Source organism: Treponema sp. OMZ 906 (assembly GCF_024181185.1).
In the GTDB taxonomy this organism is placed as follows: domain Bacteria; phylum Spirochaetota; class Spirochaetia; order Treponematales; family Treponemataceae; genus Treponema.
Genome location: NZ_CP051196.1, coordinates 1,672,474 through 1,730,144 on the forward strand (window position 1 = coordinate 1,672,474; position 57,671 = coordinate 1,730,144).

Below are 57,671 nucleotides of genomic sequence, written 5' to 3' on the forward strand. Positions count from 1 at the left end.
GTATCAGTATCGACGGCGCAACGCTCTACTGCAAAATGACTCCCTGCCGCACATGCGCGATGCTGATTATCAATTGCGGTATAAAACGAGTTATTGCCGAAAAACGATACCATGACAGTGCCGATTCAATCCAGATGTTTAAACAGGCAGGAGTTGAGCTTGAGCACCTGAGTGATAATGTCGAAGAATATCAAGGCCAATAGCACTTTTGAAAATAGCGCATCTATGAGGGAAAAAACTATGGCTGATATGTTGGTGAACTTGCTCCGGCTGCCTCCGGCAGAAGGGCTTTATGCGGAATTGCAGCGTAAATACGATGTGCATATCCGGCGCGCGATGACGCCCGATAAGTTCCGAATCGTTGAATGGGTAAAAGAACATTCTACTTTAAGCGCAGCAGGCGAATGCGATACCTGCTTTTCCCGCATACCGGTGAGCTGCTTTATCGCTACCCGCGGGCAGAACATACTCGGATATGCATGCTATAACGCAACCGCGCCCGACTTTTTCGGCCCTACAAAGGTATTGGAAGATGAACAGGGGAAAGGAATCGGCAAAGCACTGTTGCTCGCATCGCTCCATGCCTTACGCAACGAAGGGTATGCCTATGCCATTATCGGAGGAGTCGGCCCCGAAGTCTTCTATCAAAAAACCGTCGGCGCTGTATTGATTGACGGCTCTACGCCCGGTATTTACAAAGACTTTCTGCCGAAACTCTAGGCCGTGGATCCTGTGTTTTTATCCCAAAGGTTAGCGATGGGAGCTGCGCCGAAGGCGTTCCGGAACGAAAGGGTATAACATTTATTTTTCTGCGTAAATGAGGCTGCTTTGGATATAGGTTTTTATTGCCAAGCCGTGTCCCCATTTCTTTGCGTATTCGTCTGAAACGTCTTTTGAACGTATGATTATGTTGATAAAGCCGATTTTTTCAAAGGTGTCTTTTATCTGCTCCGCAGACCAAGCTCCCCCCACTCACGTTTTTACCATATCGGGATCAGAGATCCATTCGTGCGGCAAAGCAGCCTTTAAAGTGATGTCGGAAATCGCGACTCTTCCGCCTTTGCGAAGACAGCGGTAAAGCTCTGAATACACTCCATATTTATCCGTTGACAAATTTATCACGCAATTACTCATGATGAGATCGAGGGAACTATCGGAAAGCGGAATATGTTCAATTTCGCCAAGTATAAATTCGCAATTGGTAAACCCGTTTTTTACGGCGATTTCCGAAGCGCGGCTGATCATAGTTTTTGAGCTGTCAAGCCCGAAAACTTTTCCGTTTTTACCGACAGCTTTTGACGCTATAAAGCAGTCAAGTCCTCTTCCGCATCCTAAGTCAAGGATGGTTTCGTTTAAGCGGGGCTTGGCAGCTTCTTGCGGATTTCCACAGCCGAGTCCGAGGTCGGCCTCTTTCGGAATGCCGACCAAATCTTGTGCGGCATAGCCTATCGAAGTCGTTATCTTTTCAGCCTCACCATGTACGGAAAGGCTTCCCTGTGCCAGATTTTCGTAATGCTCTTTGACGGCTTCTTTCACCGCATTCTTATCGTAACTCATTCAAATGATTATATCCTCGCTTGCTCTTTTAGACTATACCGTTCCATGTGAACTGTTTACAATGAGGCATCTCCTAAAACGCTTAAGTGTGTTGCGGTTCTTTACTCAAACAACTCGGCAAGTTCTTCATTGCTCATCTTGCCGATCCACGATTCGCCGCCGCTCAAGGTCATCTGAGAAATATGCCGCTTCTTTTGAATCATCTCGTCGATTTTTTCTTCAAAGGTACCGGCGCAGATAAAACGGGACACAAACACGGTGTTGTGCTGCCCGATTCGGAATGCGCGGTCGGTCGCCTGATCTTCTATCGCAGGGTTGTACCAGAGGTCAAAGTGGATAACGCGGGTCGCGGCGGTAAGGTTTAAGCCGGTACCGCCCGCCTTGAGCGAAATAAGAAAGATGCGCTGTGCCGGATCGGTTTGGAACGATTCGACTGCAGCCTTCCGTGCGGTAAGCGGCATCTGTCCGTGCAAGAGGAGCGGCTCATCTCCGAATTGCTCCTGTATCAGCTTCCGCAGTAAAAAGAGTGTTTGCGTATATTGGCTGAAAATCAAGGTCTTTTCACCGGCGTCCAATATTTCGCCGAGCAGCTGCATCAGCGCGGCGGTTTTTCCGGAAAGCGCCGTATCGGTCTGAAAGCTTTCGTCATAGACATGGGGATGGTTGCACACCTGCTTTAAGGCGGTCAGCAGTTTAAGCACCAGCGCGTTCCGCTTAATCCCGTCTTCGGTTTTCAATACGCTTTTCAGCTGCGTTTCAACAAGGCTTTCGTACAGCGCAATTTGCTCCGGCGTCAGGCGGCAGTATTGCGGCGTAATCACTTTTTCCGGTAAGTCGGAAATAACGGCAGGGTCGGTTTTAAGGCGGCGGAGTAAAAACGGCGCGGTAATCTTTTGAAAGGACTCCGCAGTCTCCGCATCGCCGTGCAGCTCGATGGGTATGCGCCATTTTTTACGGAAGGTTTCCGCAGAGCCGAGATAGCCCGGGATGATAAAATCGAACAAGGCGCGCATATCCTCAAGGCTGTTTTCAACCGGCGTACCGGTCATCGCGATGCGGGACTGTGCCTGCACAAGCCTGAGCGCTTGGGCGTTTTTGGTCTGCGTATTTTTAACCGCCTGCGCTTCGTCGATAATCAGACAGTCAAAGGTCTTTTCGGAAAGTTTTTTTACATCCCGCTGGAGGGTCTGATACGTCGTAATATGAATGTCAGACTTTGCGGAAAATCGCCGCCCCTGTCCGTGCAAGATTGTACAACGCAGCGACGGCGCAAAGGTGTGCAGCTCATGTTCCCAGTTCGGTAAAAGACTCGCCGGAGCCGCGATAAGGATGCCGCTATGCTTAAAGCCCTGTTCTTTCAATTTGAGAATGAGGGCGATAACTTGCAGCGTTTTGCCGAGCCCCATATCATCCCCCAACAGACAGCCGAAACCGCTTTTAATGGTAGAATAGAGCCACTGAAAACCTTTTTCCTGATACGGCCGGAGCGTCGCCTGCAATGTGCGAGGTACTGCGACATCCGTTTCCCGAAAGAGCGAATAGGAAAACGGCGCGCCGTCCGCCATTACGGTATCTCCGGTCAGCGTCCCTTGAATAACCTCGTTGATGTCGGGTCTTTCGTGCTGCATTGTTTCGAGAAGGCGCGCCGTGTGTTCGGGATCGACAAGGATGTAGCGGTCGTTGAATTTCACCAAACCGCTACTCTGCTTCATCAATGCGCGGAATTTCTTGGCGCTGATGACGGTATCGCCGAGCATAATGCTGCGGTCATAGTCCATCAGGTTGTCAAGGCTGAGGTACGACTGTACGGCGCCGGCTCCCTTTTGCCGTTTCAGCTGGAACACCGCCCGCGGCTTCAGCGCCCGCTGCAGTGTCTTAGGCAGCACGACCTCTATCCCAAAACGGGAGAGGAGCGGCGCCGCCGTCCGTAAAAACACCGCCGTCTCTTCCTGCGTAAGCGGAACCGACTTTTGCCCAATCATCTCTGTTAATTTCGGCAGATATGCGGAAAGCGCAATCGCGAACTCCACCGTTTTGCTTTCCAGCTGTACGGAGTCGGCGATGCGGGAAAACGGTACAAACCGGTTGTTCGTTTCTTCGCTGTGGCACACCTCGGCGGAAATCTGAAAGTCGGATTTTTTCGCTTCCTCTAAAATGAGCCGGAAACGGAGGCTGTTGCTGTCGTAGTAGAGCGCGGCAAGCCAGCGGGTAATCGATGCAGGAAGGCGGCGCATACCCGGCGCCTTCGTATTGATAGTCGCGCCTTGGAAAAAGAGAGCTGCAATTTCTTGTTCCGCTTGGCGGATACCGGCGGGCATAAAACCGGTAGTATGTACATATTCGGTGAGGAACGCCGTCAGCAGCAGTTCGGCGCAGTACCGCCTGCCCCAGCTCTTAACTTGCGGAAAAAATGCTTCGGTAATAAAGGAAGCGCAGCGGTCGATTGCAGCGGAAACAGCCTGCGCCGAGGTCAGCGGCTTCCAAAATATTGCCAGTTTCCGCGTTACCGACTCGAGGTATACCGTCGGCAGCAGCGCAGATTCGGCGATGAGCCGCTCTCCGAGTGTCAGTACCGTATATGCCGCCTTCATACCGTCAGGAGAATCCGCGGCAGGCGTAACGCCGCGCAGGAGGTGAAGCGCTTGCACGAGTGTCAGCGCCGCCTCCGTACCGTTCGGAAGCCGCACGCGGAGCTGCAACGCCGCTTCTTTCTGCAAGGGAAAAGCCGGAACGCCTGCCGTTTTTTGCTTCGGCAGTTTTGCCGTATCGAGCCGAACCTGCGTGTACAAAAGGCGGCTTGAACCGCACAGCGTTGCCGCCGAGGCGCAGTCCGTACCGGATTTCATTAAAACGGCAATCCGCTGTTCAAGCGTCAACTCGAATTCTTTGTTCTGCCGGACAATCAGTTTATGGTACAGCTCTTTAAAGGCTGCAACCAAGTCATCATCATAGAAGGGTGCAAACGGCGGAAGCAGCGCGGAAATCAGCGGTAAAAACGATTCTTCAAGCGGAAAGTGGGGAAGTTCCGCCGGTACGTCCTGTGCAGGCTCATCCGCACGGCGCAGGGATAACGGCACCGGATGTTCGTATTCAGGGTCTGACGGCACTGCAAGGGGCGATGCTTTAGCCGCCGTACCCGCCGCGCCGGATTGCCTCGCTTTCCTTTGCACTCCGGCGGTTGTGGCATTACCAGTTGCCGGTGCAGTATTATCCGCCGGTACAACACCCATTGCGGAATCTGCTGCAGTATCATCCACTGGTGATGCACCCTGCTCCGATACGGCGGTTAGAGCCGGGTCGGCGGACATATCCCCTGCGGCGGGCAATATCTTTTCCCGCAGTTCGGCGAGGTCGATTCCCGCAAGCTGAAAGAGGAGCCGCGGATCGTGGTCGATTTCTTTCGCCAGAATATACAGCACCGCGGCGATGTGTTTACACAGGGAGGCGGAGTCGGGACAGGAGCAATCGCTTTCGATAAGGCTCCAGCGGCGGGGAATAAACCGTATATCCTTTGCCTCAAAGAGCGTTACAAGGCGTTCCGTCATCGTACCGTTTCCCAACGCGATAAAGTCGGCGGGATGCTGTGTTAAGATTTTTTCCAATTTTTTTCGATTCGGTTCGGAAATACGGGGAAAGGTGAGCGAAATATAGTACCACGGGTCATAATGTCCCGCGACACGGGCAGCAACTTTATTGCCGGTAATCACAAGGGAATCTACCTTACCGGTATTCGCGTAACTTTTCCCCCGCGACACCCGCCCCTCGCCGTCATAACTTTCGAGCATCCGTAAAAACCATGCGCCCCACGGCGTTGTTCCGTACTTACTGCGTGCCATGGGTTGATTTTATCGGATTTTAAGCGAATAAGCCAGCTGTAAAAGCAATTCACAATTATGAATTTTATTCGTGCGAGGGTTTAATACCCGCCGTTTCTCGGCAACGCTCTGCGTCGGGGGTATGTTGATTCAGTTAGACCGGCGTATCATTCTGCAAAACCGAACAATACGCCGTGTATTCGCGGAACGTCCGGTTTTATTCCAACGGAGCAAAATAGCCGGTTTCATCTCGGCCCGAACGAGTTAAAAGTCGTACCTCAACTTCGACGGGCAAATAGGCACGGCCGAAGTCGGTTGGCAATGTAGAGGTGTAACTCAGCTGATATGAACCTACCGGTTTTGCAATTAAGTCTTCAATAATCGGAGAAAGCCCCTGTTCGGCATAAATATACGTGCTCATTCCGCCTGTCTTTGTACAAAGATACGCCAACTCAGGTGGCAATGTCCGCGGTTTTAGATTAACCGCATAAAACCGGATACCGTTGTTAGTTATATACGAGGCAAGATCATTTAAGCTGTACTGCCTAAAGCTGTCGGAACCGATATCTTCAAACGATAAGAACACGATAGCCCGCTTCGGAGCCGCATTAATAAGCTCTCCGCTTGCCAACCGCAGCGCAAGATCACAGTTCCATACGGGCGACCACGCCGCCTTTAATTTAAGCGGCTGCGATAAAAGCGCTTCGGGAGAAAACTTACCTTCCAGCACCGGCAATTGAGACGCCGACACAAGAGAAATTTTTCCTTTCCCTTGCATTGCCTCGGCAAGCTCTTTTACAACCGTCTTAACAAGCTCAAATTCCTTTTCCGACTGAGGAGAGCGCTCGATTACAACGGCAATATCACATCCGGTATTGAGGTAGGCGGCGCCTTTTAACGTAAAGTCATTAACCTGTCGATTTGATTCGGTCAGGAAAAAATTATTTTCCGTTAAGCCGACCAGCGGCTGCCCCATCCGGTTTTCTACGCGGACATCGACGGTTACCGTCGGAAACTTATCGGCATAGACACGGTCAAAGCGGACAAACAAGCCGCCGGCCAATTCGTTGATATGAGAAAAGACTTGAATATTTCCGTTTTTATAATCGGCTAACAAAAGGCTGCCGTTGACATCGGGAATTGCCGCGGTTACACGGGCGGGCGCATTCCCTAAACTCGCAACGGTATACAAACTTGCTAAGCCGATATCGACCAAGTACACCTTATTGGCGCAGGACACCAGCAGATTGTTTTTCCATACCCGCATCGACTCCGCCTGTACGACACTTCCGTCCGGCAGCAGCGTTCTAATATAGTTTCCTGCCGTATCAAACACATAGATAGAACCTTTTACCGAATCCGCAACATAGACCAAATCGTCTAAGATTGCGATACCTGCCGGAGCGGTAAAGCCCGGGAATATGCCGCTGCGCTGCCCGAAGGTAAAAAGCCCTTCTCCGTCCGGAGAAAACACCACGACGCGGGCGTTGCCGAAATCCGTTACAAAAATATTTCCGTAAGAATCGTGCGCTAAAAACTGAGGGCCGATGCACTGTCCGTCTCCCCTGCCCTTCGTACCGAACGACTTAATGAATTTTCCGTCTTTGGTAAGCAGTGAAAGCCGATCGGCAGCAAATTCTGAGATAAGGAGATTTCCGTTTTTGAGCGGTAAAATATCGAAAGGACGGTCAAATCCTTGCAGCGGGCCGCTCGTCCGGTCGAGTATAATTCCGTTAATATCGAAGTGCACCAATTCGTTGGAACCGTAGGCAACCACCCAGAAACTGCCGTCCCCCATTGCCGCAACTGAAAGCGGCTGTTTAAAAAAGACTTCCGATCCATGTTTGGATTCAAACACGGCGGTTTCCACATAGCGTACCGATTCCGCAAAATCGGGCTGAGAACTGCGTCGTTCTTTCACAACCTCTATTTTATTTTTTAAAAGCTGCCCGCCGTATCCTGAGGCAGACGCCGCCGACCATTGCTCAAGTGCTGCCCCCTCTATACCGGAACGGTAATAGGCTTGTCCGAGCCAATCCAAGATGAGCGGATCGCCGGGGATATGCGTGAGAGCTTTTTCAAATAGCAGGATAGCCTCATTAAATGTCCCGCGATAATATGCCTGCACGCCGCGGCGGAATTCTTCAAATCCGTGATCCCTATCGGCGGAGCTCAATCGGGGTTGGAGGCTGTTGGTTTGCGCAGTCAGCGCCATACCGCCGCACAATAAAAGCAGCATTAAACCGGCTGTTTGCAATAGTCTCTTTATACGCATGATATTTATCCTTTTTTTAAGGTTACCCATTCATAATACGCTGCAAGTGGCGTTTAATTATTATATTATCGGGAAGTTGTTCATTCGCCCGTTGGATATATGATCGAGCTTCGGTATCAAAACCCATCTTGTAATATGTCCATGCCAGCGAATCCAAATAAGCGGGATTATCGGGCTGCGCATCAAGCGCTTTTTTACACAGGATTAAGGCGCGAGTTAAATCTTTTTCGGTATCGGCAAGGATATAGCCGAGTCCGTTAAGCGCGGTCGGATTATCAGGATCGAGCTCCAACGCTTTTTCATAAAGACTCAAAGACTTGTCTACTTTATCCTGCTCATACGCCAAATACGCCATCGAAGTATGCACCTGCGGAGAATCGTACCCTGCATCCAGAAGTTTTGAAAGCTCGAATTCCGCAAGACGAGCACGCCCCGTTTTTGCATAAATAAAGGCTAAAATAAGTCTGCATTGATATACACGGGCGATATCGGTTCCGGCAGTGATAATCTGTTCCAAATAGACAAGCGCATTGTCATATTGTAAAAGGCTCGCATAACAGAGGCCGATATAATACGCCAAATCAAAATTGAGCTCAACATCTTTAGAAGATATCTTTAAAAATGCGGTAAGCGCTTCTTCATATCGATTTTCCCGATACAACTGTATGCCTTCTTTAAGAACCGTATCCATTTCGTTTCTCCATCATAGTATACGAACCCCGCCGGAAGGTTTAACTTTATAATACAAAGGCTTAAAACCGAAAATTCGTTCATAATCACCCAATTTTTCAATATAGGTTTGGATATCGTTCGCCCTCAGGATACTGTATGTACATCCGCCGAATCCCCGTCCCGTCAGACGCGAACACACAATGTCGTTCATATCGGGTGCGACAAACTCCATCGCCCGTTTAACAAGCCAATCCAATTCGGGGCAAGAAATCTCAAAGCGGTCGCGTAAGCTTTCTTGAGAGCGCGTTACAATACGCGAGAACACAACCCAATCGTTTTTCTTTAAGGCGCTGATAGCGTCATCGACACTTATCGACTCACGGATAATATAGAGTACCCGCCGACGCACCGATTCCGGGATGGCAAGCTCTTCAAGATCGCTTTCGGCAAGCTTACTAAAATCATTGGGAATATCAGGCATCTTTTTAACCCGCTCGTAGGCCTCCATACATTCTTGGATTCTGTGATTCAGTTCCTCGCGCGCCAACAGACGGGGAACCCGCGAATCCGTTAAAATAATCCGATAGTTATTGATGGGGAACGGATAAATATCGGCTGTCTTCCGCCGATGATTTGTCCGTATACAGTGTCCCGCCTTGGCATATAACGCGCACAGAATATCCGCGCGGTGAGGATAGGTTTTAAGATGCTGCACATTTGCATTTTCTAGAATATCTACGAGATCAGCCTTCGTAAGCCGCGGCGCAAATACCTTCCGCAATGCCATCGCCGTTGCAACCTTAAGCGCATTCGGCGTACCGAGCCCTGCATCCGCCGGTATTTCGGAAAGAATGGTAAAATTGAGCCCTGTCATCTCAATCCCTTGATCCATAAACGAAAGAATAACAGCCTTTATCGAATTTGCCCAACGATCCTCTTTACGATACCGAAGGTTGGCGGCTGCAACTTTTTTCCGCTCTTTGAGCGATAAAGAAAGAAAGCGATAATTGGCGTCTTTTCTTTTTGAAACGCAAAGATACAGATAATGATCGATCGCCATCGAAAGCGTATTGCCCTGTGCAAACCATGTATGTTCACCTAAAAGGTGGAAGCGCCCGGGAACCGCAACGGTTACTTCCGGCTCGTCTCCATATTCGTCTACATGAAACGGTAGAATCTTCTGCATACTCTCTATAATATCCCTTATATTGAAACAATTCAAGAAAAATGATTAAATTACCTCAAAATTATGTCGGTTATTTCATCTTTTCTAGCGGTTTTATGCTCTGCGGTGCTGCTTTCACTCGGGATACCGAATGAATACCTGTATTTTGGGTCGGCTTTCTTCGGCGTTATTGCACTGATACCGTTATATACCGCCTTTTGCCGCTGCCCTGCACGACGACGCACTGCATTGATGTTCGGCGCAATGATAGCCCTTGTCCACCTGTGTTCAAGCTTTTGGCTGGCATATTTCGAAAATTTTGCAATTTTTACGCTCGGCGCCTCTACCGCCGCCTATTTGTTCCTCGGCTTCCTTTTCGGGCATTGGTTTTATTATGCAATGAAGCTGCCGTTAGGACTACGCCCATTCGCCTTTGCCGGTTTGTGGACACTCTGGGAATGGTTTAAAGGCAGCGGCTTTGTCGCATATCCCTGGGGTAGCCTTTCGATGACGACATTATCGCTGCGTCCGCTCATTCAAATAGCCGATATTACCGGCGTATGGGGAATTACCTTCCTTGTTGCATTGATTTCCGCGCTCCTTGCAGAAATAATCAGGGCAACGGCAAAATTAACCACCGGTTTTTCCAAGCCGCACGGCAGACCGTTGCTACGGCCGCTGGCATTTACGGCTGCGTTGTTAATACTGATCAACGGGTACGGACTTTTCCGCATATATCAAAAAAGGACGCCACAGCAAAACCTCCATCTTGTGTTAGTGCAGCAGAACACCGACCCGTGGGGCTACGGCCTCGATCTGTTTTTTGATAACCTGTATGACACCCAAAAACTTACCGAAAAGGCAATTAGCGAATCTCCGGTTAAACCCGATCTTATCGTATGGAACGAAAGCAGCCTTGCATACGGCTACGACCAATTTCAAGATTATTATAGGCGGCTTCCCTTTAAAGAGTCCTTCACCGATTTTTTGCAGCGGATGGATATACCGATTCTAACGGGTTCTCCGCTTTTACAGGATGCCGAAAGAGAAAAATATTCGAATGCCGTCTATCTTATTGCGCCTGACGGAACGGTGCTCGACACTTATTCAAAGATACAGCTGATCTGCTTTGCGGAATACATTCCCTTTATTGACCATCCGTTTGTGCAGCGTTTTTTTGACTCACTAGTCGGTTTTTCATCAGGATGGGCGCCGGGAACGGAATATAAAGCGATGGCATTCACCGCGCAAAACGGAAATGATATCCGGTTCGCCGCTCCCATCTGTTTTGAAGATGCCTTTCCGACGCTTTGCGCCGATTTGCATAATCAAAAAAGCAATATCCTGATTAACCTAACGAACGATTCATGGTCAAAAACGGCGAGCGCGGAATACCAGCATTTTGCCGTCGCCTATTTCCGTGCAATTGAACTGCGAACGCCGCTTGTCCGCTCTACCAACGGCGGCTTTACCTGCGTTGTTGATCCTGCCGGAAACGTTACCGCGAGCCTTCCGCTCTTTACTGCGGATGCATTGAGCGTTTCCGTACCGATCTATCCGTACCGCCGGACTTTTTATGCACAATGGAAGGACTGGCTGCCCGCGCTTTTTTTAGCGATTGCGCTTATCTCCGCTGCAGCATACCGGTTTAGCCCCGCGTTTTGTAAAAAAGCGGTGGTGTATATGGAACATCCGCTCGCACGGCTCTCCCGCGCCGCACGAAAAAAGCGACAACAAAAACGGCTCTGGAAAAAGGTATGGTTTAGAAAACGGCGGAAATCGGACGCATTATAGGCTTTTCACTCCTGCATTTTCTCTAAGCCACTGACAAATTTAATGGAGATTCATTTTCTGAACTTATCGACCGCACAAACTTTCGATATACAGAAAGCCCCTATCGAAAAACGGCAAAAACTGATAAACTGATCACAATTGATAAGAGTCCGCATTTTCAAAAATAGTAATATCGGATACAAAAGTTTTTATGGGAGATATAATCATGAATACACCAAACCAAAATCCCGCACGGGAGATACCCTTTTTTAGGCCGTCGTTCGACCGCAGGGAAGAAGAAGCGGCAATCCGCGTGCTGCACTCAGGCTGGTTGACGACCGGCAAGGAAACGCTCGCCTTTGAAAAAGAGTTTGCCGATATGGTACATAGCCCGTACGCACTTGCAGTTAATTCCGCGTCAAACGGATTGATGCTCGCAATGGAAGCCTTCGGAATCGGCAAGGGAACCAAAATACTCACCAGCCCGTACACTTTTGTATCGACTGCAACCAGCGCCTTGCACCTCGGCGGAGAAGCGATCTATGCGGATATCGAAGCGGACTCCTACAGTATCGATCCTGAAAAAATCGAAGATAAACTCAAGCAGGATAAAAGCATTAAGGCGATTGTGCCTATCCATATCGCAGGGAACCTCTGCAATATGAAGGCGATTAACAGCCTCGCCAAGAAATACAACGTCGCGGTTATCGAGGATGCAGCTCATGCCTTTCCTGCAAAAACAGCGGACGGCTACGGCGGCACCTTCGGCGATGCGGGCGTGTTCTCTTTTTATGCCACCAAAACCATCACCACCGGAGAAGGCGGTATGATCTGCGTCCGCAATCCCGAAGCGGCGGAACGCATTAAGCTGATGCGCTCCCACGGTATCAACCGCACAATATGGGATCGCTACACCGACAAACACGCCAGCTGGCAATACGATGTCGTTGCGGAAGGCTATAAATGCAACCTGCCGGATATTTTATCGGCAATCGGCAGAGTACAACTGCAAAAGGCGGAAGAGTTTTACCGGAAACGGAAGCTCATCGCCGAACGCTTTACCCACGCCTTTGAACCGCTCGACTTTTTTCAAGTTCCGCCGGACGGAGACGGCAATGCGTGGCACCTCTACCTCCTCCGCATCGTACCGGAAATGCTTTCCGTCGGCAGGGATGACTTTGCCCGCGCGCTGCAGGAACGGGGACTCGGTATTTCAGTCCACTTTATCCCCCACTTTGAACTGACCTTCTTGAAAGAGCGGTACGGGCTGCGCGCACAGGACTTCCCCAATGCCGCGGCGCACTATGCGCAGAGCATCAGCCTTCCGTTCTGGCCGGATATGACCGATGAGGATGTGCAGTATGTCATCGATACGGTAATCGATACCGCAAAGAAGTTCCGCAAATAGGAACCGACTTTTGAGATATCCCCACAGTTTTCAAAAAGCAGGAATTTGACAGGAAGTTTGATATGATAGAACAATTTGTTTCGGATATGAGCTTTGAGGGGCAGCAGTATGCGGTGATTGTCCGTGCTCCCGTACCGTCGGGAATTGTTTCCGCCGTGCATCTGCCGCCCTTACCCGAAGGCTATGCCTTTTACGGAGCAGCGCAGCTGCCTGCTCAAAAAACGATCGACATATTCGAACATTCGCTTCCTCTTTTTGCAGCGGACGAGATAAACTATAAAGGACAAGCAGTCGGAATCCTCACCGGTGATAATGAGGCGGCGCTTGAGGCACTGCGGAAGGATGTCACAATAGAACTGGAGCCGATACCCGAAGACAGCTTTGAAGCAGGGCGGCCGCATACGCTGTTCGACTATCCTATCGTTGCACGGGAGGTGCGTACTGCCGGAGATATTGATTCAATCTTTGAAACAGCCGCTTCAACCGTATTCTCATCGCTCAAAATAGCTTCGCAGTATGCAGCCCGTTCGGAACCGTTTTCCGCCGTTACGGTGTTCCGCGAGGACGGACTTGACATCTATGTGCCTACCCAGTGGCCGTTTCATGTCCGTACTGCGGTAGCAAAAGCGACCGGGCTTGCGGAAGAAACTGTTGTCGTGCACCCAACCCAAACCGGCGAAACATTCAATGAGCTTTTATGGTTTCCGTCCCTCCTCGCCTGTCAGTGCGCCGTTGCAGCGGTGCTGCAGCGGAAAACCGTTTCGCTCAACCTGTCAGCGGAAGAGAGCAGAGCAGCCGCACCTAAAACGCCGGAGATGATTATCGAACATCAATCGGCGCTGTCCGATACTCATTCGATTGCCGCAATGCAGATTTCGATTATTGTCAACGCCGGCGCCTGCTGTCCGCTTATCGGCAACATACTCAAGCAAATGGCCGCCGCTGCATTAGGGCCGTACACCGTACCGAACTACCGGATCGAGGTGCGGGCATCAAAAACGACGGGAGGTCTTATCGATATTCTCGAAGGATGGGGCGACTACTACGTGTCAAACGCACTGGAAAACCACATCAACAAAATTATTCAGGATTACAATCTCTCTCCGGCAGAATGGCGCATACAAAATATGTCGGACAATTACGGCGCCGTTTTTTCAAGCCTCTTCGAACTTTTGACCGGCAAAAGCGATTTTATCTGTAAATATGCCGCGTATAATGTTTTTAACCGAGGCAAAACGGATAAACGGGACGGGCGGTGGCGCGGTATCGGATTGGCAGCAGGCTTCCAATACAGTGGATGCGCCGCAGACTTCACGTATACGGCAGAACTGACACTGGACGTTCACAATCGGCTTTTTATTAAGGCGGAACCGGCAGAGGACAATGTAAAAAGAGTCATCAGGAAGCTGGCTGCCAAAAAACTGAACATTACCGAATCCGATATTACCTTTGCCGGTCTTACGACTGCAGATATGAACGAGTCCGGACCCGCAACTGCCGACAACACCGCCGGTATCGTTCTTCCCCTCGTTGAGCAATGCCTGCACGATTTACAGGAGCAGCGATTCCGCAATCCGCTGCCGATCAGTATTTCGAGAAGTACCCGCACCCCGCCCCCGGATGCCTCACAACCTAACACCTCGCAAGCCGATGTTTCACAGTCCGATGTTCCGCCGCTCGATACTCCGCAGCCAAATGTTTCATCGATAGAAAATAAAACAGAAAATAAAACCGGCAAAAATAGTGTTCCGTTTATAGCCAAAACGCCCGCTGCCTGTATTATCGAACTTGAACTGGATACGGTTTGCTATGAAATACAAATCCGGAAAGTGTGGTTCGCATGTCATCCCGGAAAAATCTATGAAAAAAAGCAGGTTCTCAACTATCTGCGTAAAAATATTGCCGCGGCATTATCACGTACCGCAAAGGAAGCGCTCCCCCAGTCGGAAGCCGAGGATACTCCCCTCCCCTATTCGGAATATCGGATGATACTGCCGACTGAAATGCCACCTCTTTCCGTGGATATTCCAGAACGGGGAAATTCGATGAGTGCTTTCGATTCATGTGCGCTGAATATACTGCCCGCTGCCTATCTTGCGGCGTTAAACCAAATACTGCTGCGTGTTCCGACGCGGATAGATACGCTGCCGATCCGCACTGAACGCTTATTTAAAGCGTTAACGGGGAAAAAATAATATGAGAATACGATTTAATCTGAATAACCAAGCGGTAGAGATTGAAACCGATGCCGATGAGCGATTGTCAGACGTGCTGAGGCGGGATTTCGGCCTGCTCAGCGTGAAGAAAAGCTGTATGCAGGAGACCTACAATTCCTGCACGGTGCTCTTAAACGATCATGCGGTGCCGTCCTGTATAATTCCCATCTTTGCCGTAGCGGGGCAGAATATTATTACATTTGAAGCCTTTAGCACTACGCAGGAATATAAAGATATTACCACCGCGTTTGAAAAAGAAGGCATTACGCTGTGCGGTTTTTGCTCTGCGGGTACCCTTTTAACCGCTCACAGTATTGTGCAAAAACACTGGAACCCCACCGACGAACAAATACGCGATGCCTATATCGGAACCGTGTGCCGGTGTACCGATATTGTTTCGATCACCGCAGCGTTAAAACAGGTATGCAGATCAAGGAGGAGCAAGCGGCATGAAAAATAATTATATCGTCAATACCGCAAAAAGCATGGCAGAGCTGTATACGCTGATGCAGAACAATACCGACATTACCCCGCTTGCCGGCACCACGGGATTGCTCAAAGATTGCCATACCGACCGTTTCCTCTTGCCGGAATCGATTTTATTCCTAAAGAATCTTCCCGAACTTGAAACCATCGCCAAACGGGAACGCTTCATAGACTTCGGCGCTGCCGCAACCCTCAATACCATTTTAGAACTGGGAGAAAAAAACGTACCGCAAATTCTCTATCAGGCGATTTCCCTCGCGGCCAATCCCGGTGTCCGTTCACTTGCAACCATCGGCGGAAACATCGCGCAAGCGCCCATGCAAAATTCCTGCCTTATCCCGTTAGTCGCGCTCGATACCAAAATCGAAATACGGACACGGAAGGAAACATTTTGGATGCCGCTGATTCAGTATTGCGACGAAAGCAGCACTGTACTGCGCCAGAGCCCGCATATTATCCTCCGTGTGCGCGTCCCGTTTGAAGAATGGACTATTTCATATTATAAGCGGCTTGGACCGATCGGTCATATTACTGCCGATACCGCCTCTTTTGTATTTATGGCTCGCACACAGAAAAATCTGCTTTCCGATGTTAAACTGCTGTTCGGCAGCACTCAGCTGATAAAGAGTAAAGAGTTTGAAAACCTTTTAACCGGAAAGGGACTCCCCATCGACCGGCGCAGCGTCGGCGCATTGATGAAAGAAACCGAAGAGATTTTCAGCGACACCTTTTCCGCCGCGGAGATATCCGAGTTCCAAAAAGCGTGTTTTTTCAACTTGATTGAAGAGAGTATCTACTTACTGACCAATTAAGCGTACATTGTATCAGAGTTGCTTCTCATGCTAGTATCAACATTATGTTACGGCATACAATACTTTTTATATTACTACTATCCGCCTACACCGCTACAGCAACGAATACACACATACAAGGCCGTATTCCTTCTCCGCTGTACGGTATAACGCTTGATGATGTTTCAGAGCATTCTATCACAGCTATCATAGATGCAATTAAAGCACTACCGGTAAAACCGACAGCACGTATTGTTATTGATGCTGACAAAAAGCCGGCTAATTTTGTTTCACTTCTCGCCGGTATTCACGAAGTCGCGTATATTATGCTTTGCCCATGCGATTCGTATGATATGGCTTTTTATAAAACAGCCGAATCCTATAAGGCGCGTTTTGCCGAATGTGTGGCATATCTCACGCCGTACGTAGATATTTGGGAAATCGGAAATGAAGTCAACGGAGAAGGATGGTTGGGCGATTCGGAGAAATTGATTGCCGAGAAGGTTTATACGGCGTGGAAATACATACATCAGCAAGGTTTTGCAACGGCACTTACCGCATATATGGCTGATCCGGATTCTCAAAGTATAGCAATGGAGGACTGGCTTTTAAACTATATTCCTCCTGATATGCGGAATACACTTGATTATGTATTAGTCAGTTACTATGACGATGATAATAACGGTAAGCATGAAGAATGGCAGAATATGTTCAAAAATCTGTATAATATGTTTCCTAATTCTTTGCTTGGATTCGGTGAATGCGGGTTTGCAAAACCACACAACGCAGGAAAAACCTTCAATGCCCAGGCAGATAGATATTATCGTATGCTCCCCTATAACCACCGCTATATCGGCGGCTATTTTTGGTGGTATTGGCAGGAAGACTGTATTCCTCATAAACAAAATTCGCGTTGGAACAAAATAGCCGATAATTTTTTGTGGATGAAAGAACATTACCGCTAAACAAGACAATACAAAAAGGGCACCGTTAAAAACTTCCGTTTATTAACGGTGCCCAAAACTTTTTACCAAAACTTTTATTTTACATATTTTACGACATTTTTCTCTTCTTTTTTACTTTCCTACATAGAACGCTGCACGGTAATCCGAATTGGTTTTAAACCCTACCGCAACAGGCATCGTACCCGGAGCATTGTGATACTTTGCCTGTGTTTCAATGCAGATACGGCTGTTTGCAGCGCGCTCGTTAAGAGGAGCGGTCATTGTCTCCCAGCCATTCACATTCGTTCCCGTATTGTTAAAGTCCATAGATGTTTTATAGGCAATGCGGATAGCATCGTATGAATTGGGACGGGACACATACGAGATATACGGAGTCGCGTCGTTCATTGTCATATCTATAGACATACCGGAATCATCCAATACTTCCGACTTTTCAAACGTATATTTCGTTGAACCGGTATCGGATCTATTCGTAGACTTTACGTACACGAGTTCTCCCTTGGTATTTTGGAACGCGATATGCAAAATCCCATCGCTGCCGATACATGCATTGATGTAGTCACTTGCAAGATTACCGTTCGGATCCGAAGAAGTGAGAACCTTTTGAATCGTCCAATCGGTAGGCAACGTAGGCTGTTTTTTCGTACTTCTTGCAAGGCGTAAACTTCCTGTTGCGGCATCCATATACACTACAACGGGATAGCCTTGTGTAGTCGTCGTAACAGCAATAGATTCCCACACCGCATTTGAAACGGAAAGACTGTCTTCAAAATTGCTCAATACATACGGAGATGCATAAGATGTACCGTTGGGACTCACAAATGTAAATACATTATCCGGCGGATTAGCTCCTGGAGTATTAGTCTGATGATCCGGTACTTTACCTTCTCTATCGGTTACGTCGCTATTACCGTCTATGACGCACCACGGAAGCGCTTGTCCACTTGTATCCGGCTTTTTGCTGTCATCTACCCAGGCGAATTTTACGGCTCCCGTTAATCTGTCATAATAGACAACATAGATGTTATAGCCGGAACGCACTGTCCGTATGTTTTTAAACTGCTGCAGCTCATTATCGTAAGTAAACAGTTCAAAGCGATAGACATTAGCATTCCGATTTTGGGTAGGAGTGGCGGGGAGATTATTAACCAGGGTCGACTTTGCATCTTTATCATAGAGGTATATACCTCCGGCGGTGAAAGGACTAGTATCATTCCAATTAAAGTCGTAGCCATCACCCCAGAATTTATCACTTCCGCCATGATAATTTGCAGCATACAGGACATTTACTTCCGTTCCGTTCACGGTTATATCGGTTTCTTCCGGCGGGTCATATCCCGTAAATAACTTTGTCGTACCATCTCCTCCTGCTACAACAGCATCATTCCCTGTAAATGCATTTGAATAATACACTTCCGACTTTGAATAATTACTGAATGAAGCATACAGTGTGCCGTCAGTTCCTTTACTCATTGCCGGATAAATGGCATTCTTGCTGCCCTTAAACGTATCTTCTTTATTTACACGCCAGATATGCACAAACCTGTCGTCGGAATGTTTTGCGGTTCCGTATGTGTTGGATTTTTCCATATTGCTTTCGGTATACGCATTTGTATTATTCACCGCAGCAACACCGTTTACCACAAGATGCAGATATCCGTCTTTTGCCGTATCGGGCACTGTAAAGGAAAAACTCTTCTTATCACCACTTAAAGTAAGATTCGCCATTACAACTGAAGAACCGGTTCCGTCTTTATTTTCAGTAATCTTTAAAGAGGGAGCGCTTCCTTCAAAGTTAAAGCCTGTAATCGTATTGGCAGCTTCCCCGCGGAGCAAAGGTATAGCACCGCTTCGCGCCCGCTTTGTATTGTATGAACTTTTTCTGCTGACGCCGGTAATATACGGTACACTCTTTACCGATGTCTTTGTTTTATTTGCCGAATAGTCATACACAGCAGCTTTATCCATATCAGTCGGTACGGAATCGGCCAATGTTATTGTATTGCCGTTTTTGTTGCTGATACGGGTAAGATATCGTTTTTGCCCCGTTTCGAATAAAACAAATTGCCCGATATTTGCCGAAGTGAAACTGCTATGTGAAGCGGAATTTTCAGCACCCCGAGTTACAGTATTGAATGTTGTCGGTATTCCCGTTCCTCCGCTTTCTACGGAGTCTCTTCCTCCATCGTTCGCTATTACTTTAATATTTTTATCCGCTCCCATCGGGATTTTTGAACTGTCAAAGCTGAGTTCCCACTTAACATAATAGCCCAAATAATCCGCGTCCAAATGGGTAACTTTTAATTCCACATCATTTGCAGCCATAGTTTTATTGGAAGCCCATGTATTACCGGTTCTTGTCGCAGAAACATTCAGCGGCGCTGCATCCTGGAATGTTGCTTCAATTTTATCCAGTTTAATATTGTCATACGCAAACCCGCGGATTGTAACCTTACCCGAAACGGAAGATGTATCAATTTCCACATGTCCGTTAGCACGGCTGTTCTGATACAGTGAGTTGTCGTCCTCCTTATTCCAGTGGAACGGAAGAATGACCACCGTCGGCGGTTTAGTATCGATAGCTTCAAAGAGCGTTTTAATCGTTATTTTTGCAAAAGCGGTATCTGTGCCCACCGTAAACCCATGAGCCTCGTCCCACAGCTCAAGAATTATCTTGGTAGGCGTACCATTTGAATTACCGATTGCAGTCAAATGATTTTTTAAATCAATTTCACTGCCGCTTGTAATGGGAGTAAGGGGTTGCAGCTCAGTCGTATCGTCGCCTTTTTTAAGCCGATATTTTACGGCACCCTGACCGCCGGTAAAGTCAACCTTAATCTTTGAGTTATCTTTGTTCTTAAAGGCAAATTCCGTACTCGTAACGCTTCCAATAAAATTGCGGTTCGCATTTAAATGACCAGACAAACCTCCGATGAAGGAGCTCGGCGTACCGCCTATATCGGTAGAAAGTGTTACCGCACTTACCATAATAGGATTGTTTTTTACATGCACATCTACACTATGGCTATACGTATTACCACTCTTGTCGGTTATGGTATAATGCAGTGTTCCCTTACCGTCTGGGACGGAACCAAAATCAACTAGTCCCTTCCACGTAACGGTTCCACCAAGTTGCTTAGTTATTCTATTGGCATTATCGGTTTCGTTTATAACTGTTTCAGGTGATTTAATTACCGTATGCAATAAGGGATCAGTTTCAACACTTACCCAAGCCTTCACTTCTGCAACACCTGAACCACTGTCATTCGCCACACCATTGACAATCCATTTTCCACTGTTGTTTTTGTATATCAGCGTTTCCGGTTTATACAGAATATAGCTGTGGCGTCCAGCAGTAAGAGCCGGAGAGGCGGTAAATTCAATCTTATCGCCCGTTACTTTCGTTACCGTGAGTATATGATTGTCCGCCACTATTTTGCATCCGCCGCCGGAAGATGTTGTAGCGCCTAAATCTTTCACCTTTTGTGCAAGCTGTGCATCAGTGATTGAAGAAGACGTAAAATTCCCAAGGCTTACGTATCGCTCAGTACCGAAATCACCAATGGGATCGGTTGTATCGAAACGGAAGGTAAACGTTTGTTGTGTACTCAATGCCGGAGATGTTGTATTTTCTGTAATGGAAACGGTTACACTAAATTCTCCAGCCGCTTTTGCAGCAGAGCTCAGCGCATCTAAGTCGAACGGAATCTTTAGCTCATAATTTCCGTCTGCAGCATCAGCTATCCAACCCACTGCTTTAGCTTGAGCAAGATCATAATTCACACCGCCAGCAAGACCGGTAGATGCAATTTGAACAGCCTTTATACCCGAATCGTCTTTTAATGAGCCGATTAGTTTTTTATTGCGTCCTACCCACATATTAGGCGTATAGTCTTTTGCGTTCGCACTGCCGGCAAGAACGGTACTCGAAGAATCGTCTACTTTAACAGCATTGGGACTTCCAATCGTAGGAGCAGACTTATCGACGATTATTTTTATTTTATCGCTCCAGTCCCCCATCGATGTACCATTTTTATTTTTCGCACGGACTCTAAAATAGACATCTTGGTTTTGATTGGTTGCATGATTAAATGAACCATCGCCGTTTATACTGATTCTCCAGTCTGCGCCTCCGTTAGTATCTGTCCCTGGAATAAGCTGTCCGTTTCCGCCATTGTACCAGTCGATTGTACCAAATGTTCCATCTGCGGCAGAGGTAAAATTACCATCACGAGAAAATTGAATATATACTTCACGCACCGCTGCCGGTCCGCCTTTAGGTACACTTGCAGTTCCGAATATCTGTATAGTACCGCCTAATTTTGTAGTAGGAGTAGTATTCTGCGGTGAAAGTACTTTCACAATCGGCTTTGTTCCCTCAGTATCAAAGAGTATCTGTTTTTCACGTACAGCTTTATTCCCCAGTTCGTCTTCCGTAAAAACATATAACGGTATTTTTCTATATCTACCGACAGCCGCACCGTATTCCGATGAAGGAACGTTATCCAAATTTATGTGAATACTCCACGAACCTTTTGTGGAAGTATCAGGTGCATCCTTCATTATTTTCCAGCCGGTAGCAGTATCTACCGTCGGTGCAGGAGTCTTTTTACCCAATATGTATTTGGTTTTTTCGGGATTTACTCCGGCCCATTCATCGCTGATGCGACCCGAAACGACAATGTCTCCCGCTTGCGGATCGGTTTCTTCAGGATATACTATTTCAATCGTTGGCCCCGTTTTATCGACGGTAAATTCGGTAGTGTCCGTATCGGTTGAACCCGAACTTGTTTTAGCTAAAAAGTGAATTTTATGGATTCCGTCCGAAAGACCGCTTATAGTAACGCCCGCTGCTTTGTATCGCGGATCATTCGGGTCGGAATTGACCTTTATCAGCTTCTTTGCCGGATCTGGGCTCGCGGTATTCACCGGTGCATCTATATTGTAGTACACCTCGCCTGTCGCATCGATACCGGTAACATCCGCTTCTATATCCACAGTTGTATTTTTAAAGCCTTGCGGACGGATCGGCCGTATTCTCGGACCGCTTCCGGTAGCAAGAAAGTTTATGATATAAAGGCTGTTGCTTACCGTATTAGAGGTGTCATAAGCTTCAAATTTATTTGAAGCGGCTCCGGAGGTGTCGGTACCTTTAACCTTTACGGCATAGTATCCTTCACCCCAAGACGGATCAAAGACACATTTTACACGTAACTTTCCATCTACTACCGTAATATTGCTTGTATCCGTCAACTCAGAAAATTTTACCAGTTTCTTCTCTTCATAATTTTCATCATTTTTTAAGCTATCCGCTTCATTCGTACCAGTCGCTTTATTCCATTTACGTAAAACGATCTCAATATTGCTTTCCTTATACCTAGCAAGGTCAAAGCCGGCCGTCAATGGAGTGTTATTTTTATTACGGATAAGCTCTATCGAAAATGCCGTTTCGCCTCCGTTTTTAAAGAGCATCGGCGTAGCGTTTGAAAGAGTTAAAGCAGGATCTACAGGCAAACTTCTTACACCGATAACTGTAAAACCGGGAGATTGACTCGGATCAAGTTTAAAAGTGCTGCGCTTTTCAGTCATTCTAATCATCGTCGTTTTAAGTATATTCAAAGCTGCCGTATCGCCGCGCAAGGCCAGTATCTTTTGGTCGTGTTCGTTTTTATTCGAACCTTTTTTACCGGCAAAATAATCGCTGATTACTTCGGGCGTGTAGCCTTTTGCTATGACATCTGTATAAATACTATCCCACACATAATACCAGTCGGCCTTATTTCCTTCGCCGGAAGCGCTGCCGCCCTTATATTCGCGGGCATTGTCGTATAAATATAATTGACTTCTGATAGGCTTCGTTTTATCCTGCTCTTGCAACTTATATAAGAGATCCGTTTCACTACCTGAAACAACTTTCGATACGGCGACTTGCGCGTTTATATTGTTGCCCACGAACATATTAGTCATATCGATCGGCGACGTTCCCGGAACATGCACATTCAGTTTTTCAACGGTATTTTTTTCGCCCACCTGTCCCACAACAGAAAAAGTCGAGCCATAACCGTCTGCCGGATCCGATGATGAAGGAGAGGTACTTCCATCAACAAACCTCGACGGTCGCTGCACGATAAATACCGGCGGGGTGTTGTCTATTTTGTAGTTCTTAGTAAATGTAGACGGCTTTCCTCCATTGTCGGTAACGGTAACGATCGCCGTGTATTCACCGTCGGGGATGGGATAGATCTTTACGAGTTCGTGAGGCGGCGCTTCCGTCCCCGTAGGTTCGTTATCTATGGATACAGTCCACTCTGTACTATCGGCGCCCGGCTTGGAAAGACTTGCCGGAAAAGAACGCGTGCTGTCTTTCGTTTCTATGTTTTCAAAAACGATTGAAACTGCTCGTACGCCTTCGTCGTCCTTTGCCGTTCCTCTCAAAATAAATGAACCCCGTATCGGCGTCTCACCCGCATCGGGATAGATAATCTCCCCGCTCGGCGGAAGGATGTCGATTTGGCTGCCTAAGCCCGGTTTACAGGTAAAACCTGCAATAGCAGTTAATATAATCAGTACAACAGATATTGCGCGATTCATCTTTTTCATAAGCTTTTTTCTCCGCTCCATTTCGCAAGCGTTCTTACCACGCATACTCCGGTGATAAAAACGCACTATAATAGACCTATTCGATAAATGCGCTTTCGAATAGGTCGACGAGTTCTAAATCGCACAAATAGCACGATTTAGAACATCGCATTTCAAGGTACCCTGTTCAGAAACGGAAGTTTCCGAACAGGTTTAATTTCTTCTGCGCTTCTCTGCGGCAGAACCTTACCGTCTTGCTTTCCCGTCTAATCGGTAACGCATAACCGGCACAACTTTCTGCTATCCCGCCTCTCATATAGACAGCAATAGCTCAGAACTTTAATGTTGTTGTTAATGATAAACTTTTTTGTACGATTACTTTTACAAATAACTTTTAGGGGGGCGGCGGATTACCGCATATATTACTAAATATTGCCTAATATATACTGGTAATTCTGACCTTTGTCAAGCGAAAACTAAATCTTAAATCTTTATCCTGCCTTTAAAGCTGCGCATTAGAGTCAGTTTGTCGGTGTACTCCAAATCGCCGCCAACCGGCAGGCCCGACGCAAGGCGAGTAACCTCGACGGGAAGATCGCGCAATACTTTTTGGATATAGAGGGCGGTGGTATCCCCTTCGATGGTCGGATTGGTTGCGAGGATCACCTCTTTTACCGCCGTACCGTTGCCGATTCGTTTAACGAGACTTGCGATGCGGAGTTGCTCCGGTCCGATGCCTTCAAGCGGCGCGATAACACCGCCGAGCACGTGAAAAAGCCCCCTGTACTCGCCTATGCTCATCAGAGTAGAGACATCCTGCGGCTGCTCCACGACACAGATACAGGAGCCGTCCCGCGTGGGATCGCTGCAAATGTCACATACGTCTTGATCGGTAAAAGCCCCGCACACCGGACAGGGTCTGATGCTGTCGTGAAGCTTGTAGAGGCTATCCGCCAGCCGGTGGGCATAGGGAGGATCCTGCTTGAGAATATGATATGCGAGCCGGGCGGCGCTCTTTTTTCCGATACCCGGCAGGCGGCATAAATTGTCGATAAGGTCTTCAAGCGCGTTCATTATGACGGCATTCCTCCCGCAAGTGCAGCGAGCGGTCCCATCTTTTCTTTCAGCGTTTCCTTAATTTTCTCTATTGCATCGGTATGGGCGGAGCGGATCAGATCCTGCAGCATCGGGATATCGCGATTATCGACGGCGATTGGATCCAGTTCAACTTTTACCATATCGAAGGTACCGCTCAGGGTTACCTTTACCAAGCCGCCGCCCGAAACACCTTGCACGCGGAGCGATGCCAGTTCTTCTTGCATTTTCCCGAAATGAGTCTGCAAATCTTTTGCGTTTTTCATCAATTCAAACGGATTTATGTTCATTCTTCTTCCTCCGGTTCTTCTTCAACCGCTTTTTTTTGTATGTCAACGATGCTGCCTTTTATGTTACGCAGTACCATCTCTACCCGCGCGGGGACGGCTACTTTTTGCGCCGTCTCTGCTTGAGCGAGCGTTATCTGTATTTTCAATTCTTTGCCGTAAAGCTCGGCTGTTTTTCGGGTTAGGATATTCTTTTCTCGCTGCAGCTGCTGCACTTCAAAAGGCGTATGCACGGCCATATACAGCACACCGTCCCGTTCGATCCAGTTGAGCGTTTTAGCGACTGCCGCCGACAACATCGTATGTTCTATGAGTAGATGCTGAACGAGCGCTTCTTTGAGTTCACCGATATTTTGTATATGGGGCTGCGACGGGGCTTCCACTGGAGGCAGCCGTACTGCCGAAGGCTGATTTCCCGTTATCGGATGGCGAATCTGCGGCGTCGGCGGCGACTGACGTCCCGCTGCCGGCGGGTTAATTTGCTGCACCGGCGGCGACTGAATCTGCGAGGTGCCGGCTATCCCGACCGGAGCATTGACCGGTATCCCGGCCGATGCGGTGTTTCCGTAAGTACCGGCAGCTTTCAGCGAAGAGAAGCCGCCGGTCTTAAAAAAGGGGAGGCAGCCCCGCCTTTTTGCGGCGCCCCGCTGCCGGGCAGTGCTCTGGTTGCCGTGTGAGCCGCTGTGGGTACGCCTGCGAGCAGCGCTTGAGCCGCATCAAAGGCTTCTTTCAGTTCCTTTGGAGAAACATAGTCGGAAAGCCATGCAAGGCGGGAAACCGTTAATTCCAGTTCATAACGAGGATTGAGCGAGAACCGGAGATCTCTGAAAAGCTGCAAAAACAGATACAGCGCGCGCTCAAGCTGCTGCGCACCCCAGCCTGTCAGTATTTCCTGCGGAAACCGATCCGCGCGCTGCCCGATCAAAGCTTCTTTTGTAATACCTTGCTGTATCAAGAGGAGACTGCGGAGATAGTTGGTGCAGTCTACCGTAAATTGCTCGGTGGAAACTCCGTTTTGCAGAATAGTATCAAGGGTGAGCAGCGCGGCGGCGGCATCCTTTTGAACGCAAGCAGTCAGCAAGGCACCGATCGAATCGGTACCCGTTAAACCGAGCGTGCTCTGTATTTTTTCAAAGGTGATATGACCGTCCGAAAAGGCAGCCACCTGATCGAACAAAGTGTAACAATCGCGCACGCTTCCGGTAGCCTCACGCGCAATCCAGTACAGCGCCTCGTCGTCAGCCTCGATATGCAGCTCTGCCGCCGCCTCCGCCAATGCCTGTTTAAGCACCTCAACATCGACTAATTTAAAATTGAAGTGTTGACAGCGGCTTTTGATGGTTGCCGGAACCTTGTGCAGTTCGGTTGTTGCAAAAATAAAGATGACATACGGAGGCGGCTCTTCAATCGTTTTCAGCAACGCATTGAAGGCGCTCGTAGAAAGCATGTGAACTTCGTCGATAATGTAGATTTTATACCGGCTGGTATTAGGCGGAAAGAGGATTTCGTCCTTAATTTGACGCACATCGTTGACGCTCGTATTCGATGCGCCGTCTATTTCGATAACATCGATACTTGAACCCGCCGTAATTTCGCGGCACGAGGTACAAACTCCGCAGGGAGTAGCGACCGTTCCCGTTTCACAGTTGAGTGCCTTGGCTAAAATACGCGCCGAACTGGTTTTACCGCATCCGCGCGGCCCCGAAAAAAGATACGCATGGGCTATTTTCCCCGCTTCAATAGATTTTTGCAGCGTCGCCGCAACAAAATCCTGCCCTAATAAATCTTCAAATCGCTGAGGCCTGCGCCGTGTCGCCGTTACTTGGTACTCCATCCGCTCATAGTATCATAAATTGAGCTTTGGATAAAGTATTTACTCACGTAAAAATCTAACGGAAAGCCTTGACATCTAATCGAAAAGCGCCTTGTCTAACAAGTCATACACTGATATAGTACACTATGCACACAGAAAAAATTATTATCCTTGATTTCGGAGGGCAGTATAGCCAGCTCATTGCCCGCCGTGTCCGCGAATGCGGAGTATATTGTGAAGTGCTTCCTTTCGACGCAGAACTTACCCGTATACAAAGTAGTGATTTAAAAGGAATCATCTTAACCGGAGCGCCCGACTCCGTATATGCCGAAGATGCGGCAACCTGCAATCCTGAAATATTCAACTTAGGGGTACCGGTGTTGGGTATCTGTTACGGAATGCAGCTGATGACGTATTTGCTCGGCGGAAAAGTGCAGCCGGCAGAAAAAAGCGAATTCGGTAAGACAGAGCTGTACACCGGCAAAGATGCGGCAGGTGCAGCGCTTTGGAAAGATTGTCCGGCAGACTCCATCGTGTGGATGAGCCATAACGACAGCGTATCCGCCCTTCCCCAAGGCTTTACCGTTATTGCGAAAACGGATAACTGTCCTATCGCCGCCATGGCAAATACCGAGCGCAAATGTTACGGCGTACAATTCCATCCCGAAGTCTTACACTCCGTATACGGCACACAAATGCTCAAAAACTTTGTGCGCGGTATTTGCGGATGTACCGAAGTCTGGAACGCCGCAACCGCCGCCGATTCGGTTATTCAGGAAATAAAACGGAAGGTCGGAAACCAAAAGGTTATTTCGGCTCTGTCCGGCGGAGTTGATTCCTCCGTCGCTTCGGTACTGGTACATAAGGCTGTCGGCGATCAGCTTACCTGTATCTTTGTCGATCACGGTCTTTTACGCAAAGACGAAGCTACGCAGGTATTAAAAACATACCGCGAAACACTCGGTCTTAACATCATCCATGTGGATGCCTCCGAGCGGTTCTTAAAAAAACTTGCCGGAGTAACCGAACCCGAACGCAAGCGGAAGATTATCGGTGAAGAATTTATCCGTGTTTTTGAAGAGGAAGCGAAAAAGATCGGCACCGTTGACTTTTTGGTACAAGGAACCATCTATCCCGATGTTATTGAATCCGGCGGCAGCAAAAAGGCGGCGGTCATAAAATCCCATCACAATGTCGGCGGACTTCCCGAAAATATCGACTTTAAGGAACTGATTGAACCGCTGAGGATGCTATTTAAGGACGAGGTGCGGGCGCTTGGCACGGCGCTTGGTATTCCCGACGAACTGGTCAAGCGGCAGCCATTCCCCGGCCCTGGACTTGCGGTGCGTATCTTAGGAGAGATTACTCCCGAACGGCTGCATTGGGTACGCGAAAGCGATGCCATTCTCCGCGAAGAGATTGCGCAGGCGGGCTTGGCGGATTCTATTTGGCAGTATTTTACCGTATTTCCCAACGTCCGCACGGTCGGCGCGATGGGCGACGGCAGAACCTATGATAACCTCATAGCAATCCGTGCGGTAACCTCGGTCGATGCGATGACGGTCGAAGTCGCGGAAATTCCGTATCCGCTGCTGCAGAAGATTACGCTCCGCATCATCAACGAAGTCAAAGGTATCAACCGCGTGGTGTATGACATTACGCCCAAACCGCCTGCAACCATCGAATGGGAGTAAAAGAAGCGTATGAAAAGACCTTTTAGCTGAGGCAACAGCTCACAGCTAAAAGGTCTTATAGTCTCCTATGTTAAATCCATTCACAAGAAGAAGCCGACCATTGCTTAGTGTACTCCGTACTCTCGATAGCTGACAGGAACGGAGCTGCCAAGAAAACTTTTATTGTATTAAGCACTGCACTATAATCATCCGTTTTAACGTTAATCTTACGCGTAAAAGCCTTCCACTTCTTCTGCATTGTTGCATCACTATCAAAATTCATTACCTGTTTAAACTGTTCAACAGTAAAGAGGTGGTTACGATTTGCAAAGGTTTCCCTTAAAGCTTCTGACAATACCTGACCGTCAAAATCAAACTTGTTGGCGATATAATAAATATCATAATAGTCCTTCATCCGGCTAGAAAACTCCATCAGACTCAGAACGGCATCGATTTTTTCAGCCACTACGGTTTCAATGGAGTAGGTATTTACTATCGGCGATACAAAATCAGGAAGTTGGGTCGGAATTCTGCGCTTTTCCTGTTTTGGAACAATAACATCCCCCACACCGAAATCAACACTGAATCTTATTTTAATATTTCTAATGCGAGCAAGAATTGAGGCTCCAATACCTGAGTATTTTTTGGTAACGGCAATCGGTTCAACATCTTTTATCTCAAAACTTATAAAATCATTATCCGTAGAAACAGCGATAATTTCCTCTAAAATAAATTTCAACTATTCCGGCGTATTAGGTATTTTTCGAAGCAAAAAGTCTACGTCCATCGTAACTCTGCTGTCAAACTCTGTAAGAGAATAGAGAAACAAACCGCCTTTTAGTACGAGATTCTCGGCATATTTTGATTTTTCCAAACGGCGCAGAAATTCCTCTTGGCAAAAAAGCTGGAGACACAGCTGATAGCTTCTTCCGCTTTCGAGAGCCTTGTTTTTGAGCCGTGCAAGAACGGAAGCTGCAATATCAGCCATTAAGCAGCACCTCCATTACATCCATCAGTTTTTTGTAGACATGCATTTCCTTTGCATATCTTGAAAGATTAGTCAAATTTTTCTTTTCATCGGAAGCGTATGCATTGAGGGCATTGTTAAACATTTCGTTATCCAATTTTGTTCGATATTTAAAACAGTCACAAATAGTGCGTTCACGGTCATAAACAGCAAGTTGTATACCGCCAAAATCTCCACTTGTTTTTCCGATTTCAAAATGAGCAAGCTGTACAAAATAGGTTTTTATAGCAAGAGAATCAATCTTTAACTTTGTACGTGAAAATGTTCGCGGAACGGCAATCGACCATTGCCTCGGTGTAAAGTCGCTATAGTTGTAGTAAAACAACGCTGACTCCACACAGACAATACTTTCAGGTAGAAGTGCCGCAAGCACTCGTTCTTCTTTTATATCTTTTTGTTCCGAAAGCTGATAATAGCCATGTCTGACGCGTTCAATATAGCCTTTCTTGCATAAATATGCGACATCGTAATGGGAAAGGCTCTCAGAAACAAAATCAGAAGCCTTAGCAATACCGTCGGACTTCTCTATGATTCTTTTTATGACTTCTTTTTTATCCACTTGTTTACCAATCTCTGCATCACAAGGAAACTTCTAAAAAACTGATTCATAGTCCGCAAAAGGATTATACTATGCAAAAACTCAAATATCAACAATTTTTAGTACACAAATTAATACTACTGTGTAATATAAATTGGCAACTAATTGCAAAACCGCGTGAAATTTGCTATGCTAGGATAGTTGGACATTAATTGATCATATTAGCATGGATTAATACTATCAATGTCAAAAAACGGCAGAGAATATCCCCTAAACAAAATATGTTAGAGGCTGTCGAATGGGAGTAAAGCCATCCGTATGAATATCAAAACCCTTCACATAAAACGTTTTTTAAACCATCCTTTTGCGCTTATTACCCTGCTTGCAGTATTTCTGTGCTTTTCGTGCCGGTCGGTTCCGCCGTCCATTCCTAAAGCGATTATGGGTACCGGACGCATGACGCAGGAACAGCTCGTTTCGTTCTTTTTAACGCAAACCGTATTAGCGCAAACGGGAGAAGTCGATCAGGAAAAAGTAGAACGTTTGGCAGCGTATTATGTAAAAGAATCCGCAGTTGAAGGGATAAATGCCGATATCGCTTTTGTGCAGATGTGTTTGGAAACCGGCTTTTTACAGTTCGGCGGATTGGTAACCGCAGATATGAACAATTTTTGCGGACTCGGCGCCATCAATGCCGAAAATCCGGGTTTAGCGTTTCCCGACGAGCAAACGGGAGTCAGAGCGCATATTCAGCATCTAAAAGCATACGCCAGCGCCGAACCGCTCAACCTTCCTGCCGTAGATCCGCGTTATCGCTATGTAAATCCGAAAGGCAAGGCGCCGCATATTTATAACCTTGCCGGAACGTGGGCATCGGACACTGCTTACGGGCATAAAATAGACCAGCTCCTGCGCCGCATGTACGCAGGATTGTAAAGAAAATATAACCGGTAACCTCTAAAAAACTCAATTTTCGAGGTTACTTTAAATTGATTTACGAAGGAGATCACTATGACAATAACTGAACGTATTAACGTATTACGCAATAAAATGGCGGAATGCGGCTTCGACGCGTATTATATTCCAACCGCCGACCCGCATCAGTGCGAATATCTTGCCGAACACGATAAGACCCGCGTCTTTATTTCCGGCTTTACCGGCTCGGCAGGCGCCGTATTGGTTTCAAAAGACAAGGCCTTTTTATGGACTGACGGTCGGTATTTTTTACAGGCTGAAAAAGAATTGAAGGGAAGCGGTATCCTTTTGCAAAAGAGCGGAGAGCCAAACGTACCGACCGTATTTGAATATCTTGCACAAACGCTTCCAGCGGGAAGTACGATCGGTATGGACGGGAAAGTGATGGCGCTTAATTCGTTTGCACAGTTTAACTCGTCGCTTCCCGATATGAAGTTTGTTATCGACCGCGATCTTATCGGGGAGATGTGGACGGATCGTCCTGCACCCGTATTAAGCGCCGCCTTTTTACTCGATGTCCGCTACACGGGAAAATCCGCATCGGAAAAAATCAAAGAAGTCCGCGCGGCACTTCGGGAAAAGAAAGCGGAGGCAACGGTTATCGGGGCTTTGGAGGATGTTTGTTACCTTTTTAATATCCGCGGCAACGATATTGCATGTACGCCGGTTGTTACCGCCTATGCCTTGGTTGATATGCAAAGCGCACGGCTTTACATCGACGCGCGGCAAATGACGGATGAGGTGAAGGCGGCGCTGGAAAAAGAAGGCGTCTCCGTTGCGCCTTACGAAGCGGTTTTTACCGATGCCGAAAAGCTGCAGGGTACGGTCTACCTTGATCCCGCACGGACAAATATCTTCTTACGCAACAAGATTAAAGCGGATATCATAGAAGGCCTTAATATCACCTCTTCGATGAAAGCGGTGAAGAACGAAACCGAAATTAAAAATTACCGGAATGCATTCCTCAAAGACGGCATCGCGATGGTTAAAATCCTCAAATGGGTGGAAGATCATGCCGATAGCGGCGTTACCGAATGGGACATTTCCGAACAGCTGCTGCGCTTCCGTGGCGAACAGCCCGACTTCATAGAGGCGAGCTTTACCACGATTGCAGGCTACGGAGCAAATGCGGCGATTATCCACTACGGGCCTAAAAAAAATACTGCTGCTACCTTGCAGCCCAAAGGCTTTTTACTGCTCGACTCGGGCGGACAATACAAAGACGGAACAACGGATATCACCCGAACCATCCCGCTCGGACCGCTCACCGCGGAAGAAAAAGAGGATTATACGCTAGTACTCAAAGGGCATATCCAGCTCGCCTTAGCAAAGTTCCCCGAAAACACGACCGGCTATAAGCTTGATATTCTTGCCCGCAATCCGCTCCGGAAATACGGGAAGGACTATAAGCACGGCACCGGACACGGCGTCGGGTATGTGCTGTCCGTTCACGAAGGGCCGCAGAATATCGGACTCCGCTATACGGACGCTCCGATGAAGGCGGGCATGATTACCTCCAATGAGCCCGGCTTTTACTGCGCCGGAAGTCACGGTATCCGCATCGAAAACCTTACGCTGACAAAGGAATGGAAAACAACGGAGTATGGGACATTCTTGGAGTTTGAAACGCTGACACTCTGCCCGATCGACACACGGCCGGTAGTGAAGGAGCTGCTACTCCCCGAAGAGCTCAAGTGGCTGAACGATTATAATCAAGCGGTTCGCACGGCGCTGGAACCTCATTTGGATGAGGCACATCGTGCATTCTTAAAAGTGCGGACACAGGCGCTGTAATACGCAAATGCGTGCTTTAACCGGCGTTAATATGGTAGGAAAATAAGGAGAATGGCGGAACAGCGGACAGCCACAGGACGGATTATAATGGGGATCGACCCCGGACTTGCCCATACCGGCTACGGCATTATTACTGTGTCCGGCAGCAGGATGCGCTGTATTGATTACGGTGTTATTCAAACGGAGGCGGGACAGGTACAGGGGAACCGGCTGCTCATTGTCTTTGACCGGCTCACGGAGCTTATCCGCACATACCAACCTGCCGCCGCCGGTATCGAAACGCTCTATTTCGCAAAAAACGTAACGAGCGCTTTGAGCGTTTCGGAAGCACGCGGCGTGACGCTGCTTGCCTTAGCGCAGGCAGGTGTTCCCGTCTTTCAATACGCGCCGAACGCTATTAAAAAAGCGGTTACCGGCATCGCACAGGCGGAAAAGCAGCAGGTACAGCTCACGGTACAGTTGCTGCTCGGCCTTAAAACGATACCGAAACCCGACCATGCCGCCGATGCGCTGGCGGCGGCGGTTACATACGTAAATACTGTACCTACCTTTTGAAATATACGGCGCATCTACTGCGTCGTACGGCAAAAAAGTGTCCTCAACGTATCAAAGATACGCCTGCGGTACTTTTTTGCCTAACTCCTTGTATCTACATCGTCTATTTCAAAAGGCTTACGGAAAGGCTGTTCAAAAAGCATCAGTCTTGCTTATTCTGCAACTATGTGGAACCACCTCTCTCTATGACAGAAATTCGGCTCATGTGTTTATCCTGGAGCAAGCTAAGGGTTGTTTTTTTTATATGGGGTGTATATACTGTTCCAATGCTTTTTTATTTATCGGGGCTTCTTTCTTCATTCTACGGCCCCATGCGGCTTTTACAATCATATCTCGTACTTATTTCAATTTCATTTTATGTAGGCTTTTTTTTAACGGTATTCATTTTACCGCGCTTTTATGGCCGTTTGCCGAAAGACAGAGGAAAGGAATTCGGTATTTCTCCTGAGGCAGCAAAAGGAAAACCGACCGGCGGCGGGGTCGTATTTATTACGATTTTTGTCGTTATGATTTTCCTGCTGATCATGCCTTCGGGTACGCAAATAGCGGTACTGGTTTTAACATGGTTGGTGATGCTCACCGGCTATCTTGACGACCGGTCGGTTAATCCGTGGGGAGAATACCGAAAAGGTGCATTGGATTTACTGTTGTCGCTGATTACTGCGGCAGTACTCTTTCATTGGTATTTTGACGATTCCATTTCTTACTGGATTCCGTTTATGAGTCAAAGTATCGCGGTACATCCTGCCATATTTTTTACGGTCTCCGTTTTAATTTTATGGTTTTCCATCAATACAACGAACTGCACCGATGGAGTAGACGGACTTTCCGGAACCCTCATTTTGATGGCGCTTATTTCGCTTGGTATGGTCTTCTATTTTATTATCGGGAACGTAAAAGTTTCAGAATATCTGCTCATTCCGCATCGGGTAGACGGCGCGCAGTGGGCACTCATTTGCTTTAGTCTTTCCGGCGTACTGATGGGATATCTGTGGCATAATGCCTATCCAAGCAAGGTGATGATGGGAGATGCAGGTTCCCGTGCGCTCGGCTTTTTTATCGGCGTATTGGTCATTATTTCGGGCAATCCCTTTTTACTGTTAATGACCAGCGGGATGATTCTCCTGAACGGCGGCACAGGCCTTGTTAAAGTGGCGTTATTACGCTTTTTTCATATCCGTATTTTTAGGAATATCCGGTTCCCGCTCCATGACCACATGCGGAAAAACCTTCAATGGTCATCCACGCAGGTACTGATAAAGTTCCTTATTTTACAACTGCTGATTACGCTTGCCGTATTTGCAGTTCTATTCAAAATTCGCTAAGCCTTGTTCGAATCTGATATCAAGAGTGCCACGCACGGCATCTACGATGCACACAATATCGGCACGGCTGTACAGGACGAGCCTGACCCGCTGTTTATCCGGAGCAAAGCGCTTATCGGGGCGGAAGGTGTTAACCGGCTTCGTAAATTGCGGGTTGCAGTATTCGGTATCGGCGGTGTTGGCGGGTATACGGTCGAAGCCCTTGCACGCGCCGGCGTCGGAACACTGTATCTCGTTGACGGCGATACGGTAAGCCCTTCAAACCTTAACCGGCAGCTCTATGCGCTTACATCTACCATCGGACAGTACAAAACCGCTGCTGCTGCCGCGCGAATCGCCGATATAAACCCGGCGTGTACAGTTCATCAGATCGTGCAGCACATTCTCCCCGATGCGGACGGCTCTCTTTCTTTTTTACCTTTCTTATCCGACATCGATTGTATTGTCGATGCGGTTGATACGATTTCGCTTAAAGTTGCACTGGCGGCAGAGGCGGAAAACCGCGGCATTCCAATCATAGCGGCAATGGGTTGCGGGAATAAGCTCCGCGCAGATTTATTTCAATTTGCCGACATTTACGATACTGCTGTTTGTCCCTTGTGTAAAACCATGCGCGGACTGCTAAAAAAACGGGGAGTAAAAAAGCTGCGGGTGCTATATTCCAAGGAGGTTCCTGCTGTCCGCAGCCGTCCGCCAAGCTCGGTTTCATGGGTACCCGCCGCAGCCGGCATTCTGCTTGCAGGCGATCTACTCAATCAGATATTACAATCTTAAACGACAGGACAGTGCGGAAAGTATCGGCTATTTTTCCAGCACGGTGATTTCAACACGGCGGTTCCGTGCTCGGTTCGCTTCCGTAGTATTAGGTGCAATCGGTTTTTCTGCGCCGAAACCGCGTGTAAAAACATGGTGTTGTTCTCTCACCCCAAGTTCTACCAGATAATTTGCAACAGCCGCTGCCCGCTGCTCAGACAGTATCTGCCTCGCTTCAGCCGTACCTGCTAATGCCGTATGCCCCGAAATCAATAGTTCATAATCAGGGTATGCACCCAATAACTTTCCTATTTTTTCAATCTTTTCTTTTTCGGCTGGAAGAAGACGTGCAGAATCAGGTTCAAATTGGATATTTTCAAGACTGATGGTAATTCCTTCATCGGTTTTTTCTACGGTAGTATTCGAAATCCCCATATCACGGATGTTTTTATCCAGTACTCCTGCTATTTCCTCTTTATTCATACGCTGCAACATCGTAATTTCGGCCTTTGCGGTACCGCGATATTCTATTACCGCCCCCGTGTTTAACTCCATCATTATGGTAAATACTTCATCATAATAGGGAAGAATACCTGCATTACTATCCCAATAGAGTCGCTGTTTTGAATAGCCCATGGTGCGGACAGGATACAGCATCGGCAATGTTGCACTTCCGTTTCTTTTATTCTGGATATTTTTTAATGGAATATCATAATAAAGATCATAATTTACTTCTATTAATTGATAGGTTTTTCCTTCATGCGCGGCAAGACCTTTGTATGTGTAAGTAACGTCGATAGGAACGACAAAAGGTTTTTGAATATTAAAGTTATCCCGCAGGTCGTGCGCTTCGCTTGCAGAGTGCTGCCAACTTTCCCCTATTTTTACATCATGCTGAGGGAAAACCGGTACATTCCGCACCACCGGCATAAAATACTGTTCATCGATAGTGTAAATACCGAATTCATCTCGGCGAAATACGCTCGGATATTCGCGTCCCCACGAGAACGTCCTGTTGCTGTTTTGCTCGCTTGTCATAAAAGTACAGGTATGAAGCGCGGAGGAAGGCTTTCCGTTTGATGCCGGTTGAACATCCGACACTTCCACGGTAACACGGTTGGTGATATAAGCCTGATGCGCAAATTGCCCGTTCAAGTACACATCTTCAGTAACGGTAGAATTGATCCGGTAGGTATCTCCATCCCTAAAGTTGAAACGGAAGATTTCGGCATACAGCGGAGATAATCCTCCTATTACAAAAAAAACGCCCAAAAAGAGAAGGCGTGAAAAATGCATCCGGGGAAAATTTTTAAGCCTCTTCATAGTACTGGAAAAAGAAAAAAGTAATTGCATACCGTACCCTAATATTTTCATAATTTTTTGTAAATATGTAACCTTTCTTTTTTTGTCTGTTTAAGTGGTGTATATTGCGATACGTACTATCAAAGAGTATTCAATGTACCTCCTTTACAGTTGCCCTGTAGGATTTTTTCCTCCTTTTGCCTACAGGGTTTTTTCTTTTTCAAGCCCCCCGGATAATGAACACCTATCATTCGCATTAAAGCTGACAGTGCAGGTGAATTGAATGGTCACCACCCGTTATATATAGGGCATCTCTAAAAACTCGGTTAGATTTTTAGAGATGCCCGACGAGTTTTAATTTAAGTCTTTATACTATAATGACTTAAATTAAAACATCGCAAGTAAATCTAAGGAAAACCTCTAAAAACCTGATTCGCAATCCGCTTTAGCGGATATGATAAATCATTTCCTTACAGAACAAGCCGATAGGCTTGATGTTTTTAGAGGTTTGCAAGCAGCCGCTTTTAGATTTTTCCAACTAAGTCAATAGAAGGATACAGCGTTTTTTCGCCGGGGCGCCATTTGGCAGGGCATACCTGATCACCGTGTGCTGCAGTAAACTGAGCAGCCTGAACCTTGCGCAGCAATTCGGAAGCATCGCGACCGATACTCGTGTCGTGTACCTCATAAGCTTTAATGATACCGTCGGGATCGACGACAAAAGAGCCGCGGAGCGCAACCCATGTTTCAGGTACAAGGATGCCTAAAGAAGATGCAAAAATACCGGCTTTATCAGCAATCATTTCATAAGGGAGGCCACCGATTGTCGCGCTCGCATCAGCCCATGCCTTATGCACAAATTCGCTGTCGGTAGAAACAGAAAAGACTCTACATCCAATCTCTTGGAATTCCGAATACAGCTTACCCAAATCGGCCAACTCGGTAGGACACACAAATGTAAAGTCTGCGGGATAAAACATAAACACAGCCCAATTACCCAACAACGATTTACTCGACACAGTCGTAAACTTTCCCTTGCAATAAGCAGGCAAAGTAAAATCAATAATCTTTTTTCCGATTAAATTTTCCATAAAAAGCTCCTATAACTTGAATTGATAATCGTTACGATAATAGTGAAACACCTGCTAAATGTCTAGTACGACGCAAACGCACACGTTGATACGCGAATCTTCGAAAGAAACTTTGATAGCTAATACATCCGGCATGGAGGCGGTGGTTAGAGCAGAAGCGATATTTCAACTTGCCGGGATATCGCCATACTTATCACTTAATCACGTAGATCGTGCTGCTGCCCGTACACGGCCTTTACTTATCGGCGTAGTTTTTTTTGAAAAGTTCATGTAACGTTTCGGCAACCTGTAAGCTCAAGTCCATATCCAATTTTGTTTCTTTCCTGTCATAAGTAAAAATACCGTTTACCTCATCTTCAACATCGCTTACTTGAGTGTAAATTGAAGCGCTCAATCCTTTTTTCATCGCCGGATATACATCGGTTTCATAGAGGTTCCGGATACCGTCGTTTAAAGATTGCCTATCTTTGAAGATTTTATAACCGTATAAAATATCGGAGGAGGTATGACCGTTCACAGCTAAGCTGAACCCTCCGAATTCGGTTAAGGCTAAGATCCGATTTAACGGATCGGGCTTCGGGCGGAAGGACTTAAAATAAATGTGATAGCTGTGGAAATCTCCGGCCCCTTGATCAAAATAGCCGCTTGCATGATCGATGAGCCTCGTGGGATCTTTTTTATGGACGTATTCCGCCATTGAGGCTGCTTCGAATTGTCCCCACCCTTCATTAAAAGGAACCCATACCGAAAGGCTTACCGTATTGTACAGTAAATCGATGGTACGTTCGGCATCGCGTAAAAATATATTCCGCCCCTTTTCGCTTTTGCGTCCGTGGAGGGCATAGCGGTTTTTTGTATCGTTAAAATTGAAGCCGAGCCACGGTGCATATTGAACGACCAACGGTTTATACGGGCCGCCGCCGCTGACAAAATCCTGCCAGACAAGCATTCCGAGCCTATCACAATGGTAGTACCAGCGGAGGGGTTCTATTTTAATGTGCTTTCTCAGCATATTAAAACCCATATCTTTCAGTTTTTTAATTTCCCAAATCATCGCCTCGTCGGAAGGCGGCGTATACATTCCGTCGCTCCAATATCCCTGATCCAAGAGTCCGTGATGAAAGATCGGCGCTCCGTTTAGACTGAGAACGGGACCGTGTTTGCCGTTGATGATCCCGAATTCCCGCATACCGAAGTATGAAGTTACCGTATCCTCTCCTGCACGGATTTCCACATCATAGAGGAAAGGATGTTCGGGACTCCAACTCTTAAAATCGGCAGGCATTTTTATCCGCAGCGGATTGGTTGTGAGTATTTCTTCTGCAATGACAGAACCGGAGTCAAAGATTTTAATGCGTATATCATCATCACGTTTAACATATATATCATCAAGGCGATGCGAAGAGTTTACATTGTTTCCGCCGGCATCGGCCCCGGTAATAAAGACCGAAATTTCAACTTCACCGGTTTGATAATGAGGCGTTATGGTCAGCTTTTCGATATGAGTGTCGGGAACTTTTTCGCACCATACGGTTTGCCAAATACCGCTTTGCCCCGTGTACCAAATCTCTCCTCGGTTTAAGGTTTGCTTACCGTAGGCCTCATCACCGGTATCGGTATCATCGGTAACTGCAATGATGATTTCCGTTGTATCACCGTTTAAAAAATTGCTGATGTCAAAAGAGAACGGCCAGTATCCCCCCGAATGGGAACCTGCTTCTTTACCGTTGACATAGACGGTACAGTATTGATCTACCGCTCCGAAATGTAACAGGAGCCGCTCTCCCAGTTTGCATTGTTCAAAGTTGAATGTTCTGCGGTACCACAGCGTCTCCCCCGGAAGCAACTGCCGCTGTACATTTGACAGGATTGTTTCCGGAGAGAACGGTACGATTATTTCTCCGTCCCATATTTTAGGCATCTGTTTATCGGCGGTTATCGCGTAGTCCCATGCTCCGTTTAAGCACTGCCATTCTTTCCGCGCCAACTGAGGACGGGGATAATCGTTTAAGGGCTTTTGTTTGTCGAGCGCTTCACCCCACGGTGTGAGTAAAGGTTTGATCGGTTTGTTTTTTCTCATGTTATTGTCTCGATGGTAAGGCGATCGTTTCTGCGCCGGTTATACATTTTCGATGCGAAAAAGAGCGGGAAAAGCGCCGTTACCGCTAGAATCGCTCCCCACAGATAGATGGATTCTGCGGGAATATTTTCGATGATTCCGAATTCATTCGCGATGGAGCCTGCTCCGTTTTTAACAATGATGTTGCCTATCACGGTTCCGATAATCATCGGGGTGAGGACGAAAAAGAGAATACGGATACCTTCAAACTGACCTCGTGCGGTTTCGGGATAGAGTTCTTTAACCCAGATGGTCATCGATTGCGTAACAAGGATTTGTCCTGCACCTGCAAGGAAAACGGAAAGGAACAGCGGAATGTTTTGCACGCAGAATACCGTTTCCGTGTTAAAAGCTGCGGGCTTTGCAAAGAGCGATAAAATGCATAAGCCGACGATATTCAGAATGATTGCAAAACAGGCAAGCTGCGGAGTACGCTTCTTATTGATAATCCCGATTGCAGGAATCACCGGCAGGGATGCGGCAATTAAACTTAATCCTTGAATAATGCCCATGTTCCCAGCGTTAAAGCCCATGCGGTAAATCATCCAGTTTCCCATGTGGACAAAATAAACATTGAACGAGACAAAAAAAAGCGCTGTTGTAATACACACAAGCATCAATTCTTTTTGAGAAAAAAATCCCTCCGCTTTAAAGATTGAGCTCAATTGCTCCCAAAATGAACCGGTTTTGCAAGATTTTAAGTCGGGAGAATCTTTTAATAGAAGAAGCGAGAGAAGTCCTGCAAGGATGACAAAGATACCCATAGACCAAAACAAGCGTTGATAGTTATTTTCGCTGCCGATGAGCAAACCGCCCAATACGGTGCCGACGATGGTGCCGATTATCGGTTGAATTGCGAGCACTGCTCCGACTTGACCACGGTTTTTATCGGTAGTCATGTCATTGCTCCATGCATTGTATCCCGAATCGTTTCCCATAGAGCCGAAAAAGCTCATAACATCATCGGCTAAAATAACAAGGACTGCTGCCCAGATTGAAGCCTTTGCTCCGGTTCCGACCTGTCCGTGTCCCACAAATTCGGTAAGACCGAACAGAATCGTCGTCAATCCCCATACGATGTAGCCTATAGAGATAAATCTTCTTCTCGAACCTATTCTATCCGACAGTGTCCCGAATATGAAGGTTGAGAATGTTGTGACCAAAGCGCTGGTAATAACCATGAGCGTTACGATAGAGGAATCTTTTGCAATCTTTGCATACACAAAGGTATTAAACCATTGATTTTCGATATTCCAGCATAACTGCCCCGCAAGACCTAAGCCCCACATTAAAAACCAAAACCGTTTTGTTCCGATAAGTGTTTTTTCAGTTTTCATCACATCTATCCAAGATAAAGTAAGGAGTGTTAAACGTTTGTAATTCGTGGTATGGTTAGATTAGAAAGAAAAAACAATACCGCAAAAGAAATTACAGACCTAAATCAGTGTAACGCAAACTTAAGATAATTGCTATCCTTGATCAACTTTGATGAGGTTGTTGGCCGGCTTGAATACTCTTTGTTACTACATACATGAAAATTTGATACACATAAAAATTTGCTTGACAGCGCTTTATTACAGGGATTATAATTACCACATTATTTCATAGTTTATTTTGAAAAGGAGGTTCTCCATGACACATAGCCTATCATTCGCTCACGAGCCTCTTTTCCATACCCCCCCCCATAAAATCATATAAATTATTATATAGTAACAACTTATACGATTTTATTATTAATATTCTCTTCTCCGATATACGTGCTATATGTACAGGATTCTTTATAAATATCCACGTACAGAGCTTTTTTTTCTGTACTATCCGCTATCAGCGGTATAGTGTTGAGATTATCGGGCTGATCCTCTTCGTACATCAGATTCTTAAATGGATTCCGTTCAGAATCACTCAAACGCAACAGTATCATCTCACACACCTATGCTGTAAGTTCAAACCGCAAACCGGCAAGCGCTTTACGGCTATGACATATTGTAATCTTTTTTATCTCTGGAGGGAAAAATGAAATTCTTAAAACAAGCATCACTGCTTCGATTGTGTGTCGCTATCGGTATGATGATGATCGGTATTACCGGTTGTAAGCCGAAAATCACTCCGGCAGAAGTATATTACACGGTTACCTTGCAAGTTTCCGGCGCGGAGGGCGGCACGCTCACCGCAACAGCGAACGGTAAGACTTTAACCAACAACGAGAAGGTAAAAGCCGGTACAAAAGTACGGTTTATCGCAAACCCGAAGAGTGCAGAAGGGTACACAGTCGGCGCGTGGACTGGCACCGATGCAGCAGCCGGAACAGGTGCTGTTGAATTGATTATCACACAAAATGTAAACGTTACCGTTGCTTTTGTAAAACGGCAATGCACCATTACATTTGATGCAAGCGAGGGCGGTTCAATTTCCGCAATGGTTGAAGGAGATTCAGATAACCTTTCAACCGGAGGCACAGCGCCTTACGGCTCCACCGTTACCTTTACTGCCGTACCGGAGGACGGCTATGTATTTGACCGCTGGGAAGGGCTTACCTCTGCCTCAAGCGAGGGGACTGCAACCTATACGGTAACCGGCGACCGATATGTAAAGGCATGTTTTAAGAGTGCGGCTTTGCCGTATTTTGGGGTAAATGAGCATGGAGGACTTTTTTATAAAGGAAATGAATCCCGGAAAAATGAAATATTAAAAGGACGAATCGTTATTCCTGAAAGTATGTATGGGGTACCGGTTACCACTATCGTAGGATATACCTTTTCCAGTTGTACCGAACTAACAGAAGTCGTGCTTCCTCGAACCGTAATAACAATTGAACAATCTATGTGCAAAGGATGCACAAAGCTGAAGAAAGTTACCCTGCAAGGTGGAGCCGCAAATGCATTAACAACTATCGGTGAAAATGCATTCTATGGCTGTTATTCATTGGAAGAAGTTCGGTTACCACAAAATGTTAAATGTATTGATAGCCAAGCATTTGAGAATTGCCGCTCTTTAACAATATATCTTCCTAGAACGATAAAGACAGTCTGGGGATCTGCATTTGGTCGTAAAGCAAAAGAGTCTAATTATGATAGCTGTGTAAAAATGGTATATGTTCCATCAGGATACCGTTCTTATATAGGAGGGCTCATCGATAAAGGGATTAGCGACTGTTGTTATTTTCCTGGTGAAAAAATAAAAGAATACGACGATACCCAACCAATCCCGTAAGGATAGGGAGAGTTTTTTAGGGAGGTATTTTTATGAATACGTACAAACTAGTCGTCCAGACCATTCAAAACGGAAAGATTACCGGAAACGCGAGTTTATCGGTAAGCGCCAACTCCACGATGGAAGCGCGTCAAAAATTTATGGCATCGCATCCGCCGACGGCTACGAAGAAGTATAAGATAGTTGCTTGTGCAAAGCAGTAGTCTCCTTTTAAAAATATGCGGGCATCTACTTCGTTGCTGCGCACAAATTAATCCTCAACGTATCAAAGATACGCCTGCGGTTAATTTGTGCTCGCGCCTCGTATCTACACCGCCTATTTTTAAAAGGCTAACGGCAAAAATCGTTACACTGCCTGCTGCCATGGAAGGTGGTAATGCTAGGAAAAACGTGTTTAAGCGCAAAAACTTGCGGCCAAAGAATAAACAAAGATATTCATTCCTTGTTGTTCATTGTGAATCGTTCGTTCATTGAAAAAAAGAACGATTATATATATTTGATATTCGTAAGCATAAAGGGCTTACGAAAAAGGAGTTTTAATTATGGATAGTATTCTTGACCTGTTATTTGGAGGACTTAAAAAGACTGTGGACTATGTTCAAAAGCATCCCCATGTAGCACAAAACTTACAAAATACTATAGAGAGGTCAATGCTAGAGCGGCAACGAAAAGAGGCAATGAGAAATACAAAGAACACGAATAAAAAATAGTACTGCACTAAGGTTAGCGGCCGTAATCTCGCTACCTTGAGTGCACAGTTAGGAACCTCTAAAAATCTCAGTTTTTTAGAGGTTTCCAGTTATATGAAATAAGAACGATTACACAAAGGAACTAAAAATGATTGATATAGTAATGGCTGCACAAAAATTATTAACTACTATGCGACACTTGGATCGTAGTGTTGATTCATGCACGCCGCAGGAGATTGCGGATATTATCAAATTTCATTCAAAGGGAGCCGCTGCGGCCGGAGTTGCAGCTGGCTGGGTTCCCGGTGCGGGAGGGGCCGCTGCAACAGCAATTGCAGCCGGTTTTATATGGACAATGTACGGCCGTATTAACAGTAAAATAGGCCTTACATTTTCAAAAAGTATTCTCAAAACTTTAGCGTCCGGTATTGCCACCAATCTTGCCGGTTATCTGGTAGGCTCTTTAGTACTGAATGCCGTTTTTTCATTTATTCCGGGATTAGGAAATATTGCTGCATCGGCAATAGCAGGGGGCGTTTGTTATGCGCTGACTTTAGCTTCCGGTATCGTCTATTTAAAGATATTGACCAATATATTTTCCGCTGGGGTTGATCCTACCAGCGTTGATATTGATACGTTAAAAAACATGGCAAACGATATCGCTTCCGATATGAATATGAAAGAAATTTATGAAGAAGCAAAGGAGGAAGTAAAAAATAATCGGGATGAAACGGTTAGCGCCGATTATACGGATTATGAAATGGCCGAAGATGGATATTCCTCTTCGCAATATAATCGTCAGATTCCGGCTCTCCCTACCGGTGAAAAGCATAAGACTCTAGAAGCCGTATCACCCGGTATCAACGTGTATATGGATATTATCAACGTCAAACTTCTACTGAATAAGTACGGTGATGATGTTTCAGACAATAAAAAGAAAAGAGAACAGCTGGCAGGGCTTGTATATAACAGGCTGTTGGACTGGAGTAATGAAAGCAGAGCTTCATTTACAACCGCGTCTGATTATGTTTATGCTCTTTTACGGCGATGGTATTATAGCTATGAAGTGCTATCACCCTATGCGCATTTTTATTCTGACGATATTTTCTATTCCGCTCGATTCGGAAAACTTAAAGTCCGTCTTGCGCTTTACCTGTTGGAAAGTTTTTTCAGGGAAAACCATAATGCTTTTATAGAAATGTTTTGCCGGAAAGCTGCTGAACTGTTTCCTGGACGGTATGTTAATCCCGATGCATGGCTCTTACCGAATATCCACTGGCTGGAAAAAGAATTCGCCGCTGAAATGCAATCGGTGTTTAAAGCGTTGGATGATTTTTCGGCCTATATATACGTTTATAAGTGGGCTCAAAATGATAACGGTGCGGGGCTTATTAAAGAAGAATGGACGTATGAACAACTTGATGCGATTCCTGGTGCACTGGAAGAATCCGGCGATGTATGCGTTGCTGCAATTGAGCAACTGTTTTACGTCGTCGCCGCACTATTGCAAAACCGTACTCTGAGTTTTTTAAAAGAGCATTTGAGCGAAATGGAACAAGCGTTTGAAAACCCCTTCGGCAGCACAGCATCCGCGTCCGCTGCTCCCTCTACAACTCCGGTTATTGCATTACCCGAAAGACCGGCACCTACAAACAACGATAGTGGTGCTGCCGCTGCACAAGATACTGCCGGTAATGCTGTACAAGCTATTCCGGTTACTCAACCTGTTGCGGCAGCTGTTACCTCAGTTTCAGTTCCCGCCACCGGTAGCGAGGAAGAAGAAATCGACTATGTAGAAATTGCGCGGGATATAACCGAAGCAATGACCATTGGCGAAATACGCGCGTTGCTTGAAGAGCACGGACTTGATTCTTCCGGTTTAAAGAAAAATCTTATCGGTCGGCTCGCCCGCGCGTTGGAAGACGGAAAGATAAAGATTAATTAAAGGGAAAATTTTTATGTTAAAGATGATTTGTTGTATAGCGGCCGATATTTTAGCGCTTATCTATCTTATCTGGCCGTTCGACATCGTCCCGGATATTATGCCGATTGTGGGGTTTATGGATGATCTAATTGCCATCCTGGCTGCCGTAGCTTTTACCATTAAGACGATACGGGATCGGTTTAAAGACAGCGTGAATAAAAATAGAACAGGGAACTAAAAACTTTTTGCACAATATATTAGGAGGATTATATGGATGCAAGATAATCGGCTCACTACTTCTTGTGTATATCTTCCGCCTTCAATTCCTCCGTAAGATAGTCGTCGCTCATGCAATGCATATCGGAAATGCCGTTTTTCATCAATTTATATGTTACCGAATGATAGAATTTTTGTAAGGCTGCATCTAAACTGATATGCTCTTTTTCGGCATACAGAGCGATAACCCGTGCATATTTTTTTTGCAGCAGAACCGGATGGGCTAACATACGCTCTTAAATCCTTTGTACTGTAAGTACTTATCAATAATGGACTGCGTTTTAAAGCATATCTGCCAATTCGGTTTTTCGTATTGCAGCCGTTTTAGCGCTTCTGCTTTATCAATTAATCCGTCAAAAAAAAGTTCAACCGTATTAAATACCTTATCATTTGCAATTCCACCTTCAATTATATCATATCGATTATAATCACTTGGCATAGTACCGGCTCTGCATTTCAAAATAAAATCAAGCCATGCTTCGGCATAGGCTTCAAAAGAGAGAACAGCGCATTCTTTATAAACAGACACATCAAGTTCGTAGTATGAGATGATCCCGCTTTTCCGCCGTGTTGTATATTTTTCGCACCACTTTTTTGCTTGCTCATAAAACGGTGTGGTATAAAATCCCTTGCCAAAATCAACTCTAAGCCGCGAGTGCTCGGTATCAGGCTGAGCAATAATCCGATCAGAGCCGTGATACACGATTATACTTTTATCCCGCATTGATCCATCGCCTCAAGTATATCATTGATGATGTATTCCTTATCCTGAGTATGTAGTACATCATAATGTGCAACAATATAGTCGTAGAGAAAACTGCTCGACTCTGCGAGCGCCGTATAGATATGCTCGGCATCCGTTTTTAAGCGGATAGCAAGGTTCTCTATACAGAATATCGCAAATTCAAGTTCATCCGCGTTTTTAATTCGATCACTCATTTGTAACCTATTACCGATTATTACCCATTAGCTATCTGCCAGTCTCTTATCGTGCGTGCATCTTCGTCAAACGAACTTCCAATCAGCACAATCTTCTTATCGTCTACCTGATATTTTGCTGCATATTCTTTCTCTTTTATCTGATTGAGTGCGTCTTCCGCACTGCCGTTACCGGTGAGCTTAAACTCGAAGATGTAAACAGTATCGACAGTAATAACCACGGCGTCCGCACGCCCGGTAGCGCAGTGTACTTCCGTTTGTACAAATTGCCCCATCAGTGCAAAGATCAAATACACTGCCGTTTGATAGTTTTGTTCCCGCAGCTTCATGTTTTCTTCGGTGAAGTTATCATACGGTATGCTTGAGATAATCGACTGCATCCGTTCCATAAACTCATCCACATTGCCCTTGCGGATATCTTGTACAAAGCGTCCTACCCATACCCCTGTTTGCCCGAACGGTACATCAGAGTATGCCGGTAAAAGATTATGCAAAAAGCCGTACCGTACCTCATCATTCGGAAAACCAAGCCGGTAGAGTCTTAAATCGCTGATGTATTCTTTAATCGTCAAATACCCTGCTTGAAACAGAATCGGTAATGTATCTTGTGCAACAGCCCGATACGTTTGTAAGCCTTCTTCATCCAACTCAACATTTCCATCCAGGTCGGGAATATAATAGTGTGCTTCTTTGAGGTAATTAACTAAAAATGTCGGAGTTCCCGTGCTGAACCAGTAGCTTTTAATTTCTTTTTTGACTAATGCACTGAGTACACTATAGGGATTGTACATCCCTTCTCCTGCAGGGTGGAACAAGTAGCCGTCATACCACTGCTTTAAGGCTGCCAATGCTTCTTGATACGTGAGGTTTTGCTCATCGGCAAGTACCTGTATGTCCGGCTGGAAGTTCGTTTCAAGTTCTGTTTGTGTGATACCACAGAGACCGGCATATTGTTTTTCCATCGATATATCGCGGAGATTATTCAAATCGCTGAAAATGCTGATTTTACTGAACTTTGTTACCCCAGTTAAAAAGGCAAAACGGATATATTGATCACAGGTTTTAATCACGGAGTAAAATGCTTTAAGGGTATTGCGGTATTGCTCATTGAGTGTTTCATTTATACCCATGGTTTGCAGCAAGGGTTTATCGTACTCGTCTACGAGGATGACGACTTGCTTACCGGTTTGTTGGCAGGCTCGTGTAATAATACCGGCAAAACGGAGTGCAAAATTTTGTTCGGATGGTTCAACCCCATATAGTTTTTCCCATTTGCAAAGATGACTATTCAGATTCATACCGAGCTCATCAGATTCTATATAGTTACCCGTATTAAAATCCAGATACAATACCGGATATGCTTCCCATGCTGCCCGTTGTTCGAACTCCGCTTGTTCTTCCTCGGCGTTTTCAATATACAGGCCTTTAAACAGTTCTTTTTGGCCAAGAAAATATGCTGCGAGTGTTGAAAGAAAAAGGCTTTTCCCAAACCTGCGCGGGCGGCTGAGAAAATAGACTCGACCGCCGGTTACTAATCGCGCAAGATACTCTGTTTTGTCTACATAGAGATAGCGGTCATTCCGTAAGACCTTAAAGCTCTGTATGCCGACCGGCAGTTTTCGTGAAAAGTTCATACTGGTATTATAGCACGGTTATTGCCGTTCCGCAATTTACTCAGTCTGATACGTTTATCCTGCCGGTATATCCATCACTTAATCACATACAGCATTCCGCCGTTTCGTCCGAAGATTTCGTTTTCGTACATACACTCGGCGGTTGCCGGCGGGCAGGGAAATACACCGCGGCGGGCTGCACGGAATTTAAAGCGTACCGTGGTGCCGCCTTTGTCCCAACTGTTCCAGAAATACTGAACTTCGTTGTCGTATATCTGTTGATTACTTGGATCGCGCCAATCAGTCCACGACTCTTCCGTATCTTTTTCCTCGTAATCGTTTGATGCGGTGGTAACGAAGGCTGCGTCTAAAATTTCCGCGCCTGACGGAATGGGTGCCCGCAGTGCGACAAACGTATAGTCCTTTCCCGACGAGAGGCGGATTGCCATTTCGTAGGTTTTGCCGCTTTCGAGGGTGATCATCGAGCTGTTCTCCGAATCCGGCGTTACGATTTTATCTGCGGCGATGTCGCGGATAGTACAGGAAACACCGAGCCCCTCGTCGCGCGGCTTTTGGCGTTCCTGCGGCAGTGCATACGCAAGCGAGGCAGTGTAGTAGAGCTGTCCCGTACCGGTTTTGGTAAAGCGGAGCGGCAGCAGGGTATCCCGCTTTGCTCCCGACACCGGCTGTTCTTTAAAGGAGAACATTTGGAAAGCCGGTTTTGCTGCCGCTCCTTTGAACGCCGCGGTGAGCAAGTCTCCGCCGGGCAGCGATGCCGCAGCGGTGAGGTCGGTAGCATCAAGCTGTGCATACTGAATATATTCGTACACTGCTTCCAACACGTGAGCGGTAGTTGCCGTATTTTGCCAATAGCCGCCTTTTTGACGCTGGAGCAGGGTGTACAGCACTGCCCGTACCGCATCCTCGCGGCTATGGTCGGGCGCCGCTTTTACCAAGCTTTGCAGAATAAGCGCCAAGTCGAGGGAAAGGTCGTTTCCGTACCAGAAGCGGTAGCCTTGTAACGGCGGTACCGCGAGCGATACGCTGCGGGTGGTAAAGCGGCAGGAGTTTATAATCCGTTCCGTGCACTTCGCCGCCTTCGCTGCATCTCCGGCGCGGTTCCGCTGCGTGTAGGTTAAGCTTAGCAATGCAAGGGCTGCAAGATCATTCGGCTGCGCGGTGTAGTCTTCCAGTTGAGGAATGACACGTGCCTGAACTGCTGTCAAAATGCTCTCATCAAAACCGGCGTTGTTCATTGCCAGTACAAAGCAGGCGTAGGCTTGTAAGTACGGCGAGAGTGCATTCCTCTTTGCAAGCAGCTGCGAGCGAATATAGTCGGTCAGTTTTTTGGTATTGACGGCAATATCATCTTGGCTGTATCCGCGCTGCTGTGCGGCGGCGCAGATATGCGCAATCCGTAAACTGACATAAAAGTCCGTGTACCAGCCGCCCGGCCAGTAGGGGAAGCCGCCTTCGGACGTTTGTTCCCGCGCCCATGCCGCCATCGTTTTTTTGACCGTGTGCCGGACATTCGGTACCTTACTTTTAAGCGAGAATACGTCGATGTAGTTTTCAAACAGGACGAGCGGTAGAATGCGGGCGGACTGCTGTTCCATGCAGAGGAACGGATAGTCAAATACGTAATCAATAGCTGATGACAGCGCGCCGAGTCCGCTTGAATCCAGCGTCAGACTGAGCGAGCCGGTATTTTCATCTGCCATAGACGGAATGATCAGCCCCTCGGCTGCTTCGTTTTCATCTTTTGCGATAGCGCCGGTTGAAGTTACGGTTTCAAAGACAAAGGGGCGTTCGATAACGAGCGGCTGAATCAGTTTTTCTTGGAGCGCATCGGAAGAAACGGTAAACACCGCCTCTACCGTGCCCGCCTTTACCGCTGCAATGTCAAAGTAGACCGCCGCCTGCTGTCCGCCTGCAACGGTAACCGTATGCGTTGTCTCCCCGTCGATAAAGGCGGCTCCGCGGTGCGGTATGCCGACTGTAGAGGTATCTTGCCCCTGTCCATTTTTTTGACCGGCGGCATTTCCCGCGCTGCCTTGCTTACCGCCCTGTGCATCGGCAGCGGAATCATCCTGCGAGCCGGGTTCACGGACTGAGGCGCGTATCGTAATGCTATGAGCGCGGGTATCCACATTGGAAATGAGGACGCCGCATTCTGTCGTATCCCGTTCGCGGAGGCGGCGGGGCATAACCGGCAGAATGTTGACGGTGTTCTGCACGGTAATCTCTTCTTCGTGCAGGGCAAAAAGGTCGGTATGTGCTCCGACGGCGGTAAGCCGGTAGCTGGTCAGCGTATCCGGTAGCTTAAAGGTTGCCGTTACCTTACCGTTTGAATCCGTCTTTAAGATAGGAATGAACACCGCGGTCGGGTTAAAGTTGCTGCGTTCCGCTTCATCATCCCCTTTGCCGCCGTCCGAATCGCCGCCTGCAAGGGTTTTCGCTTCTTCCATAACGGGATCCATCAGCCACGCGCGGGAATCTCCACCGGTAACACCGAGCTGGAAATTGCCGGGATCATAGAAGAAGTCGAGCGGATTGGGCACGTGATAGTCTATTAAATCGAGGACGCCGCGGTCTACGGCAAGCAGGGTGAGTTCCGCATTGGCCAAAGGCTTACCGCCTCTTGTCGCCGTCAGTGTAACGGTTGCTTCCTCTCCGGGCTTGTACACGGACTTATCCGCGGCGAGTTCGACGGAGAATGCTTTGACGCGGGCATTTACAAAGATCGGCGTCATACCGAAAATGCCTTTCGGCTTATCAAGGTCAAGTTCACCGTGCTTGTGCTGCGGCTCCTTTGTCCGTACCGAATAGGACGACACCGCGACATACACCACGGGAATATAGTTGCTTGCGACGGGAATTTCCAAAACTTGAGTATTTCCGTCGAGTTCGCGGATTTCTTCCGTAAAAATACCTTCGCGCTCTACCGTGATGAGGTATCTTCCCGCAGGGAGCGGGCTTTGCATCAAAATGCGGGCGGTGTCGCCGGGGTTGTACAGCGATTGGTCGGGCGTTAGGCGCACGGCATCTTCATAATCGCGATCCCAAAAGCTCGCGCCCGATCCGGTAACATAGAAGCGGTAATCGGTTTTGAAGGTGCGCCCTGCGGTATCGGTTCCGCTCATACTCAGAATATATGAACCGGCATTTTTCGGCGTTACCTGCACCGTTCCCTTTGCAGCGGGTTTCACGGTTGCCGTATGCTCGGTGATGTTTTCTTTTTCGTAGTTTGAGTAAATGCTGCCGCCCGAACCGCGCTCCTGTACGAGCTTCCAGTTTTCCCTGATCAGCTCAACGGTAAAATCTCCCGCGGCCGGTTTGGTGTCGCCAAGCGGATTGCCGTCGGGGGAGGCGAGGATGAACGGGAAGGTGAGCTTTTGTCCCTTTTGCGCAAAGCCGGTAAGGTTTTCAGGCCGTGCAAGCCCGATGTAGAGCGCTGCCGGATGCACCATAACGGTATTTCGCGCGGAAATTTGCTGATTGCTGATGTCGGTTATCGAAACCTCGGTACTGTAGCGATAGGGGAGACCGATAATGCCTTCCGAAGCCGCCGCTTGGCAGGAAAGTTCCGCCGTACCCGTGTTCGACAGTTTTCCGGAAAACGATGCAACATGATCGATGCCATAGCCTTCTACTCCGAACCGATAGTCCTTTAATGCCGCATGGTGAGGGCTGAAAGAGGCGCCTTGCCGCATCCAGCTTCCGCTATATGCAGCCTTGCCAAGCCCTCCGCCCGAAAGGTACGAGGCGGATACCGCCGCTTTGATAGTATCTCCCATAATGACCGGCTGTTGCGGCATAGTTACTTCCGCCTGAAATTTCAGCTTTTCAAAATACGCAACGGTGATGGGACATTCCTGTGCTCCGCTGTTGTTATCGTCGTCAGTCCGCCGGTAGGTCAGGCTGTAGGAGCCGGGCGCTAAATCTTCCGGTAAGTCGAATGCTCCCCAAAAGCTCCCCGAATCGGTACAGGCGCCTTCTTGCTCTGCAACTTCGACCTCATCTCCTTCCGATGAATAACCCGATAACGTAACGGTGTACTGCCCCTCGTACGGCGCGAAGGTATTGAATGTTTGTGTGCGGTCGATACCTCTGAACGAAACCGTTTCTCCGGGTTTATACAGCCCTCTGTCCGAAAAGAGGAATGTCCGCTGGTGTGTTTCTGCAATCTCTTGCGGATTTGCTGCGTACACATCGAAGCGCCACGGACTGTGGGTATGCGGATAAAAAACAGCTTTATCTCCGTCTTTTTCTACAAATACGGCAGCATAATTCCCTGCATTGCGGAAAAAGCGGATACTTTTGCTTCCGTAGGGAAGGACGGCAATTCCTTCTTTATCGGTGGTGCCGGAGGCAAAGGGATTTTGTGCACCTTCTTCGGGGCTGACCGCTTCATCCTTATCGGTTTCCGCGTCGTACAGGTACACTGAAGCACCTTCCACAGGTTCTCCCGTTGACAGTTTGGAAACCAGCACGACGGTTTTATTGAGTGCGGAACGGACGGTAATGCCGAGGTCCGTTACCTGCACAGTCGAGGTTTGGCGGTTGACGCGCGGCTTTTTATCCCGCTGAGAATAGGGCGGCAACGTTACTTCCGAATCGATACAGACAAAACCCTTGCCGTTTTCAAGGTAGGGGTCAAGGTCGGCGAGTTCAAACAGCCGTTTATTCCGTACGGAAGCATCTAAGGTCTTTGCCTTTGAACGGTCGTATGCCTCTCCCCATGAGTCCAGATCAAGCGGGTTGTCGGTTTTTGCGATTGCATAGCTCGACGGGGAAAGAATATTTTGATATTCAAAGAGGTATTTATGCGGATACGCTGCTTCCAACATCAGATGTCCCGTATCGGTATATTGCACAAAACTCGGTGCATCGGGAACGGTAACCGTATAGGATGCAGCGGAGGCAAGAGCTCTGCCGTAGGTATCCTTTATGCCGTTTTGTACGGTAACGGTGTATGTTTCTTGGGGTGCGACCGGCAAGCCGTGAATCAGCACGGTTGAATAGTACGATGTTGCATTGTGCACTTCGATATTTTTTTCACCGAATGTGAGCGCCGGTTTTATGGAAATATTGTTGAGTACGGTCTTTTTATCCACCGGATGGGAGAATCGGAGTGCTATCGGGTTTGTATAGCCGTAGTCGCTATGATAAACCGATGCGCCTTTACAGGTAAACGGCTTGAGCGTATGGTATTGTGCCGTAGTGAGGGAGCCGTCCGGGCGTTTTGCCGCTACGGTAACCGTTGCATTAAAGGGGATTTTGCCGTTGATATTCACCAATACGTTGAAGTCGTTTTCTCCTTCGGGGCGGGTAACGGTATGACGGTATGGAACCGCTTGTTTCCCTGCTTCCTGTACCGATACGGAAAGAATCGATTGCAGTTCGGCAGGCTGTACAGGATAATTGAAGCGGAGCTGTACATCGTTTGCCGCTTCCGGAATCAGGTTGTCGGTATTGATGGGTATCCACCGGTCGGAGTTTTTCCGCAGCATATAGCCGGGTTGGGAATAGGTGATTCGGAGCACTTCGCTGGTAACGGTGAACTGTCTTTTCCCTTCTATTTGTTTTCCGTTGAGCGCTTGTACGCTGTCTTTAACGGTTATCGTGTATTTCTGTCCGGGTTTAAGGCTTTCTGCAGGTTCAAAAGCAAGGTACCGCGAGCCGTACCAGCGGAATATGCCTTTTACGGCAGGACTAATCGATAGGTATGGAGACTCCGTTTCCGGTTTGCCGAGGGCGCCGATTGCCTTAACCGGCAGCGAGAACACGACATAAAAGGACGGCGAGGTTACCGCCGCGGGAATCTTGCCTTTCGGTCCCCAATCGGCAACCGTGAGCGCTCCGCTCTGCGGGAGATCGATGGTTTCCGCTATGCCTTTGGTTTGCTCGCCGGTCTCTGCCGTCAATTGAGGCGTATAGGAGGTTTTGTATGCGGTAAGCGCCCGTACTCCGGGAATAACCGAGACATCTTTTGCCGATGATTGCGGCGCGGGCGCTTTAAACGCCGGTATCTTGGAGTTCTGTTCGGGTTCGGGCGTTTCTATCGCATACTGCGGTAAAAACTGCTTTTCAAAGTCCGAAATATTCGGATCATTGTACTTGCGCTGCGTCTGTTCTTGCAGCTTTGCGATATACGCTTTTTGATTCGCATCGCCCGAACTTGAACCTTTGCCGCAGCCGGCGATAAGGGCTGCCAGGGTTATAATCATTAAAACAATACCGGATTTTCTCATTATTGGGCTCCATCAACTAATAACAGCTGGAGCATCTAAAAACTCACGGGCTATAGATGCTCCTAATAGTATACAAGAGCGACGCTGAATATACAACATGATATTTCAGGACTAGATCAAAGAAAATTTCGTACAAAAGAAAATTTTGAGTTGATTATTTGTGCAGATGAAAGGTAAAAAAGATAATATGAAGTATCTTTGCTATCGGAAGCCGGCGGGATGATAAGATGAGACCGGCGGGATTCGAACCCGCCACCTACTGCTTAGAAGGCAGTTGCTCTATCCAAATGAGCTACGATCTCTTGAACTCGCAGTGTTCACTGCAAATATGCTATATGTATACAATAGGAGTGAAAAAAAGTCAAGGTTTATTTTCAGCCGCTAAAATAGCGCGGCTGAAAAACGCTACGAGTTTGCTTACGCAAACATCGCTTATTGACGTGTGCGCTATCGCGCACGAATTCAACGGTCTCAAAAATTGATATTTTGTTCGACTGTTGAATTTTAAGGAACCTATCGTGCAAACGCATCAAACTGTTTCTAGTAGTCCCAATTATTTTACACTTTTGCTCTACTCTACCTAATGCATTTGCCCTGCTATTAAATTATTTAATTAAAAATCATTCCGAATATTTGACTTCCTGTCGGAAATATACTATTTTGTTTGCATGAAAATCAGAATAGTATCTTTATGTTTCGTTTTTAACCTTTTTGTGCTCGGTTGTTCCGCTAAACAAGCGCAGACTGCCAACCCGGCAGCAACACCGAATTCGGGAGTACAGCCAACTGCTACCGCTTCTACGACAATGCAGACTTCTGCCGATCGACAAACCAATGCTGATCCGGTCGCAGCGCTGAGTTCGCTCGGGTTTTACGTTTACGACACACCGATTGATCTGCCTATAACCGCACCGATACCTGCGCTTGCAGGCGATCCTATCAAAGTGGACGATTTTACCGGTAAAATCACACTCCTCAATTTTTGGGCGACGTGGTGCCCGCCGTGCCGTGCGGAAATGCCCTCCATCGAGCGCTTATATAAGCAGATGGACGGTACAAATTTCCGAATTATTGCTGTCAATGCCGGTGAGCATCGTTCGCAAGTCACATCTTTTATCGAAAAAAATAAATATACATTCCCCATCTATTTGGATGAATCAAACCAGTTATCGTCCATATTTGCTGCGCGCGGACTTCCGTCGACCTACCTCGTTAATAAAGAGGGAAAGGTTATTGCCGCACGTATCGGAGCGATGGAGTATGACCAAGCAGAATTGATAAAACTGCTTAAGGAATTAGCCGATGGGTAGTGCGTCTCTTCCCGGTTTATTCGGAGCCTTTTTTGCAGGACTGCTTTCATTTTTGAGCCCCTGCGTATTGCCGCTTATTCCCGTCTATCTTTCGTTCATCTCCGGTGAATCGCTTGCCCAAATCCGCGAAGGCAACAACGGCCGTATGCGCCTTTTTCTGCGCAGCATCAGCTTTGTGCTGGGATTTACAGTAGTATTTGTACTGCTTGCGATCCTATTCGGAACAGGCGCCCGTTTTATCGGCAGTTCCGCCCCCCGCGTCATTATGCGGATTGCGGGAGTTGTTGTCATAATTCTCGGCCTGAATATGCTTTTCGATTTTATCCCGTTTTTACGCGGGGAGATAAAAGCACAGGCGCCGAGTACTGCCGCAAGTTTTTCAAAGGCGTTTCTCTTCGGTATGCTGTTCGCCGCCGGATGGAGCCCTTGTATCGGGCCGATATTGTCGTCGATTCTGCTCTTTGCGGCTCAAGCGGGCAATATCGTAAAAGCAACCTTTTTGCTCGGGGCGTATTCGCTCGGACTCGGCATTCCTTTCTTGCTGGTAGGGCTGTTTTTTGATAAAGCTGAGCCGGTGCTACAGTGGTTCAAGCGGCATATGCGCGGGGTTAAGATAACAGCCGGAGTGCTGATCATCTTTTTCGGTATATTGATGGTAACCGCCGGTTTGGCGAGCATTACAACCTTCTTTGTAAAGATAGGGTATGCACTCGAAGAGTATGCCGAGACTGGAACTCCCCCATTCAGCACTATTGCCGGAGCACTTGCCCGCTGGCTGCAATTCCAAGGGGTATAGGAAAACTACTGAAAGCCGTCTTTTTAGATTGCGTTATTCGTGCGGGGTTAAACCCCGACGCTCGCGTCGGGGTTGTTGATTGCCTACGGGCTTCTTATAAAGGCGTGCGCAATCTAAAAATTCCCGCAGATAGCTTGGGGGCGTAATCTTTTTATTCCATACAAGATAAAGGTCACGGTAGCGATGCGGTACGTTCTCCAGCGAGAAAGCGAGTAGCTCTCCACGCTTAATCATATCATCTACGGCAATTTTGGAAATAAATGACGTACCCGCCCCTTGCGCAACGAGCCGCTTTATCACTTCGATATTGTTGATCGTGGTGATGATATGCAGCGATTCGGCGGGGATATGTGCGGAAGCTAATATGAGCTCCATATTCTGCTTTACGGCGGAACCGCTTTCCCGTACGATAAGCGGTTCCTGAGCGAGTCGCTTTAAATCGGGTTTTGTCTGCTGTAAAGCTCGATAATAGGGAATATTAGGCGTAATAAAAACAAACTCATCTTGGTAGATCGGTTTAAACTCACAGTTTTCATCATCGCTTTTCATTCCAACAATGCCCGCATCGACCTTTCGGGCAGAAATCCGTTTAATCGTTTCGTAGCTGTTTT

At 47.2% G+C, this 57,671-nt stretch carries 44 protein-coding genes, 1 tRNA gene and 1 pseudogene (2 of these 46 only partly in view); 21 read left to right on the forward strand and 25 right to left on the reverse strand.

The genetic code is table 11. The features are described from left to right. Both E4N69_RS07485 and E4N69_RS07490 read left to right on the forward strand, forming a co-directional pair. Positions 1–203: the 3' end of a deoxycytidylate deaminase gene (locus E4N69_RS07485; RefSeq protein ID WP_253823438.1), read on the forward strand. Its footprint begins 289 nt before the window's first position; the window shows 203 of its 492 coding nt (coding positions 290–492); its start codon lies off the left edge, out of view; it ends in the stop codon at positions 201–203. Positions 204–240: 37 nt separating this feature from the next. Next, positions 241–720: a GNAT family N-acetyltransferase gene (locus E4N69_RS07490; protein WP_253713941.1), complete on the forward strand. Its 480-nt coding sequence runs from the start codon at positions 241–243 to the stop codon at positions 718–720. Positions 721–801: 81 nt separating this feature from the next. On the opposite strand, the gene E4N69_RS07495 is transcribed toward E4N69_RS07490, so the two are convergent. The 6 genes from E4N69_RS07495 to E4N69_RS07520 form a co-directional block, all read right to left on the reverse strand. Next, positions 802–972, reverse strand: a complete 171-nt coding sequence (locus E4N69_RS07495) for a hypothetical protein (RefSeq protein WP_006188064.1) — start codon at positions 970–972, stop codon at positions 802–804. Then, positions 973–1,557: a methyltransferase domain-containing protein gene (locus E4N69_RS07500; RefSeq protein ID WP_006188063.1), complete on the reverse strand. Its 585-nt coding sequence runs from the start codon at positions 1,555–1,557 to the stop codon at positions 973–975. 101 nt (positions 1,558–1,658) lie between these two features. Further along, positions 1,659–5,393, reverse strand: coding sequence for an SNF2-related protein (locus tag E4N69_RS07505; protein WP_253823439.1), 3,735 nt, complete (start codon positions 5,391–5,393; stop codon positions 1,659–1,661). Between the two features lie 196 nt (positions 5,394–5,589). After that, positions 5,590–7,647, reverse strand: coding sequence for a hypothetical protein (locus tag E4N69_RS07510; RefSeq protein ID WP_253823440.1), 2,058 nt, complete (start codon positions 7,645–7,647; stop codon positions 5,590–5,592). Positions 7,648–7,669: 22 nt separating this feature from the next. Beyond that, the gene (locus tag E4N69_RS07515; RefSeq protein ID WP_162663722.1) at positions 7,670–8,338 is read right to left on the reverse strand and encodes a tetratricopeptide repeat protein; all 669 of its coding nucleotides are present in this window, start codon (positions 8,336–8,338) and stop codon (positions 7,670–7,672) included. A gap of 12 nt (positions 8,339–8,350) precedes the next feature. After that, entirely contained in the window at positions 8,351–9,505 is a 1,155-nt protein-coding gene (locus E4N69_RS07520; protein WP_162663723.1) for a galactokinase, read from the reverse strand. A 63-nt stretch (positions 9,506–9,568) separates the two neighbouring features. Here E4N69_RS07520 and lnt point away from each other — a divergent pair, with 63 nt between their 5' ends. From lnt to E4N69_RS07550, 6 genes are all read left to right on the forward strand, one after another. After that, positions 9,569–11,278 carry an apolipoprotein N-acyltransferase gene (gene lnt, locus E4N69_RS07525; protein ID WP_162663724.1) on the forward strand — a complete coding sequence of 570 codons (1,710 nt, stop codon included), beginning with the start codon at positions 9,569–9,571 and terminating at the stop codon, positions 11,276–11,278. 205 nt (positions 11,279–11,483) lie between these two features. Continuing rightward, positions 11,484–12,665, forward strand: a complete 1,182-nt coding sequence (locus E4N69_RS07530; protein ID WP_162663725.1) for a DegT/DnrJ/EryC1/StrS aminotransferase family protein — start codon at positions 11,484–11,486, stop codon at positions 12,663–12,665. Between the two features lie 62 nt (positions 12,666–12,727). Next, positions 12,728–14,860 carry a molybdopterin cofactor-binding domain-containing protein gene (locus tag E4N69_RS07535; protein WP_253823441.1) on the forward strand — a complete coding sequence of 711 codons (2,133 nt, stop codon included), beginning with the start codon at positions 12,728–12,730 and terminating at the stop codon, positions 14,858–14,860. 1 nt (position 14,861) lies between these two features. Beyond that, on the forward strand, positions 14,862–15,341 hold the full coding sequence (locus E4N69_RS07540; protein ID WP_253823442.1) for a (2Fe-2S)-binding protein: 480 nt from the start codon (positions 14,862–14,864) through the stop codon (positions 15,339–15,341). Then, positions 15,331–16,179 carry an FAD binding domain-containing protein gene (locus tag E4N69_RS07545; protein WP_253823443.1) on the forward strand — a complete coding sequence of 283 codons (849 nt, stop codon included), beginning with the start codon at positions 15,331–15,333 and terminating at the stop codon, positions 16,177–16,179. Before E4N69_RS07540 ends, E4N69_RS07545 begins: the two co-directional genes overlap by 11 nt. Before the next feature lie 44 nt (positions 16,180–16,223). Beyond that, positions 16,224–17,123 (forward strand): hypothetical protein, encoded by a 900-nt coding sequence (locus tag E4N69_RS07550; protein WP_253823444.1) that lies wholly within the window; start codon positions 16,224–16,226, stop codon positions 17,121–17,123. 111 nt (positions 17,124–17,234) lie between these two features. Here the strand turns inward: E4N69_RS07550 and E4N69_RS07555 are convergent, their stop codons facing one another. The 5 genes from E4N69_RS07555 to dnaX form a co-directional block, all read right to left on the reverse strand. Next, entirely contained in the window at positions 17,235–23,723 is a 6,489-nt protein-coding gene (locus E4N69_RS07555) for a hypothetical protein (protein ID WP_253823445.1), read from the reverse strand. A gap of 462 nt (positions 23,724–24,185) precedes the next feature. Continuing rightward, positions 24,186–24,776, reverse strand: coding sequence for a recombination mediator RecR (recR, locus tag E4N69_RS07560; RefSeq protein ID WP_253823446.1), 591 nt, complete (start codon positions 24,774–24,776; stop codon positions 24,186–24,188). Continuing rightward, the gene (locus E4N69_RS07565; RefSeq protein WP_253713951.1) at positions 24,776–25,087 is read right to left on the reverse strand and encodes a YbaB/EbfC family nucleoid-associated protein; all 312 of its coding nucleotides are present in this window, start codon (positions 25,085–25,087) and stop codon (positions 24,776–24,778) included. The genes recR and E4N69_RS07565 overlap by 1 nt, the downstream gene beginning before the upstream one ends. Then, entirely contained in the window at positions 25,084–25,572 is a 489-nt protein-coding gene (locus tag E4N69_RS07570) for a DNA polymerase III subunit gamma/tau (RefSeq protein ID WP_253823447.1), read from the reverse strand. The genes E4N69_RS07565 and E4N69_RS07570 overlap by 4 nt, the downstream gene beginning before the upstream one ends. A 95-nt stretch (positions 25,573–25,667) precedes the next feature. Next, a complete protein-coding gene (gene dnaX / locus E4N69_RS07575; RefSeq protein ID WP_253713953.1) occupies positions 25,668–26,918 on the reverse strand; it encodes a DNA polymerase III subunit gamma/tau in 1,251 nt (416 codons plus the stop codon). 125 nt (positions 26,919–27,043) lie between these two features. Here dnaX and guaA point away from each other — a divergent pair, with 125 nt between their 5' ends. Next, complete coding sequence (gene guaA / locus E4N69_RS07580; RefSeq protein ID WP_253823448.1) at positions 27,044–28,591, forward strand: glutamine-hydrolyzing GMP synthase; 1,548 nt, start codon at positions 27,044–27,046, stop codon at positions 28,589–28,591. A 70-nt stretch (positions 28,592–28,661) separates the two neighbouring features. Here the strand turns inward: guaA and E4N69_RS07585 are convergent. Both E4N69_RS07585 and E4N69_RS07590 read right to left on the reverse strand, forming a co-directional pair. Continuing rightward, positions 28,662–29,558, reverse strand: a pseudogene (locus E4N69_RS07585) (nucleotidyl transferase AbiEii/AbiGii toxin family protein). Then, the gene (locus E4N69_RS07590) at positions 29,551–30,156 is read right to left on the reverse strand and encodes a type IV toxin-antitoxin system AbiEi family antitoxin domain-containing protein (RefSeq protein WP_253823449.1); all 606 of its coding nucleotides are present in this window, start codon (positions 30,154–30,156) and stop codon (positions 29,551–29,553) included. The pseudogene E4N69_RS07585 and the gene E4N69_RS07590 overlap by 8 nt, the downstream one beginning before the upstream one ends. Positions 30,157–30,453: 297 nt before the next feature. Here E4N69_RS07590 and E4N69_RS07595 point away from each other — a divergent pair, with 297 nt between their 5' ends. From E4N69_RS07595 to E4N69_RS07615, 5 genes are all read left to right on the forward strand, one after another. Beyond that, positions 30,454–31,071 (forward strand): glucosaminidase domain-containing protein, encoded by a 618-nt coding sequence (locus E4N69_RS07595; protein WP_253823450.1) that lies wholly within the window; start codon positions 30,454–30,456, stop codon positions 31,069–31,071. A gap of 75 nt (positions 31,072–31,146) precedes the next feature. Beyond that, positions 31,147–32,904 (forward strand): aminopeptidase P family protein, encoded by a 1,758-nt coding sequence (locus E4N69_RS07600; protein WP_253823451.1) that lies wholly within the window; start codon positions 31,147–31,149, stop codon positions 32,902–32,904. Positions 32,905–32,955: 51 nt separating this feature from the next. After that, positions 32,956–33,459: a crossover junction endodeoxyribonuclease RuvC gene (gene ruvC / locus E4N69_RS07605; RefSeq protein WP_253823452.1), complete on the forward strand. Its 504-nt coding sequence runs from the start codon at positions 32,956–32,958 to the stop codon at positions 33,457–33,459. A gap of 266 nt (positions 33,460–33,725) precedes the next feature. Next, complete coding sequence (locus tag E4N69_RS07610; protein WP_162663738.1) at positions 33,726–34,784, forward strand: phospho-N-acetylmuramoyl-pentapeptide-transferase; 1,059 nt, start codon at positions 33,726–33,728, stop codon at positions 34,782–34,784. A gap of 57 nt (positions 34,785–34,841) precedes the next feature. Continuing rightward, positions 34,842–35,558: a tRNA threonylcarbamoyladenosine dehydratase gene (locus tag E4N69_RS07615; RefSeq protein ID WP_371922381.1), complete on the forward strand. Its 717-nt coding sequence runs from the start codon at positions 34,842–34,844 to the stop codon at positions 35,556–35,558. A gap of 27 nt (positions 35,559–35,585) precedes the next feature. Here the strand turns inward: E4N69_RS07615 and E4N69_RS07620 are convergent, their stop codons facing one another. From E4N69_RS07620 to E4N69_RS07640, 5 genes are all read right to left on the reverse strand, one after another. Continuing rightward, the gene (locus tag E4N69_RS07620; RefSeq protein WP_253823454.1) at positions 35,586–36,890 is read right to left on the reverse strand and encodes an OmpA family protein; all 1,305 of its coding nucleotides are present in this window, start codon (positions 36,888–36,890) and stop codon (positions 35,586–35,588) included. 473 nt (positions 36,891–37,363) lie between these two features. Beyond that, a complete protein-coding gene (locus E4N69_RS07625) occupies positions 37,364–37,930 on the reverse strand; it encodes a redoxin domain-containing protein (RefSeq protein ID WP_162663740.1) in 567 nt (188 codons plus the stop codon). 235 nt (positions 37,931–38,165) lie between these two features. Continuing rightward, positions 38,166–40,010: a glycoside hydrolase family 2 protein gene (locus E4N69_RS07630; protein ID WP_253823455.1), complete on the reverse strand. Its 1,845-nt coding sequence runs from the start codon at positions 40,008–40,010 to the stop codon at positions 38,166–38,168. Further along, positions 40,007–41,386 (reverse strand): MFS transporter, encoded by a 1,380-nt coding sequence (locus tag E4N69_RS07635; protein WP_253823456.1) that lies wholly within the window; start codon positions 41,384–41,386, stop codon positions 40,007–40,009. The genes E4N69_RS07630 and E4N69_RS07635 overlap by 4 nt, the downstream gene beginning before the upstream one ends. A gap of 380 nt (positions 41,387–41,766) precedes the next feature. After that, the gene (locus tag E4N69_RS07640; RefSeq protein ID WP_253823457.1) at positions 41,767–41,955 is read right to left on the reverse strand and encodes a hypothetical protein; all 189 of its coding nucleotides are present in this window, start codon (positions 41,953–41,955) and stop codon (positions 41,767–41,769) included. 107 nt (positions 41,956–42,062) lie between these two features. Here E4N69_RS07640 and E4N69_RS07645 point away from each other — a divergent pair, with 107 nt between their 5' ends. The 5 genes from E4N69_RS07645 to E4N69_RS07665 all read left to right on the forward strand — a co-directional run bounded on the left by E4N69_RS07645 (position 42,063) and on the right by E4N69_RS07665 (position 46,110). Further along, positions 42,063–43,259 carry a leucine-rich repeat protein gene (locus E4N69_RS07645; protein ID WP_253823458.1) on the forward strand — a complete coding sequence of 399 codons (1,197 nt, stop codon included), beginning with the start codon at positions 42,063–42,065 and terminating at the stop codon, positions 43,257–43,259. A gap of 32 nt (positions 43,260–43,291) precedes the next feature. Then, positions 43,292–43,462 carry a hypothetical protein gene (locus E4N69_RS07650; RefSeq protein ID WP_253823459.1) on the forward strand — a complete coding sequence of 57 codons (171 nt, stop codon included), beginning with the start codon at positions 43,292–43,294 and terminating at the stop codon, positions 43,460–43,462. Positions 43,463–43,801: 339 nt separating this feature from the next. Then, positions 43,802–43,969, forward strand: coding sequence for a hypothetical protein (locus E4N69_RS07655; protein WP_162663746.1), 168 nt, complete (start codon positions 43,802–43,804; stop codon positions 43,967–43,969). 127 nt (positions 43,970–44,096) lie between these two features. After that, on the forward strand, positions 44,097–45,893 hold the full coding sequence (locus E4N69_RS07660) for an SAP domain-containing protein (protein ID WP_253823460.1): 1,797 nt from the start codon (positions 44,097–44,099) through the stop codon (positions 45,891–45,893). A gap of 13 nt (positions 45,894–45,906) precedes the next feature. Next, a complete protein-coding gene (locus E4N69_RS07665; RefSeq protein ID WP_253823461.1) occupies positions 45,907–46,110 on the forward strand; it encodes a YkvA family protein in 204 nt (67 codons plus the stop codon). 55 nt (positions 46,111–46,165) lie between these two features. Here E4N69_RS07665 and E4N69_RS07670 read toward each other — a convergent pair whose 3' ends face one another. The 6 genes from E4N69_RS07670 to E4N69_RS07695 all read right to left on the reverse strand — a co-directional run bounded on the left by E4N69_RS07670 (position 46,166) and on the right by E4N69_RS07695 (position 55,256). Beyond that, on the reverse strand, positions 46,166–46,378 hold the full coding sequence (locus E4N69_RS07670) for a DUF3791 domain-containing protein (RefSeq protein ID WP_253823462.1): 213 nt from the start codon (positions 46,376–46,378) through the stop codon (positions 46,166–46,168). Beyond that, a complete protein-coding gene (locus E4N69_RS07675; protein ID WP_253823463.1) occupies positions 46,372–46,872 on the reverse strand; it encodes a DUF3990 domain-containing protein in 501 nt (166 codons plus the stop codon). The genes E4N69_RS07670 and E4N69_RS07675 overlap by 7 nt, the downstream gene beginning before the upstream one ends. Continuing rightward, entirely contained in the window at positions 46,854–47,087 is a 234-nt protein-coding gene (locus E4N69_RS07680) for a DUF3791 domain-containing protein (RefSeq protein WP_044016858.1), read from the reverse strand. Before E4N69_RS07680 ends, E4N69_RS07675 begins: the two co-directional genes overlap by 19 nt. A 20-nt stretch (positions 47,088–47,107) precedes the next feature. Then, on the reverse strand, positions 47,108–48,721 hold the full coding sequence (locus E4N69_RS07685; RefSeq protein WP_253823464.1) for an ATP-binding protein: 1,614 nt from the start codon (positions 48,719–48,721) through the stop codon (positions 47,108–47,110). A 74-nt stretch (positions 48,722–48,795) separates the two neighbouring features. Continuing rightward, on the reverse strand, positions 48,796–54,954 hold the full coding sequence (locus E4N69_RS07690; protein ID WP_253823465.1) for an alpha-2-macroglobulin family protein: 6,159 nt from the start codon (positions 54,952–54,954) through the stop codon (positions 48,796–48,798). 228 nt (positions 54,955–55,182) lie between these two features. Then, positions 55,183–55,256: transfer RNA gene (locus E4N69_RS07695), tRNA-Arg, on the reverse strand. 366 nt (positions 55,257–55,622) lie between these two features. On the opposite strand from E4N69_RS07695, the gene E4N69_RS07700 reads away from it, so the two are divergent. Both E4N69_RS07700 and E4N69_RS07705 read left to right on the forward strand, forming a co-directional pair. Beyond that, complete coding sequence (locus tag E4N69_RS07700) at positions 55,623–56,264, forward strand: TlpA family protein disulfide reductase (protein ID WP_162663756.1); 642 nt, start codon at positions 55,623–55,625, stop codon at positions 56,262–56,264. Continuing rightward, positions 56,257–57,060: a cytochrome c biogenesis CcdA family protein gene (locus E4N69_RS07705; protein WP_253823466.1), complete on the forward strand. Its 804-nt coding sequence runs from the start codon at positions 56,257–56,259 to the stop codon at positions 57,058–57,060. The genes E4N69_RS07700 and E4N69_RS07705 overlap by 8 nt, the downstream gene beginning before the upstream one ends. 33 nt (positions 57,061–57,093) lie before the next feature. Here E4N69_RS07705 and E4N69_RS07710 read toward each other — a convergent pair whose 3' ends face one another. Beyond that, positions 57,094–57,671, reverse strand: the 3' portion of a protein-coding gene (locus tag E4N69_RS07710) for a selenium metabolism-associated LysR family transcriptional regulator (protein ID WP_253823467.1). Its footprint extends 370 nt past the window's final position; only the last 578 of its 948 coding nucleotides appear in the window; its start codon lies beyond the right edge, outside the window — the gene reads right to left on this strand; it ends in the stop codon at positions 57,094–57,096.

What these genes read in the sequence shown, in the direction of transcription:
- E4N69_RS07665 (WP_253823461.1), top strand. Translation starts at nt 45,907, where the DNA reads ATGTTAAAGATGATTTGTTGTATAGCGGCCGATATTTTAGCGCTTATC.
- E4N69_RS07635 (WP_253823456.1), bottom strand. Translation starts at nt 41,386, where the DNA reads ATGAAAACTGAAAAAACACTTATCGGAACAAAACGGTTTTGGTTTTTA.
- E4N69_RS07650 (WP_253823459.1), top strand. Translation starts at nt 43,292, where the DNA reads ATGAATACGTACAAACTAGTCGTCCAGACCATTCAAAACGGAAAGATT.
- guaA (WP_253823448.1), top strand. Translation starts at nt 27,044, where the DNA reads ATGCACACAGAAAAAATTATTATCCTTGATTTCGGAGGGCAGTATAGC.
- E4N69_RS07630 (WP_253823455.1), bottom strand. Translation starts at nt 40,010, where the DNA reads ATGAGAAAAAACAAACCGATCAAACCTTTACTCACACCGTGGGGTGAA.
- E4N69_RS07555 (WP_253823445.1), bottom strand. Translation starts at nt 23,723, where the DNA reads ATGAAAAAGATGAATCGCGCAATATCTGTTGTACTGATTATATTAACT.
- lnt (WP_162663724.1), top strand. Translation starts at nt 9,569, where the DNA reads ATGTCGGTTATTTCATCTTTTCTAGCGGTTTTATGCTCTGCGGTGCTG.
- E4N69_RS07550 (WP_253823444.1), top strand. Translation starts at nt 16,224, where the DNA reads ATGTTACGGCATACAATACTTTTTATATTACTACTATCCGCCTACACC.
- recR (WP_253823446.1), bottom strand. Translation starts at nt 24,776, where the DNA reads ATGAACGCGCTTGAAGACCTTATCGACAATTTATGCCGCCTGCCGGGT.
- E4N69_RS07610 (WP_162663738.1), top strand. Translation starts at nt 33,726, where the DNA reads ATGCTTTTTTATTTATCGGGGCTTCTTTCTTCATTCTACGGCCCCATG.
- E4N69_RS07565 (WP_253713951.1), bottom strand. Translation starts at nt 25,087, where the DNA reads ATGAACATAAATCCGTTTGAATTGATGAAAAACGCAAAAGATTTGCAG.
- E4N69_RS07600 (WP_253823451.1), top strand. Translation starts at nt 31,147, where the DNA reads ATGACAATAACTGAACGTATTAACGTATTACGCAATAAAATGGCGGAA.
- E4N69_RS07670 (WP_253823462.1), bottom strand. Translation starts at nt 46,378, where the DNA reads ATGTTAGCCCATCCGGTTCTGCTGCAAAAAAAATATGCACGGGTTATC.
- E4N69_RS07705 (WP_253823466.1), top strand. Translation starts at nt 56,257, where the DNA reads ATGGGTAGTGCGTCTCTTCCCGGTTTATTCGGAGCCTTTTTTGCAGGA.
- E4N69_RS07530 (WP_162663725.1), top strand. Translation starts at nt 11,484, where the DNA reads ATGAATACACCAAACCAAAATCCCGCACGGGAGATACCCTTTTTTAGG.
- E4N69_RS07700 (WP_162663756.1), top strand. Translation starts at nt 55,623, where the DNA reads ATGAAAATCAGAATAGTATCTTTATGTTTCGTTTTTAACCTTTTTGTG.
- dnaX (WP_253713953.1), bottom strand. Translation starts at nt 26,918, where the DNA reads ATGGAGTACCAAGTAACGGCGACACGGCGCAGGCCTCAGCGATTTGAA.
- E4N69_RS07540 (WP_253823442.1), top strand. Translation starts at nt 14,862, where the DNA reads ATGAGAATACGATTTAATCTGAATAACCAAGCGGTAGAGATTGAAACC.
- E4N69_RS07690 (WP_253823465.1), bottom strand. Translation starts at nt 54,954, where the DNA reads ATGAGAAAATCCGGTATTGTTTTAATGATTATAACCCTGGCAGCCCTT.
- E4N69_RS07515 (WP_162663722.1), bottom strand. Translation starts at nt 8,338, where the DNA reads ATGGATACGGTTCTTAAAGAAGGCATACAGTTGTATCGGGAAAATCGA.
- E4N69_RS07645 (WP_253823458.1), top strand. Translation starts at nt 42,063, where the DNA reads ATGAAATTCTTAAAACAAGCATCACTGCTTCGATTGTGTGTCGCTATC.
- E4N69_RS07595 (WP_253823450.1), top strand. Translation starts at nt 30,454, where the DNA reads ATGAATATCAAAACCCTTCACATAAAACGTTTTTTAAACCATCCTTTT.
- E4N69_RS07520 (WP_162663723.1), bottom strand. Translation starts at nt 9,505, where the DNA reads ATGCAGAAGATTCTACCGTTTCATGTAGACGAATATGGAGACGAGCCG.
- E4N69_RS07535 (WP_253823441.1), top strand. Translation starts at nt 12,728, where the DNA reads ATGATAGAACAATTTGTTTCGGATATGAGCTTTGAGGGGCAGCAGTAT.
- E4N69_RS07505 (WP_253823439.1), bottom strand. Translation starts at nt 5,393, where the DNA reads ATGGCACGCAGTAAGTACGGAACAACGCCGTGGGGCGCATGGTTTTTA.
- E4N69_RS07685 (WP_253823464.1), bottom strand. Translation starts at nt 48,721, where the DNA reads ATGAACTTTTCACGAAAACTGCCGGTCGGCATACAGAGCTTTAAGGTC.
- E4N69_RS07545 (WP_253823443.1), top strand. Translation starts at nt 15,331, where the DNA reads ATGAAAAATAATTATATCGTCAATACCGCAAAAAGCATGGCAGAGCTG.
- E4N69_RS07675 (WP_253823463.1), bottom strand. Translation starts at nt 46,872, where the DNA reads ATGCGGGATAAAAGTATAATCGTGTATCACGGCTCTGATCGGATTATT.
- E4N69_RS07500 (WP_006188063.1), bottom strand. Translation starts at nt 1,557, where the DNA reads ATGAGTTACGATAAGAATGCGGTGAAAGAAGCCGTCAAAGAGCATTAC.
- E4N69_RS07625 (WP_162663740.1), bottom strand. Translation starts at nt 37,930, where the DNA reads ATGGAAAATTTAATCGGAAAAAAGATTATTGATTTTACTTTGCCTGCT.
- E4N69_RS07655 (WP_162663746.1), top strand. Translation starts at nt 43,802, where the DNA reads ATGGATAGTATTCTTGACCTGTTATTTGGAGGACTTAAAAAGACTGTG.
- E4N69_RS07490 (WP_253713941.1), top strand. Translation starts at nt 241, where the DNA reads ATGGCTGATATGTTGGTGAACTTGCTCCGGCTGCCTCCGGCAGAAGGG.
- E4N69_RS07620 (WP_253823454.1), bottom strand. Translation starts at nt 36,890, where the DNA reads ATGCAATTACTTTTTTCTTTTTCCAGTACTATGAAGAGGCTTAAAAAT.
- E4N69_RS07680 (WP_044016858.1), bottom strand. Translation starts at nt 47,087, where the DNA reads ATGAGTGATCGAATTAAAAACGCGGATGAACTTGAATTTGCGATATTC.
- E4N69_RS07510 (WP_253823440.1), bottom strand. Translation starts at nt 7,647, where the DNA reads ATGCGTATAAAGAGACTATTGCAAACAGCCGGTTTAATGCTGCTTTTA.
- ruvC (WP_253823452.1), top strand. Translation starts at nt 32,956, where the DNA reads ATGGCGGAACAGCGGACAGCCACAGGACGGATTATAATGGGGATCGAC.
- E4N69_RS07660 (WP_253823460.1), top strand. Translation starts at nt 44,097, where the DNA reads ATGATTGATATAGTAATGGCTGCACAAAAATTATTAACTACTATGCGA.